The sequence below is a fragment of the Candidatus Ornithobacterium hominis genome, assembly GCF_900538215.1.
Taxonomy (GTDB): Bacteria; Bacteroidota; Bacteroidia; order Flavobacteriales; family Weeksellaceae; genus Ornithobacterium; species Ornithobacterium hominis.
Map to the genome: position 1 here is coordinate 1 of NZ_UNSD01000002.1, position 57,671 is coordinate 57,671.

The 57,671-nt window shown below is 36.3% G+C and carries 47 protein-coding genes; 25 read left to right on the forward strand and 22 right to left on the reverse strand.

Annotated elements, in window-relative coordinates; genetic code table 11:
• The first annotated feature begins 586 nt into the window (after window positions 1–586).
• The 6 genes from D5J18_RS00280 (at window position 587) to rplT (ending at window position 5,839) form a co-directional block, all read left to right on the forward strand.
• Window positions 587–1,828, forward strand: coding sequence for an ABC transporter permease (locus D5J18_RS00280; RefSeq protein ID WP_119057025.1), 1,242 nt, complete (start codon window positions 587–589; stop codon window positions 1,826–1,828).
• Window positions 1,828–2,574 carry a TIGR02757 family protein gene (locus D5J18_RS00285; RefSeq protein ID WP_119057026.1) on the forward strand — a complete coding sequence of 249 codons (747 nt, stop codon included), beginning with the start codon at window positions 1,828–1,830 and terminating at the stop codon, window positions 2,572–2,574. The genes D5J18_RS00280 and D5J18_RS00285 overlap by 1 nt, the downstream gene beginning before the upstream one ends.
• A 43-nt stretch (window positions 2,575–2,617) precedes the next feature.
• The gene (gene thrS / locus D5J18_RS00290) at window positions 2,618–4,537 is read left to right on the forward strand and encodes a threonine--tRNA ligase (protein WP_119057027.1); all 1,920 of its coding nucleotides are present in this window, start codon (window positions 2,618–2,620) and stop codon (window positions 4,535–4,537) included.
• An 18-nt stretch (window positions 4,538–4,555) separates the two neighbouring features.
• Entirely contained in the window at window positions 4,556–5,113 is a 558-nt protein-coding gene (gene infC / locus D5J18_RS00295) for a translation initiation factor IF-3 (protein ID WP_165844950.1), read from the forward strand.
• Window positions 5,114–5,153: 40 nt separating this feature from the next.
• Window positions 5,154–5,351, forward strand: coding sequence for a 50S ribosomal protein L35 (gene rpmI, locus D5J18_RS00300; protein WP_119057029.1), 198 nt, complete (start codon window positions 5,154–5,156; stop codon window positions 5,349–5,351).
• Between the two features lie 143 nt (window positions 5,352–5,494).
• Complete coding sequence (rplT, locus tag D5J18_RS00305) at window positions 5,495–5,839, forward strand: 50S ribosomal protein L20 (RefSeq protein WP_119057030.1); 345 nt, start codon at window positions 5,495–5,497, stop codon at window positions 5,837–5,839.
• Window positions 5,840–5,926: 87 nt separating this feature from the next.
• Here rplT and D5J18_RS00310 read toward each other — a convergent pair whose 3' ends face one another.
• The 3 genes from D5J18_RS00310 to D5J18_RS00320 are packed head-to-tail and all read right to left on the reverse strand — an operon-like array spanning window position 5,927 to window position 9,505.
• Window positions 5,927–8,071, reverse strand: coding sequence for a beta-N-acetylglucosaminidase domain-containing protein (locus D5J18_RS00310; protein ID WP_119057031.1), 2,145 nt, complete (start codon window positions 8,069–8,071; stop codon window positions 5,927–5,929).
• A gap of 27 nt (window positions 8,072–8,098) precedes the next feature.
• Entirely contained in the window at window positions 8,099–8,719 is a 621-nt protein-coding gene (yihA, locus tag D5J18_RS00315) for a ribosome biogenesis GTP-binding protein YihA/YsxC (RefSeq protein WP_119057032.1), read from the reverse strand.
• 24 nt (window positions 8,720–8,743) lie between these two features.
• Entirely contained in the window at window positions 8,744–9,505 is a 762-nt protein-coding gene (locus tag D5J18_RS00320; RefSeq protein WP_119057033.1) for an alpha/beta fold hydrolase, read from the reverse strand.
• Window positions 9,506–9,690: 185 nt separating this feature from the next.
• On the opposite strand from D5J18_RS00320, the gene mraZ reads away from it, so the two are divergent.
• From mraZ to D5J18_RS00390, 14 genes are all read left to right on the forward strand, one after another.
• Window positions 9,691–10,161, forward strand: a complete 471-nt coding sequence (mraZ, locus tag D5J18_RS00325) for a division/cell wall cluster transcriptional repressor MraZ (protein WP_119057034.1) — start codon at window positions 9,691–9,693, stop codon at window positions 10,159–10,161.
• Window positions 10,145–11,068, forward strand: a complete 924-nt coding sequence (gene rsmH / locus D5J18_RS00330) for a 16S rRNA (cytosine(1402)-N(4))-methyltransferase RsmH (protein WP_119057585.1) — start codon at window positions 10,145–10,147, stop codon at window positions 11,066–11,068. The genes mraZ and rsmH overlap by 17 nt, the downstream gene beginning before the upstream one ends.
• Window positions 11,043–11,372, forward strand: coding sequence for an FtsL-like putative cell division protein (locus D5J18_RS00335; RefSeq protein WP_119057035.1), 330 nt, complete (start codon window positions 11,043–11,045; stop codon window positions 11,370–11,372). The genes rsmH and D5J18_RS00335 overlap by 26 nt, the downstream gene beginning before the upstream one ends.
• Window positions 11,373–13,352, forward strand: coding sequence for a PASTA domain-containing penicillin-binding protein (locus D5J18_RS00340; protein ID WP_119057036.1), 1,980 nt, complete (start codon window positions 11,373–11,375; stop codon window positions 13,350–13,352).
• Entirely contained in the window at window positions 13,349–14,809 is a 1,461-nt protein-coding gene (locus D5J18_RS00345; protein WP_119057037.1) for a UDP-N-acetylmuramoyl-L-alanyl-D-glutamate--2,6-diaminopimelate ligase, read from the forward strand. Before D5J18_RS00340 ends, D5J18_RS00345 begins: the two co-directional genes overlap by 4 nt.
• Window positions 14,810–16,036 (forward strand): phospho-N-acetylmuramoyl-pentapeptide-transferase, encoded by a 1,227-nt coding sequence (gene mraY / locus D5J18_RS00350; protein WP_119057038.1) that lies wholly within the window; start codon window positions 14,810–14,812, stop codon window positions 16,034–16,036.
• Window positions 16,037–16,159: 123 nt separating this feature from the next.
• The gene (locus D5J18_RS00355) at window positions 16,160–16,708 is read left to right on the forward strand and encodes a glutamate ligase domain-containing protein (protein ID WP_119057039.1); all 549 of its coding nucleotides are present in this window, start codon (window positions 16,160–16,162) and stop codon (window positions 16,706–16,708) included.
• A complete protein-coding gene (locus D5J18_RS00360; RefSeq protein WP_119057040.1) occupies window positions 16,709–17,911 on the forward strand; it encodes an FtsW/RodA/SpoVE family cell cycle protein in 1,203 nt (400 codons plus the stop codon). It begins immediately after the preceding gene.
• Window positions 17,883–19,001 (forward strand): undecaprenyldiphospho-muramoylpentapeptide beta-N-acetylglucosaminyltransferase, encoded by a 1,119-nt coding sequence (gene murG, locus D5J18_RS00365; protein ID WP_119057041.1) that lies wholly within the window; start codon window positions 17,883–17,885, stop codon window positions 18,999–19,001. The genes D5J18_RS00360 and murG overlap by 29 nt, the downstream gene beginning before the upstream one ends.
• Before the next feature lie 48 nt (window positions 19,002–19,049).
• Window positions 19,050–19,772, forward strand: a complete 723-nt coding sequence (locus D5J18_RS00370; protein WP_133298081.1) for a cell division protein FtsQ/DivIB — start codon at window positions 19,050–19,052, stop codon at window positions 19,770–19,772.
• 1 nt (window position 19,773) lies between these two features.
• Entirely contained in the window at window positions 19,774–21,192 is a 1,419-nt protein-coding gene (ftsA, locus tag D5J18_RS00375) for a cell division protein FtsA (protein ID WP_119057043.1), read from the forward strand.
• Between the two features lie 11 nt (window positions 21,193–21,203).
• Entirely contained in the window at window positions 21,204–23,048 is a 1,845-nt protein-coding gene (ftsZ, locus tag D5J18_RS00380; RefSeq protein ID WP_119057044.1) for a cell division protein FtsZ, read from the forward strand.
• A 10-nt stretch (window positions 23,049–23,058) separates the two neighbouring features.
• Window positions 23,059–23,508, forward strand: coding sequence for a GatB/YqeY domain-containing protein (locus tag D5J18_RS00385; protein ID WP_119057045.1), 450 nt, complete (start codon window positions 23,059–23,061; stop codon window positions 23,506–23,508).
• A 184-nt stretch (window positions 23,509–23,692) separates the two neighbouring features.
• Window positions 23,693–24,064, forward strand: a complete 372-nt coding sequence (locus D5J18_RS00390; protein WP_119057046.1) for a septal ring lytic transglycosylase RlpA family protein — start codon at window positions 23,693–23,695, stop codon at window positions 24,062–24,064.
• Between the two features lie 29 nt (window positions 24,065–24,093).
• Here D5J18_RS00390 and D5J18_RS00395 read toward each other — a convergent pair whose 3' ends face one another.
• Window positions 24,094–25,275: an endonuclease/exonuclease/phosphatase family protein gene (locus D5J18_RS00395; protein WP_119057047.1), complete on the reverse strand. Its 1,182-nt coding sequence runs from the start codon at window positions 25,273–25,275 to the stop codon at window positions 24,094–24,096.
• 83 nt (window positions 25,276–25,358) lie between these two features.
• Here D5J18_RS00395 and D5J18_RS00400 point away from each other — a divergent pair, with 83 nt between their 5' ends.
• Genes D5J18_RS00400 through D5J18_RS00410 form a run of 3 tightly spaced genes read left to right on the forward strand, consistent with a single transcriptional unit; the run spans window position 25,359 to window position 30,039 of the window.
• Window positions 25,359–28,118 (forward strand): carboxypeptidase-like regulatory domain-containing protein, encoded by a 2,760-nt coding sequence (locus D5J18_RS00400; RefSeq protein ID WP_165844931.1) that lies wholly within the window; start codon window positions 25,359–25,361, stop codon window positions 28,116–28,118.
• A gap of 12 nt (window positions 28,119–28,130) precedes the next feature.
• A complete protein-coding gene (locus D5J18_RS00405) occupies window positions 28,131–29,504 on the forward strand; it encodes a DUF5689 domain-containing protein (protein ID WP_133298082.1) in 1,374 nt (457 codons plus the stop codon).
• Window positions 29,482–30,039, forward strand: coding sequence for a choice-of-anchor J domain-containing protein (locus tag D5J18_RS00410; RefSeq protein ID WP_119057050.1), 558 nt, complete (start codon window positions 29,482–29,484; stop codon window positions 30,037–30,039). Before D5J18_RS00405 ends, D5J18_RS00410 begins: the two co-directional genes overlap by 23 nt.
• Window positions 30,040–30,223: 184 nt before the next feature.
• On the opposite strand, the gene D5J18_RS00415 is transcribed toward D5J18_RS00410, so the two are convergent.
• Together D5J18_RS00415 and D5J18_RS00420 are read right to left on the reverse strand one after the other, a co-directional pair.
• A complete protein-coding gene (locus D5J18_RS00415) occupies window positions 30,224–30,703 on the reverse strand; it encodes a DUF6702 family protein (protein ID WP_119057051.1) in 480 nt (159 codons plus the stop codon).
• A gap of 66 nt (window positions 30,704–30,769) precedes the next feature.
• Window positions 30,770–31,201, reverse strand: coding sequence for a hypothetical protein (locus D5J18_RS00420; RefSeq protein WP_119057052.1), 432 nt, complete (start codon window positions 31,199–31,201; stop codon window positions 30,770–30,772).
• Between the two features lie 213 nt (window positions 31,202–31,414).
• Between D5J18_RS00420 and D5J18_RS00425 the strand changes: the two genes are divergently transcribed.
• Window positions 31,415–32,674 (forward strand): oligosaccharide flippase family protein, encoded by a 1,260-nt coding sequence (locus D5J18_RS00425; RefSeq protein ID WP_119057053.1) that lies wholly within the window; start codon window positions 31,415–31,417, stop codon window positions 32,672–32,674.
• A 13-nt stretch (window positions 32,675–32,687) separates the two neighbouring features.
• Here the strand turns inward: D5J18_RS00425 and radC are convergent, their stop codons facing one another.
• The 4 genes from radC to D5J18_RS00445 form a co-directional block, all read right to left on the reverse strand.
• Window positions 32,688–33,392 (reverse strand): RadC family protein, encoded by a 705-nt coding sequence (gene radC / locus D5J18_RS00430; RefSeq protein WP_119057054.1) that lies wholly within the window; start codon window positions 33,390–33,392, stop codon window positions 32,688–32,690.
• Window positions 33,393–33,466: 74 nt separating this feature from the next.
• Window positions 33,467–34,141 (reverse strand): nicotinamide riboside transporter PnuC, encoded by a 675-nt coding sequence (gene pnuC / locus D5J18_RS00435; RefSeq protein ID WP_311394695.1) that lies wholly within the window; start codon window positions 34,139–34,141, stop codon window positions 33,467–33,469.
• Between the two features lie 4 nt (window positions 34,142–34,145).
• The gene (locus D5J18_RS00440; protein ID WP_119057055.1) at window positions 34,146–35,636 is read right to left on the reverse strand and encodes a GH3 auxin-responsive promoter family protein; all 1,491 of its coding nucleotides are present in this window, start codon (window positions 35,634–35,636) and stop codon (window positions 34,146–34,148) included.
• 10 nt (window positions 35,637–35,646) lie between these two features.
• Window positions 35,647–36,513, reverse strand: a complete 867-nt coding sequence (locus D5J18_RS00445) for a M23 family metallopeptidase (protein ID WP_119057056.1) — start codon at window positions 36,511–36,513, stop codon at window positions 35,647–35,649.
• 112 nt (window positions 36,514–36,625) lie between these two features.
• Here D5J18_RS00445 and porW point away from each other — a divergent pair, with 112 nt between their 5' ends.
• The gene (gene porW / locus D5J18_RS00450; protein WP_165844932.1) at window positions 36,626–38,893 is read left to right on the forward strand and encodes a type IX secretion system periplasmic lipoprotein PorW/SprE; all 2,268 of its coding nucleotides are present in this window, start codon (window positions 36,626–36,628) and stop codon (window positions 38,891–38,893) included.
• Between the two features lie 80 nt (window positions 38,894–38,973).
• Here porW and D5J18_RS00455 read toward each other — a convergent pair whose 3' ends face one another.
• The 12 genes from D5J18_RS00455 to D5J18_RS00510 form a co-directional block, all read right to left on the reverse strand.
• Window positions 38,974–41,631, reverse strand: coding sequence for a PD-(D/E)XK nuclease family protein (locus D5J18_RS00455; protein WP_119057058.1), 2,658 nt, complete (start codon window positions 41,629–41,631; stop codon window positions 38,974–38,976).
• On the reverse strand, window positions 41,631–42,692 hold the full coding sequence (locus D5J18_RS00460) for a diphosphomevalonate decarboxylase (RefSeq protein ID WP_119057059.1): 1,062 nt from the start codon (window positions 42,690–42,692) through the stop codon (window positions 41,631–41,633). Before D5J18_RS00460 ends, D5J18_RS00455 begins: the two co-directional genes overlap by 1 nt.
• Window positions 42,693–42,721: 29 nt before the next feature.
• Complete coding sequence (locus D5J18_RS00465) at window positions 42,722–43,069, reverse strand: T9SS type A sorting domain-containing protein (protein WP_119057060.1); 348 nt, start codon at window positions 43,067–43,069, stop codon at window positions 42,722–42,724.
• A 501-nt stretch (window positions 43,070–43,570) separates the two neighbouring features.
• Window positions 43,571–44,392 carry a hypothetical protein gene (locus tag D5J18_RS00470; protein ID WP_119057061.1) on the reverse strand — a complete coding sequence of 274 codons (822 nt, stop codon included), beginning with the start codon at window positions 44,390–44,392 and terminating at the stop codon, window positions 43,571–43,573.
• 104 nt (window positions 44,393–44,496) lie between these two features.
• Complete coding sequence (locus tag D5J18_RS00475) at window positions 44,497–44,871, reverse strand: VanZ family protein (protein ID WP_119057062.1); 375 nt, start codon at window positions 44,869–44,871, stop codon at window positions 44,497–44,499.
• Window positions 44,837–45,211 (reverse strand): glycine cleavage system protein GcvH, encoded by a 375-nt coding sequence (gene gcvH, locus D5J18_RS00480; RefSeq protein ID WP_119057063.1) that lies wholly within the window; start codon window positions 45,209–45,211, stop codon window positions 44,837–44,839. Before gcvH ends, D5J18_RS00475 begins: the two co-directional genes overlap by 35 nt.
• Window positions 45,212–45,227: 16 nt before the next feature.
• The gene (gene sov, locus D5J18_RS00485) at window positions 45,228–52,301 is read right to left on the reverse strand and encodes a T9SS outer membrane translocon Sov/SprA (RefSeq protein WP_119057064.1); all 7,074 of its coding nucleotides are present in this window, start codon (window positions 52,299–52,301) and stop codon (window positions 45,228–45,230) included.
• 4 nt (window positions 52,302–52,305) lie between these two features.
• A complete protein-coding gene (ruvA, locus tag D5J18_RS00490; RefSeq protein WP_119057065.1) occupies window positions 52,306–52,890 on the reverse strand; it encodes a Holliday junction branch migration protein RuvA in 585 nt (194 codons plus the stop codon).
• A gap of 153 nt (window positions 52,891–53,043) precedes the next feature.
• On the reverse strand, window positions 53,044–53,628 hold the full coding sequence (locus D5J18_RS00495) for a porin family protein (protein ID WP_119057066.1): 585 nt from the start codon (window positions 53,626–53,628) through the stop codon (window positions 53,044–53,046).
• Between the two features lie 17 nt (window positions 53,629–53,645).
• The gene (sucD, locus tag D5J18_RS00500) at window positions 53,646–54,515 is read right to left on the reverse strand and encodes a succinate--CoA ligase subunit alpha (RefSeq protein WP_119057067.1); all 870 of its coding nucleotides are present in this window, start codon (window positions 54,513–54,515) and stop codon (window positions 53,646–53,648) included.
• 209 nt (window positions 54,516–54,724) lie between these two features.
• Window positions 54,725–56,296: an SGNH/GDSL hydrolase family protein gene (locus D5J18_RS00505; RefSeq protein WP_119057068.1), complete on the reverse strand. Its 1,572-nt coding sequence runs from the start codon at window positions 56,294–56,296 to the stop codon at window positions 54,725–54,727.
• A gap of 8 nt (window positions 56,297–56,304) precedes the next feature.
• Window positions 56,305–57,537, reverse strand: coding sequence for an OmpP1/FadL family transporter (locus D5J18_RS00510; protein ID WP_119057069.1), 1,233 nt, complete (start codon window positions 57,535–57,537; stop codon window positions 56,305–56,307).
• Window positions 57,538–57,671 lie beyond the last annotated feature (134 nt).

Here is a 57,671-nt window from a genome sequence, read left to right on the forward strand (position 1 = left end):
CTTTTTTGCTTCTTCTTTTAGAAAGAGCCCCAACCCGTGAGGCTCTTCTTTTTGAAGAAATTACTACTCTCACACAGGTGAAAATAGAAAAACCGCACAAGATTTTCTTGCACGGCTTTGCGGTTCGCTCCCGAGGGAAGCAAAAAATTATTATAAGTAGCTGATAATGAGTTGTTTAGCTCATTGCTTGTGTGTGTGTGTGTGTGCGTTTACACTTTATTTTGAAACTCACAAATTTCATTTGTTAAAATTTCGTTATTTTTTTGTTAAAATTTTCGTTGAGATTTTTCTCTTCTCTCAACCTGCCCGCAAATGTATTTTACGTTTTTGAATTATGCAAATTTATTTTTTGAGGTTATGAGGAGTGGAAGTCTTAATTCACACATCTTTTTAACAATCAATTGAATACATTGTTTTACTTCAATTTCATAAGGAAATTTTTATTTTAATTCCTCAAATGCTCAAGGGATTAGTCAGTTATAATTCAGTAATAATAATGTATATTTGAATTTCACTTTTAACTTAAATTGGTGTTTGAGTAAAGATGTGATTTTTTTTATAATTATTTGACCCTTTAACTAATATTTTGAATTTTAGCTGGTTTTTTGCACAAAAAATTGCTTGGAACTCCAAAGGCAGCCCAAGCTTATCTCAGAAGATTGTCCGCATCGGGCAAATTGCTGTGGCATTGGGCACTATCGTGGCACTTATTACGCTGTCTACAGGAATCGGTGCTAAAAAAGAAATCAAAGAAAAATTAGCTGATTTTAACGGGCACATCACCATTCAACCATACAACACTAATCTTTCTTACAATTCTGATTCTATTGCTCTGCCACAAAAATATTACCCCCATTTCTCTTTAACTGAAATTCAGCATATTCAAGCAACAGCGACGAAAAGCGGTATTATTCGCACCGAAAAAAGTTTTGATGGTGTTTTGCTAAAAGGAATGGATAAAAATTTTGATAAAAATCGGTTTCAAAAATTTATTTTGAAAGGTCAAATTCCTGATTTTTCGCAAAATGAAATTAGCTCACGGGTTTTAATTTCTCAAAAATTAGCCAATAATTTTTATTTAGATATTGATAGCACTTTCAATATGGTGTTTCTTAATGAAAAACAACTCCATGCACAGCCTATTTACAGGAAATTTACGGTGAACGGCATCTACACTACAGACATCAGTGAATTTGATGATTTATATGTGATTGGCGACATTCGGCAAGTGCAAAAACTCAATGGCTGGGGGGAGGATTTTGTAGGTGGATTTGAGCTTTTTGTAAAAAACATCAATGGGGATTTAGAGCAAATCAAAGCTCATATAAATAAAGAAATAAGCTATAATCAAATTGCGGCAGCCGCCACCGACCAGTTTCCAGCAATCAATGAATGGATTGGCATTTTTGATACCAATATTTTTATTATCTTATTCATCATGATGATTGTTGTAATCATTAATATGATTATGGTAATTTTAATTTTAATTTTAGAGCGAACAAGTGCCATTGGGATTTTAAAGACCTTGGGAGCGAACAATCGGCAGATTATGCGTATTTTTGTTCATCAAGCTTTGTTTATCATGATTCCTGGTTTGGTCGCAGGAAACTTGATGGCTTTGGGTTTGCTTTTAATTCAAAACTACTTTGGTGTAATTCAGCTCCCGCCAGAAAATTACTTCATCTCCAAAGCGCCAGTTTATTTATCTTGGGAGATTTTTTTGCTAGTCAATTTAGGCACAATTATTATTACTGCCTTGGTTCTGTATCTTCCTTCTCTTTTGATTCGAAAGATTTCCCCTAATAAAGCGATTAAAATTTCAGGTTGATGGACGAAAAATTAGAAAAATTTCTTCAACAAAAATTTCAGCTTTATTGTCAAGAAGAATTCATCACCACCGACCCTATCCAGATTCCACATCTGTTTCACCAAAAACAAGATATAGAAATCGCAGGGCTGCTTACTTCCACTATTGCCTGGGGCAAGCGAAAAAGCATCATCAAAAATGCTCACCAAATCATGGAAATCATGGATTTTTCACCCTATGATTTCATCATCCACGGTCGCCTAAAAGATTTTGAAAAAGCAACTAATTTTGTACACCGCACGTTCAATTATTTGGATTTAACTTATTTTTTTAAAGCCTTAAAAAAATTATATTTTGGCGCCGAGAGTTTAGAGGATTATTTTTTAATAAAAGCAGAAGAGCCCAACACTTTTCATGCGATTGAACGGTTTCGAGAGAAATTTCTTTTCGAGCCAGATTTCAGGACACAAAAGCACATTTCTAGCCCAGCAAAAAACTCGGCAGCCAAGCGCCTCAATATGTTTTTGCGCTGGATGGTAAGAGATAATCCTGTTGATTTTGGACTGTGGGAAAAAATTCCAAAAGAAAAGCTCATCATTCCATTAGATGTGCACTCTGGCCGTGTTGCGCGAAGTTTAAACCTATTGCAGCGCAAAGCCAATGATTGGAAATCTGCAGAATTCCTAACCAATGAATTAAAGAAATATGATGCAAAAGATCCTGTGAAATTTGATTTTGCTCTTTTTGGGATGGGTGCATTTGAATAGATTTTTTAATTTTGTGCATTAAAATAAATTAAACAAATTTAGCATGATTCACATTACGCTCCCAGACGGCAGTGTTCGCTCGTATGACCACCCCGTTACACCCATGGAAGTTGCGCAAAACATCAGCGAAGGATTAGCTAGGAACGTCCTTTCTGCTTTGGTAAATGACAGACAAGTAGAGACCTCTACACCCATTACCGAAGATGCCCGTTTACAACTTCTCACCTGGAACGATAATTTGGGTAAAAAAGCGTTTTGGCATTCCTCTGCACACCTCTTGGCTCAAGCGATTTTAGACTTTTTCCCTGAAGCAAAATTGACAATTGGCCCAGCAATAGAAAATGGGTTTTATTATGATGTAGACTTTGGAGGAAAAAGTATTTCTGAAAAAGATTTTGAAAAAATTGAGAAAAAAATGCTAGAACACGCTCGCCTAAAGAGTGTATTCCAATTATATCCTGTCTCAAAAGCAGAAGCGCTAAAAAATTATACCGATAATCCGTACAAAACAGAATTAATCGAAAATTTAAATGACGGCGAAATTACCTTCTGCTCGCACGAGAATTTCACTGATTTGTGCCGTGGAGGGCACCTGCCGCATACAGGATTTGTAAAGGCTGCAAAAATACTTAACGCTGCAGGCGCTTACTGGCGAGGGAATGAAAAAAATCCACAATTGACACGCGTCTATGGAATTACGTTTCCTAAACAAAAAGATTTAACAGAATATCTCCATAAATTAGAAGAAGCAAAAAAACGTGACCATAGAAAACTGGGCAAAGAGCTCGGAATTTTCACTTTCTCTGAGAAAGTGGGTTCTGGGTTGCCTCTTTGGCTGCCCAAAGGTGCTGCTTTGAGAAAAAAGTTAGAAAACTTTCTGCAAGCAGCCCAGCAAAAAGCAGGTTATGAAATGGTTGTAACGCCACACATCGGCCACAAAGATTTATACGTGACTTCAGGGCATTATGAGAAATATGGCGCTGATAGCTTCCAGCCGATTCAAACGCCCAATGAAGGCGAAGAATTTCTATTAAAGCCAATGAATTGCCCGCATCATTGCGAAATTTATAAATCCCAGCAATGGTCTTATCGAGATTTACCAAAGCGTTTTGCAGAATTTGGCACCGTTTACCGCTACGAGCAGAGCGGTGAATTGCATGGTTTGACACGTGTTCGTGGCTTCACACAAGACGATGCACATATTTTCTGCACGCCAGACCAACTACTAGACGAGTTTAAAAAAGTCATTGATTTGGTCATATATGTGTTTAATGCACTAGGCTTTGAAGATTATACCGCTCAAGTCTCATTACGCGACAGAGAAAACCACTCCAAGTACATTGGAAGTAATGAGAATTGGCAAAAAGCAGAAAATGCCATCATACAAGCGGCGGAAGAAAAAGAGCTAAAAACTGTAGTAGAATATGGTGAGGCGGCTTTCTACGGGCCAAAGCTAGATTTTATGGTAAAAGATGCTTTAGGCAGAAGTTGGCAGCTAGGGACGATTCAAGTGGATTACAATTTACCCGAGCGTTTCGATTTATCATACATTGGCTCAGATAATGAGAAGCATCGACCTGTGATGATTCACCGTGCCCCGTTTGGCTCATTAGAACGTTTTGTAGCGATTTTACTAGAGCACACCGCAGGTGATTTGCCCTTGTGGCTGGCGCCAGAACAATTTATCATCTTACCTATTAGCGATAAATATTTGGATTACAGTAAAAAAGTTTTAAATTTATTAGAAAATTCCGATATTTGCGGACTGATTGACAAAAGGGCTGAAAAAACTGGACGGAAAATCAGAGATGCCGAGTTAGCAAAAATCCCTTTTATGCTGATTATAGGCGAAAATGAAGAAAATACAGCAATGGTTTCGGTACGTAAACACGGCGAAGGTGATTTAGGAGCGATGCCTGTGGATGACTTCCGTAAATTGCTAGAAAAAGAAATGAAAGTTTAATTTTAAATTTAGATAATTATCACAAAAAAAAGAAGAGGGGGCTATTCTCCCCACAAAAATGAAGAGGCTCATCCGCTAAATGAGAATATTCGCGTACCAGAGGTGCGTGTGGTGGGCGACGTGGAAGAAGTTGAACAAGGTATTTACAAAACTTCTAAAGCTCTTGAAATGGCTAAAGAGTTTGGCTTAGATTTGGTTTTAATCACCGAAAATGCTAACCCCCCAGTAGCTAGAATTTTAGATTACAAAAAATTTCTCTACGAAGAGAAAAAACGTAAAAAAGAGCTGAAAGCAAAGCAAAGTAAGATTACGATAAAAGAGATTCGTTTTGGGCCAAATACAGATGACCATGATTACGAGTTCAAAAAACGCCACGCCGAAGGTTTCTTGAAAGATGGAGCAAAACTGAAAGCTTACGTTTTCTTTAAAGGGCGCTCTATTGTATTCAAAGACCAAGGAGAAATTCTTCTTTTGAGATTGGCTCAAGATCTCGAAGAATACGGCAAAGTAGAACAAATGCCAAAACTGGAAGGTAAACGTATGATTATGATGATGGCGCCAACCAAAACTAAATAAAAAAGAATAAATTCAATTCAATAAAATAATAACAGAAAAGATGCCAAAGCAAAAGACAAAATCAGGAGCTAAAAAACGTTTCAAATTGACAGGAACTGGTAAAATCAAGCGTAAACATGCTTTCAAGAGCCATATCTTGACTAAAAAAGAAACTAAGCAAAAGAGAAATTTAACTAAAATGACGCTGGTTCACGACAATGATGTGAATAGTGTGAAAGAACAATTAGGATTGAAATAAATTTTCTTCTAAAATTTTTTAAGCCTTAAAAAATTTTTTGAGAATTTATATAAAATCGGTTTTTAAAATTAAAATTTGTTTAACCCAACCGTGGGCTTAGTAAAAGTGATAAGTATCCGCCTTCGGTTAAAAAAAATTAAAAAATGCCAAGATCAACAAATTCAGTAGCGTCGAGAAGAAGACGTAAAAAAATTATAAAACAAGCCAAAGGTTTCTTCGGGAGACGTAAGAACGTATGGACTGTAGCTAAAAATGCGGTAGAAAAAGCAATGCTTTATGCTTACCGTGATAGAAGACAGAAAAAAAGAAATTTCCGCTCTTTGTGGATTCAGCGTATTAATGCTGGTGCAAGACAAAACGGAATGTCTTACTCTCAGCTGATGGGAGCTCTCAAGAAAAACAATATTGAGTTGAACAGAAAGGTTCTTGCTGATTTAGCAATGAATCACCCAGAAGCATTCTCAGCCATTGTGCAAAAAGTAAAATAAATAATTTTTTGTTGAATTGAAATTTTAATTAGCCGCCTCAAAAATAAAAAATTGAGGCGGCTAATTCTGTTCTAATTTAGCAAAACTTTATTTTATAGTAACTTCTAATTGTCTTAAATAAATATTTTTAACTTGTTTTGATTTATTTTTAAATCTCACTTGTTGTGCTTTTTCATTAGGTTTAGCAATCCATTCATTCCCTTTCATCTCACCGTTTACATTCTTCCACTCGCCGTTTTCCGATAAAAGTTCCACTTGCCCCCATTTTTCAAATACCTCTTGTTCACCAGTATTGATAAGCACTTGCTTCACATTTTTAGATGATTTAAACTCAAAGGTAAAATAATCGTTTGGCCGCACCTCTATCACTTCCAACACAGGATCTGCTGCTAGTTTGTTGTTCTCTAATCGAATGTTCAAATCCTTCAATTTTGCATTATTACTCACAAATTGATGTGGATTATCGTAATCTTTGACGACTAATTTGCCTTTAAAATCTTGATTATAAGCTTCTACCAAAAATTTAAATGTGTCATCAATCAATGGGCTAACGAGCTTAGATACAGGAGAAACTCTTGGGTGGTATGGATTTTTATTTTCATCTTGATTTACAAAAGAGCGCTTCAATTCCCACCGCTCTGCTTTTTCAAAAGCCTTTAAAAATTCTTCTTGATTTTTTCCTTTGTAAGCATCATACATTTCTAAAGTTGCTAAACCTTTTTGTGCAATATTTTTAGTCTGTAAAATCCAAGGGTAAATTTCTAAAATCAAGGCTGGGTTGTCTTTACATTTTTGTAAAGTTTCTGCTGATGAAAGCAATTGTTTGTAATAATTCTGAATTTTTTCTATTTGTGATTTTTGGAGGTTTAAATTTTTTAAGGCTTTAGAAAATTCTTGTGCTGGCTGCTCAAATCCCCTTGATTCCTCTTTACGATAACGGTGCCCATTGGGGCCTGCGTCAGTATTGTTTTTAGCAAAAAAAGTATAGGCTTCAGCACAGGTTTCAAACTCATTGGCAATGTTTTTCTCCCAGCTTTGAATGGAATCATATTTTGCGATATCCCAAGTATAATCACCAACGGAAGCTATCGCTATACGTGAAGCTTCGGCGTGTTCCATTGGGTTAGAAACTACTCCAGCTAAAAGGTTTTGAGCTTTTTGGTCTAGTCGATACGCTGGGCCCAACATTAGATGATCTCTTGCATAATCGGTTACTGGGAAATTCCACCAAAAGAAAGCTTTTCTGTTGATTTTATCATTAATCCAAGTTAAACTTTCCTTGGTCACATCTCCAATTACACCGTCGCCCGTCCACATGATGTGAATACGTGGGTCTAATTCCTTTCCTAATGTCGGCAGATACCCACCTTTCAAGTTACTCCAACTTTTATTATACTCTGTCGGGCACATAATTAAAGGTAAAACATCGGTATGCGTATCTACAAATTTTGTTTGTAAAAAGTTGAGTAGTTCTGCTTGTTTAGCAGCATTGGTTCCTTCCCCCGAAATGTCATCAAAAAAAACGGCAAAACCTCTCACGCCCAAAGCATACATTTTTTCAAATTTTTGAATTAAGTTTTGACGGTCAGCTTCATTCCACTTGATGTCTTTACCAGGATGTATGGCCCAATAGAAATCTACGTAATTATTTTTTGCGGCTTCTACATAATCTTGAATTTGGCGAGCTTCATCTTCTGGGTAAGCTTCTCGCCAGTGCGGAGAGCTATGATATGGGTCATCTTTTGGGCCATAGATGTAAGTATTCATTCTATTTTTTCCTAAAAAAGATAACATTCTGAGGCGATCCTTGTATTGCCATGGTGTGCCGTAGAAACCTTCTACCACTCCACGAAATTCGACGTCGGGGAAATCATAAATCTGAAGGGCTTTATTAGCCTTCGCATTGATGATTTCTTTTAATCTCAAAAGTGCATAGTAAACGCCTCTTTCTGTTGCTGCTTCTATATTAACTCCATTTTTATTAAGCTTTAGTTGATAGGCTTCTGGATTTTTGATTTTTTTAGAAAAATTAATTTTAATCAGTGCAGCGTTTCTGTTTTCACTCAATTCAATCCCAACCTGATGGATCAAATGCTGATACTTTTTACTTTTAAATGCTTGAGGTATTTCACCTGAAGTAAACTCAACCGATTTAGGCTCAGGCAACTTATAGTTCTGTCCCCAACCCATGACACACGTCAATAGCATGGCCATCACAAAAATGTTTCTCATCCCTTGTAATATTTTATAATATTAAGGCTACAAGTTACGAAAATCTAAATGATTTAGCTGGGTATTATAAATTTCTATTTCTTTTAAGATTTCATCTTTTCCCACTTTTGCAGTAGCAGAGGTTTTGATGAATTGTGGTAGTTGCTCCCAGTTAGTGAGTAATTTCTTTTGGTAAGTTAATAAATTTTTAGCATACTTAGCACTGCTTAATTTATCAATTTTAGTCATCACAATATTGAATGGAATCATGTTTTCCCCCAAATATTCCATGAATTCCAAATCAATTTTTAGCGGCTCATGGCGACTATCAATCAACAAATAAACATTGACTAAGTTTTTTCTTTTTTCTAAATAGTTGGTAATCATTTTATCAAAATCTTTGCGTTTAGATTTTGATACCTTGGCATAGCCATAGCCTGGCAAATCTACCAAATACCAAGCTTCATTGATTAAGAAATGATTGATCAATTGGGTTTTCCCAGGTGTTCCAGAAGTTTTAGCCAACTTTTTATTATCAGCAATCATATTAATGAGCGAAGACTTCCCTACGTTTGAACGCCCGATGAAGGCATACTCTGGTAAATTAGGCGGTGGGCATTTTTCCACCTGAGAATTACTCTCCAAGAATTTTGCTGACGTGATTTTCATAGATTTTTTTAAGGCTTAAAAAATTTAAATTCTTTTTATTAGCCAATTATAGAGAATTTCATTGAAAAGTTCGGGATGTTCCATCATCGGGGCATGCCCACATTTATCAATCCAGTATAAATCAGAATTCGGTAAATTTTCATTAAATTCCACCGCTACTTCAGGAGGCGTCACACCATCTTGCTTCCCCCAAATCAAGCAAACTTCTTTCTGAATGGATTTCAACTCATTTTTCATATTATGTTTAATGGCACTTCGGGCTATATAGAGGGTTTTGATGGCTTTTTTGGTATCATTCACCGTAGCAAAAACCTCATCAACCAGTTCTTCTGTAGCAATTTTGGGGTCGTAGAAAACTTCCTCCGTTTTGGTGCGAATGTATTCTCTGCTACCTCTTTTGGGGAAAGTTTCACCAAAAGATTTTTCATACAAACCACTACTTCCCGTCAAAACCAACGTATGCACTAGCTTTGGGCGTTTCTCTGTCACGACCAAACCTACGTGCCCGCCCAGTGAATTACCGACCAGCGTTGCTGGCTCTTTCACCACCTCTTCTAAGAATAAAATAACATTTTTGGAAATGTTTTCCACATTTGAGTTAATTACAGGAAGACTATAAATGGGTAGTTCTGGGGCGAAAACTTTAAAATTCCGCTCAGAGAAGTACTTTATCAGTTTGCTAAAGTTACTCAATCCTCCCATCAATCCATGCAACAAAACTAAAGGATGCCCCTCTCCTTCTACTACATAGTTGAATTTCTTCTTTTTCTTAATATTAAACAGCATAGTTTTTCCAAATCATTTTCTTCCCAATTAACAAATATATGACAAAATTGAGAAAAAAAATGGAATCCCTTTTCTCTTTCTTGATTTTTCTTCAAAAAGTGGAAAGTTATTAACAAAAGTGGGATTTTGTGGCAATTTGTGGCAAAAAGTAGAAATATCTTATTATTTTTGAGCAAAATTAAATCATGACCAGTTTAATCGGATCTTATGAGTGTAAGGTGGATGCCAAGGGGCGTCTAGCTCTACCCATGGGTATTCGCAAGCAACTGGAAGGTTTTTCGCACGAGGGTTTTGTGCTCAAGCGGTCAGTATTCCAACCCTGCCTAGAGCTCTACCCTATGCAGGAGTGGCAGGCTGTGATGAAAGATATCTCTCAGCTCAACCGATTCAAGAAAAAAAACAACGAATTTATAAGGCGTTTCACTGCTGGCGTAAAGCCTGTGGAGTTAGATAATAGCGGCAGAATTCAGATTGCAAAAGATTTGATTCAATTTGCTAATATCGATAAAAATGTGGTGGTTTCATCATCCATCAATATTATCGAAATATGGGATAAAGATAAATATGAAGCTGAAGTGAGCTCCGATGAGGATGATTTTGCTCTGCTGGCAGAAGAGGTCATGGGAAATTTTGAAAATGATGAAAAACTATCATGAACCAGTTTTACTGAATGAAAGCGTTGATGCTTTGATTACCAACCCCAACGGTGTGTACGTTGATTGCACCTTCGGGGGCGGGGGGCATTCAAAAAAAATTTTAAAGGCTTTAGAAAAAAATGGGAAATTATGGGGTGTAGACCAAGATGAAGATGCTCAGCAAAACATTATTCCTGATGTGCGGTTCTCTTTTATTCCTTCCAATTTCAGACATATCAAAAATCAGTTGCTTTTTCACCAAATCCATCAAGTTGATGGCGTTTTAGCTGATTTAGGTGTTTCATCACATCAATTTGATACGGCAGAGAGAGGCTTCTCAACGCGCTATAGCAGCCAGCTGGATATGCGGATGAACCAAAATCAGAAAAACACAGCTAAAGTCGTCATCAATGAATATACTGAGGAAAAATTAGCGGAGATATTGATGAATTATGGTGAAATCCGTTCGGCTAAAAAATGGGCAAGAGAAATTGTTTCTTACCGCAGTAAAAATATGATTGGAACGACTGATGATTTAAAAAATGCCTTGAAAAGTTTGATCCCAGCTCACAAAGCTAACAAATTATGGGCACAGCTTTTCCAAGCATTGAGAATTGAGGTAAATGATGAATTAAAGGCTTTAGAGGAATTTCTTTTGTCTACAGCGAGCATCATAAAACCTGGCGGGAGATTGGTAGTTATTTCCTACCATTCGCTAGAAGATCGTTTGGTAAAAAATTTCATCAAAAAAGGAATGTTTGATGGTGAACCTGAAAGAGATTTGTATGGAAGATGGTATGCACCTTTTTATCCGCTAAACAGCAAAGTCATCATCCCCAACGAAGTAGAGATTGCAGGTAACCCAAGAGCAAGAAGTGCAAAACTAAGAATTGGAATTAAAAATGAGCCCAAAGAAGAAGAAAAGTAACATCAGCATTCGAGATATTTTAAAAGGAAAATTCTTAGTTGATGATAATAGTTTCAAACATTGGAAATTCGTATTGTTTTTAACTTTTTTAGCCTTTTGGAGTATTCTGAGTTCACATTGGGCTGATAAAAAAGTGGTGGAAATAAAAAATTTAAAAGAACATGTTTCTAATCTTAAATCAGAATCAGCATATCTACATCAAATTTTGATGCAAAGTAAAATGGAATCAAAGGTTGCCGAAAAAGTAGCTAAAGACAATGTAATTCAATCAAATATTCAACCTTTTTTAATTGTTGAAAAATAAATGATTAAACAAAAAAAAGACATATTATTAAAAGCTTATTTCATCAGCATTCTACTGGTGATTATATCCATTGGTATATGCTATAAATTATTTAATCTCCAGCTCAACCCACAAGAAAGAGGGCGTTTTGAGGCTTTTGCTCAGAAAATCAACTTCAGAGAAGCCACTATTCCAGCGGCAAGAGGAAATTTATATGCCGCTGATGGGAGTTTATTGGCAACTTCTGTAAGAAAATATGACGTCGCCTTTGATGCGAAGGCGATGCGACAAAGTCTCATTGATGAGCATTTAAATTCCTTGGCTGACTCGCTGCATGCTATGTTCAATAAACCTGCCGCTACTTATGCTAAATTGATTTTGAATGCCAAGAAGAATAAAAAACAATATGTCCCAATTGCAAAAAACCTGAATTATCATCAGCTAAAAAGAATTTCATCTTTTCCTATTTTCAATCACGGGCAAATCAAAGGTGGCTTCATCGTAGAAGATCATCTTGTGAGAGAAAGAAGCGTAAAGGACATCGGTGCTCGGACTTTGGGCTACGTAAAAGGAGATTCACTAAAAGTAGGCCTAGAAGGTGCTTACAATATGCTTCTATCTGGAAAAGATGGCAAAAGACTAGAACAGCGAATGGGCGGAGGCAACTGGCGCCCCATCAATATCGCTAACGACATACAAGCTGTTGCTGGGCAAGATGTGGTAACAACTATCGATATTCCTCTGCAAAACGTTGCCTACAACGCTCTATATGACCAACTGAGTGAATTTGAGGCAGACCACGGCACTGTCGTCGTAATGGAAGTCAAAACAGGTGAAATCAAAGCCATTGCCAACTTGACTCGTCTCGCTGACGGTAACTATGCTGATATTCAAAATTTTGCGGTAGGCGAAGCCAATGAACCTGGCTCTACTATTAAAACCATTTCACTTCTAGCTGCGCTAAAAGATGGCGTTATTGATACTGCTACCACCGTAGCTACTGGCTCAGGAAGAGTTCGTTTATTTGGCAGAACCATCAGTGATTCTCATGGTTACGGCACAATTAATGTACGCCAAGTTTTAGAAAAATCCTCAAATATTGGTACAGCAAAATTAATTACAGAATATTACCAAAATCAGCCAGAAAAGTTTTTCAGAATTTTAAATCGGGAATGGAAGCTAAACCAACCTCTTGGCGTTGATATTCCTGGAGAAGCGGAACCTTACCTTCCCGACCCAAATAATAAATCTTGGAGCAAACAGTCGCTTTCATCAGTTTCTTTTGGCTATGAGTCAAAGCTCACTCCATTACAGATTTTAACTTTTTACAATGGCATCGCTAATGATGGTAAGATGCTAAAACCACTTTTTGTGAAAGAAATTCATGAAAAAGGAAAAGTCATTAAGTCTTTTTCTCCAGAAGTTCGCATAGAAAAAATGGCCCAAGATAGCACTATAAAAAAAATGCAAAACATGCTAGCCAGTGCCGTAAAAAGCGGGACTGGAAGGGCTTTTTACAACGAAATTTTCCCCGCTGCAGGAAAAACAGGCACTGCTCGTGCAGACTACTGGGTGAAAGGCCCCATGCAGTATCGCGCCTCTTTCTGTGGCTACTTCCCGACGTACAAGCCTCAATATTCTTGCATCGTAGTCATTCACAAACCTAGCCGTAAAAAAGGCTACTATGGCAGCTCTGTTGCCGGGCCCGTTTTTCAGAAAATCATGGAGAGTGTTTACATCAAATCTCCAAAAAAATTAAGCCTTAAAAAATCTAAACTTGCCTCTCTAGAAAAATCAAATAAAATTTTTGACTGGAATTTAAAAAATAAAAAAATGCCGAATTTAAAAGGCTTTGACGGGCAAAAAGTAATTCCCGTTTTAGAAAACGCAGGTTTTAAAATTAATTATTCTGGAATTGGGAAAATTATAGAACAAAGCATCCCTGCTGGGCAAATGATTCCTGAAAATAAGGTCATCACTCTAAAACTTTCAAATGTATGAATATTAGCGAATTACTACATAACATTCCCATTATCCAGCAACAAGGAAGCTTCACTGGTGATGTAGGCGAAATCCAAATGGATTCTAGAAAAGTGAGCAAGAGAGATGTCTTTGTGGCTATTTCAGGTCCGCAGGAAGATGGTCATGATTTCATTACTTCTGCCCTTAATAAAGGTGCTCAGGTGATTTTTCATGAGAAAGAAATCAAAGACTTTCGAGAAAATGTTTTGTACATTCAAGTGAAAAATTCAGCCAAAAGTCTAGGTTTAATTTGCAAAAATTATTTTGGAGATCCTTCTTCTCAGCTGAATTTGATTGGCATAACTGGCACTAATGGTAAAACGACAACAGCGAGCCTTTTGTACCAAACAGCAGAGAGTTTAGGCTACCCGTCTGTTTTGATTTCAACCATCAATATTCGTATTCACCAAAAAACTTTGTCTACAAAAAATACAACGCCAGACATTATTAGTATCAACAAGATTTTAAAAGAGGCGGTAGATTCTGGTTTTGAATATGCTTTTATGGAGGTTAGCTCACACGGCATCGAACAGGAGCGAATCAGTGGCTTAGAATTCAAAGTTGCTGGCTTCACCAATATCTCACATGAACATTTAGACTACCACAAAACATTTAAAAGTTACATTATTGCAAAAAAGAAATTTTTTGACGAGCTGAGCAAAGATGCTATTGCCATTACCAATATGGATGATAAAAATGGTGTGGTTATGCTACAAAATTCTAAAGCCTTAAAAAAATCTTATGCCTTGAAATCTGTTGCTGATTACCAAGGGAAAATTTTAGAAAATCGATTTAATGGAATGCTGCTCTTGCTTAACCAAAAAGAACTTTGGACTCAGCTAGTCGGGAAATTCAATGCTTACAATCTTTTATTAGTCTATTCCATAGGGTTGGAATTGGGTTGGGATGAAGAAGAGCTTCTAGTCAGTCTAAGCAAGTTACAAAAAGTAAAAGGTCGATTCGAATCTTATATCTCTCCTGGCGGGCAAATCATCATTGTAGATTATGCCCATACGCCTGACGCTTTAGAAAACGTAATGTCAACGGTGAACGAAACTCGAACCAAGAATGAAACCTTTTGGGTTTTGGTCGGTTGTGGAGGAAATCGCGATGCCCAAAAAAGACCTAAAATGGCAAAAGTCGCTTGCCGCTTGGCTGACCGAGTGGTTCTTACTTCTGATAACCCTAGAAGTGAAGACCCCAACAAAATCATTGAAGACATGGAGAGCGGAATTGAACCTCAATTTTTTTCAAAATATAGTAAAATACCCGATCGCCAAGAGGCCATAAAAAATGTACTTGCCAACAGCCACTCGGGTGACATCATCTTGATTGCAGGTAAAGGCCACGAAGATTACCAAGAAATAAAGGGAGAGCGATTTTATTTTGACGACATGGAAATTACTAAAAGTTTAACTCAAAAGATTTTTAAATAAATGTTATACCATTTAATTGAATTTTTAAATCAGTATTTTGACGTGCCAGGCTTTAATATGCTGAAGTCTGTAACTTTCCGTGCGGCATCTGCCGTTATCATTTCCTTACTTATTGCTTTGTTTATCGGCAAAAAGATTATTTATTTTTTGAGAAGAAAACAATTGGGCGAAACGATAAGGGATTTAGGCTTAACTGGGCAAAAAGAAAAAGAAGGTACCCCGACAATGGGTGGCATCATCATTATTCTTGCCACCCTTATTCCAGTTTTACTTTTTGCAAAACTCAACAATATTTATACAATTTTACTGCTTATTTCCACGCTTTGGATGGGGCTCATCGGATTTATTGACGACTACATCAAAGTTTTTAGAAAAAATAAAAAAGGTTTAGCAGGAAAGTTTAAAATTTTAGGGCAAGTAGGCCTAGGTTTATTCGTTGGTGTTATTTTATACTTCAGCCCACAAGTCACTGTAAGACAACAAGTCAGTGACCAGCCAACTTACAATGCACAGAGCGCTGATGAATTGTTCGCCCCAGCTACCAAATCAAACTTGACTAACATTCCGTTCCTGAAAAACAATGAGCTCAATTATGACTCTCTCCTGTTTTTCTTAAATAAAGAAGAAGCCATGAAATGGAGTTGGGTAATCTTTATCCCGATTGTTATCTTCATCATCACAGCTGTTTCAAATGGTTCTAATCTGACTGATGGCATCGATGGATTAGCGGCAGGAAGCTCCATGATTATTTTAGGAACGTTAGCTCTGTTTGCCTTTGTCTCTGGCAACTTTATTTTAGCTGATTATTTAAACATCTTATACATACCCCATGCGCAGGAAGTCGTGATTTTCGCTACAGCTTTCAGCGGTGCATTGATTGGGTTTTTGTGGTACAACACTTACCCAGCACAAGTTTTCATGGGAGACACAGGTAGCTTGACTATCGGTGGTCTTATTGCAGTCATTTCCATTATTGTGCGTAAAGAACTTCTTCTACCTCTGCTCTGCGGAATTTTCTTGGCTGAAAGTCTCTCGGTCATGTTGCAGGTTTCTTGGTTTAAATATACCAAAAAGAAATACGGTGAGGGCAGAAGAATTTTCTTGATTTCGCCCTTGCATCATCATTTTCAAAAACAAAATTACCACGAAAGCAAAATCGTCAATCGTTTTTTTATCATCGGTTTTATACTCGCTGTATTAGCCGTTTTAACCTTAAAAATTCGTTAATTCATCAAAAAAAATTTTTTTAGCATATATAAAACTGAGCAAAAGCGGAAAAGACGCCACATAAAGTTAGTCAAGAAAAAAACTCAAAATAATTAATTATAAAATACCCCGAAACACTTAAAAATGAATTTAGAAGAAATCTCTTTGATGGGAGAACGCAATGTCTCCAACTCATTAGCAGGAGCTTTAAATAGAAATATTTTAAGGCTTAGAAAAAAAATTATCCAAGAAAGTTTAACTGATTTTGATGCCGTGGAACATCGTCTAGAATTAGTGATCTCCGTTCACGGGATCCAATTTATCAACGATAGCAAAGCTACCAATATCAATGCTACATTTTACGCATTACAGAGTATGAAAAATCCTACCATTTGGATTGTAGGCGGCGTTGACAAAGGAAACGATTACAGCGAATTGATCCCGCTTGTGAAGAAAAACGTAAAAGCCATCGTATGCTTAGGAATTAATAACGAAAAAATTAAAGCTACCTTTAGTGGCATCGTTCCTCAAATCATTGAAACAAAAACAATGAAAGATGCCGTAAGCTCAGCGTATATGCTTGGCAAAAAGGGTGACACTGTACTTCTCTCCCCAGCTTGCGCTAATTGCGATTTATTTGAAGACTATCAAGAGCGTGGGCGTCAATTTAAAAAAGAAGTAAAAAATCTATAAATGAACTGGCTGAATAAAATATTTTTAGGCGACAAGTACCTCATTGCATTCATTATGCTTTTGGCAATATTTTCTCTATTACCTGGCTTCTCAGCTAGCTCAAGCATCGAGTACGCTGCCCAGACTGGAACCGTTTGGGGGCAATTTGGCAAACAAGTCGCTTTTCTAGTCATCGGTTTAGTCATTTTATTCAGCATGCAGCGAATTGATTACCGTTATTTTGGCGGATTTGCTATTTTAGGCTTGCCCTTCATCGTGCTATTGTTGATTTTAACTTTATTGCAAGGCACCAGTATTGATGGAGCCAATGCCTCTCGTTGGCTAAAGCTACCTGGCATCCCATTATCAATACAAACTTCCACTTTGGCATCAGTCGTTTTGATGGTCTACGTTGCACGGTATTTAACTAAAATCAGGAATAAAAAGATTGAATTTAAACAAACTATTTTACCTCTTTTTATACCGATTTTTGTTATAGTCGGATTAATTTTCCCAGCAAATGGTTCTACGGCTATCATCTTGTTTGCTATGGTAATGATGCTACTATTTTTAGGAGGTTTTCCTATCCCATATTTAGTCGGCATTGGGACAATAATTTTAGTCGGGGCAGGTTTATTTATATTTGCTGCCTTGAATTATGGAGACCAATTTCCTAACTCCCGCGTTCACACTTGGAAAAACAGAATTGAACGCTTCCAAAAACCCGCAAGCAATAGCCTTGAATCTTGGCAAGAAACCAATGCCAAAGCAGCTATAGTAGAAGGTGGAATCACTGGCAAAGGCCCAGGGAAAAGCGCCATAAAGCACACACTCCCACAAGCATCTTCAGATTTCATTTATGCGGTAATCATAGAAGAGTACGGATTGATAGGTGGCGTGAGTTTACTTTTTTTATTCCTACTAATTTTATTTAGAATCATCATCATCGGAACAAAAATTCACACCTATTTCGGAAGTTTACTCGCTTTTGCGATTGGAATCCCCATTGTCTTCCAAGCCTTGATAAATATGGGTGTTGCCGTTGGTTTATTCCCGACTACGGGTCAACCTTTGCCTATGATTAGTTTTGGGGGCACATCGTTGTGGATTACGTGCTTATCTTTCGGTATTTTATTAAGCATCAGTCGACAAATTTTGCCTAAAGAAGAAATTGAAAAAGAAGAAAAAATAAAAAGTGAAGCAGACCTACAAGACATCGCCTAAATTCATCTTCAGTGCTGGGGGCACGGGAGGCCATATTTACCCTGCAATTGCTATTGCAGATGAGATTCGTACACGCTTACCCAAGGCTGAGTTTTTGTTCATCGGTGCCAACGGGAAAATGGAAATGGAAAAAGTCCCCCTAGCAGGCTATGACATCAAGGGTATAGACATCAGTGGAATACAAAGAAATCGCTGGTGGGCAAATTTTTGCTTGCCTTACAAAATTTTTAAAAGCCTTAGAAAATCTAGTAAAATCATCAAAGAATTTTCGCCAGATATGGTCATCGGGACAGGTGGATACGCTTCGGGACCAGCGATGTGGGCGGCTGCTCGGCGAGGTATTCCGATTTTAATTCAAGAGCAAAACTCATTTCCAGGAATTACAAATAAATTACTGAAAAACAAGGCCTTTGCTATCTGCACAGCTTATCCTAGGATGGAGAATTTCTTCCCGGTAGGTAAAATTCATTTGACTGGGAATCCTATCCGCTCAGATTTATTCCAGCATTTGCCCGAGCAGCGAAAAGCAAAAGAAGCTTTAGGTTTCGACCCCGATTTACCCATGATTTTCTCTTTTGGCGGTTCATTAGGAGCAAGAAGCATCAACAATGCTTGGAAGGTAAATTTTGAAACCTTACAAAATTCAGAGATTCAGCTGCTTTGGCAAACGGGTAAGACAGATTTTTTAAGCCTTAAAAAATTTGATGGAAAATCAAGAAAAATTCAATTGAAGGAATTTATCTATGATATGCCCATGGCGTATGCTGGCGCAGATTTAATCGTGGCTCGTGCTGGTGCAATGTCTATTTCTGAGCTGAGCTTAGTCGGGAAACCCACTATTTTTGTTCCTTTACCTACGGCTGCGGAAGACCACCAAACGAAAAATGCACGAAGTTTGGTAAATGAAAATGCAGCTATAATGATTGCTAATGAAAATATTTCAAGCTCTATAATGCCTGTAATTCAAGATTTATTATCGGATGCCAATAAACAAAAAAAATTGAGTGAGAATTTCCTGAAATTAGGCAAACCTTACTCTACCCGAGATATTGTCGATATTATTTTTGAAAAATTGGAAATTGAAGCATGATAATTTTTGATTTAAAACATTATTTCTTAAGCCTTAAAAAATTTTAGGATGAAGCGTAAATGGGTCTTACTTAAAATACTTATGTTCCTAATCTTTTTAGGTTTTCTTTTGATTTTTTCTCAAAAACAATTTGAGAAGCGAGAGATTAAAAATATAATTGCTAAAATTGACTATGCTGATGGGAATTATTTCATTACCGAAAAAGTTGTGAAAGAAATTTTAGGAGAAACACATCGAGATTTCCCAAAAATGGCTATGAAAAGCGTGGAAATTAATCGTATGGAAGAGAATTTAAAGAAAAATCCTTTCATCAAAAATGCGGAGGTTTTTTTGGAAAACAACGGCTTTTTGCATACCAATATTCAGCAAGAAAGACCGATTGCGCGGGTCAATACGGGGAAAGAGCAGTTCTACATCACGCAAGAAGGAAAAAGAATTCCACTATCACAGCATTATTCGACTCAAGTTATGCTGGTAGATGGGCCAGTGGATTCTGCAGACTTTGCTCTCATAAGCGAATTAGTTCAAAAAATCAATGAGGATAACTTGTTGAAAAACCTTATCGTCGGAACGCATAAAAATAGTAGAAATTCCTTTATTTTGTTGCCTGCAGATGGTGGGTATGTTCTTGACTTAGGGAATTTAGAAAATGTGGATAGAAAATTAGATAATTTTAAAGTTTTTTATAGAGAGTTTTTAGCTGTATCAGACAGTATTCCTTATAAGAGATTTAATTTGAATTTTATCAACCAAATAGTTGCACAAAAATAGAATGAAAAAAACAAACAATAAAATAGCAGTTGGATTAGACATCGGAACGACCAAAATTGTCGTCATGGTTGGTCAAAAAAATGAACACGGCAAGCTAGAAATCATTGGCGTTGGGCGTTCTAAAAGCTTGGGGGTTCACCGCGGGGTTGTAAACAATATTACACAAACCATCAATTCCATCAAAGAAGCTGTAGCACAAGCAGAGTCGGACTCTGGGTACAAAATTACTGATGTGACTGTGGGAATAGCTGGGCAACATATCCGTAGTCTACAGCACAGCGACTACATTACTAGAAATAATTTTGAAGAAGTGATTGACGAAGAAGATATTAAAAAACTCATCAATCAAGTACACAAATTAGTTATGTTGCCTGGCGAAGAAATCATTCATGTTTTACCCCAAGAATTTAAGGTGGATAGTGATGGTGATATTCACGAGCCAATGGGTATGTATGGCAGTCGCTTAGAAGCTAATTTCCATGTGGTGGTAGGGCAAATTACTTCTATCAAAAATATTGCACGTTGTGTCAAGAGCGCTGGACTTAATTTAGCTGGCATTACCTTAGAGCCTATTGCTTCTTCATCTGCATCGCTCAGCAAAGAAGAAAAAGAAGCTGGTGTTGCATTAGTAGATATTGGTGGCGGAACGACTGATATTGCTGTTTTCAAAGACAACATCATTCGTCATACTTCTGTGATTCCGTTTGGTGGGAATGTGATTTCTGATGATATAAAAATTGGTTGCTCTATCATCGAGAAACAGGCTGAGCAGCTAAAGGTGAAATTTGGCTCTGCTTGGCCAGGCGAGAACAAAGAAACAGAGATTGTCGCTATCCCAGGACTGAGAGGAAGGGAACCTAAAGAAATATCACTAAAGAAATTAAGCCAAATTATTCATGCTCGTGTGAACGAAATTTTGGAGCAGGTCTATATGGAATTGAGACATTATGGCTGTGAAGAGGAGAAGAAAAAATTAATTGCTGGTATCGTATTGACTGGGGGAGGAAGCAAACTCAAGCATATTCGCCAATTGACTGAGTACCTGACTGGTCTAGATACGCGAATTGGCTACAGCAACGAGCATATGGCAAGTGGGCAATCGGACTTAATCAACAGCCCAGAATATGCTACTGCCGTGGGACTCGTACTCAAAGGCATCGAAAAACTAGAAGAGCAAGAGTTATACTTTTCCCCAAAAGAGGATGAAGAGTTTACTGCTGAAAGTCTCCCTACAAAAAATAAAGCTGAACAAAATAGCTTAACGGAACAGCCTTTGAATGAGGAAAAAGCAGATGATAAAAAAGTAGATAACAAAAAATCAGAAAAGCCAGAAAGAGAGCAGTCTAGCTTTAAGCCTAAATCTAGTATTTTCTCTAAATGGACTGACAAATTTATTAAAATGATTAACGAAACTGAATAAATTTACCAATTATGGATTTTAACAATATGGATTTTGAAATGCCTAAAAACAGAAGCGCTGCCATCAAAGTCATTGGCGTTGGCGGCGGGGGTAGTAATGCGGTGAATTACATGTTTAAACAAGGAATTACTGGTGTTGACTTTATCGTGAGTAATACTGATGCCCAAGCTCTAGAGAAAAGCCCAGTTCCTATCAAAATTCAACTCGGAGCAAACATCACAGAAGGTCTAGGTGCAGGAGCAAATCCTGAAGTAGGTGAACAAGCCGCCTTAGAAACTTTAGATGATATTAAAAATATATTAGACAGCAATACCAAAATGGTATTTATCACGGCAGGAATGGGCGGTGGGACAGGTACAGGAGCTGCCCCCATTATTGCAAAATGTGCTAGAGAAATGGGAATTTTGACTGTTGGCATTTGCACAGCTCCTTTTTCTTTTGAAGGTAGAAAACGTTTAGACCAAGCCAAAGAAGGTATTGAAAAATTACGCTCTAGTGTAGATTCACTCATCATTATAAACAATGACAAGCTCCGTGAATTATATGGAAATCTAGGTTACAAAACGGGTTTTGCCAAAGCAGACGAAGTGCTGTCTACTGCAGCCAAAGGGATTGCGGAGGTCATCACACACGAATATTCCATCAATATTGACTTGAGAGATGCCAAAACCGTTCTGGCTGATAGCGGCACGGCTATCATGGGCTCTGCAAAAGCTAGTGGTGAAAGTAAAGCAAAAAAGGCCATTGAAGCAGCTCTAGATTCTCCATTGTTAAACGATAATAAAATTACAGGTGCAAAAAATGTCTTGCTGCTCATCGTTTCTGGTGATGATGAAATTACAATGGATGAAATCGGTATCATAAACGATTACATCCAAACCGAGGCTGGCTATAATGCTAATATCATCATGGGAATGGGTGAAGATAAAGATTTAGGTGATGAAATCAGTGTTACTATCGTAGCGACAGGTTTCCCGCTTGAGCAACAAGATTTTAATGGGCAAGAAGATAAAACCATTGTTCATACATTGGAAGATGAACATCATACACCTATTCATTTCTCTATTTCACAAAAAGCAAAAGATGAAAAAGAAAGTGCAACAGAAGACAATATAGTACATTCTAAACCAGCATCTTCTGCTACTGAAAATTCAAACAAAGAATATTCTGAAGAAGAAGGAACTGAAGAAGAAAATATTTTCAATTTCCAAATAATAAATCAACTGGAAGCAGAAGAAAAAGGCTATAAAGATGAGGTTTATGAAACTGAAACTGAAAATCAAATTAATTTCAACCAAGATGAACCTGAACCTAAGGAGCCAGAAAATGAATTAATGGAAAAAAATAGTAGCAAATACACGCTCTTTTCTTTGGATGAAGATTGGGATGATGAACCTGAAACGCCCTCTGTTTCTAGAAATTTTAGAAATCAAGAAACGGCAGGTGATTTTGCTCCCCGAAAAACTAGCAACTCTAATGAAAATTTAAAAATCGGTGAAAGCAAAAGCAATTTCACTCCTCCACAGCAGGATGCTTCTCTATCTCCTAAAAACACATTCCAAACTCAAGAAGTAGAGGTAGATACGAAGGAAGAGCCAAAAATTAAAAGTCATTTTGAAAATGAATTATCTCAGCAGATTAATGAAAGAAGAGAACGCCTGAAAAAGTTTAATTACAAATTCAAAACTAGCTTAAAAGAAAGACAAGAAATGGAAGAAATTCCTGCCTATGAAAGAAATGGCATAAAATTATCTGAATATAAGCATGAACGCCCTTCTCGCTATATTGTAGATGAAGATTCTGATAATAACATCAAAATCAGACCTAATCATTTTTTACACGATAATGTAGATTAAAAACTTTATTATGAAATTAGAAGAAAAAATCATGTCAGAAATGAAATCTGCCATGAAAGCAAAAGATAAAATTGCCCTAGAAGCACTTCGAGCCATTAAGTCAGCTATTTTGATGGCAAAAACGGATGGCTCTGGCGACGAACTAGATGAAAGTACTGAAATCGCATTGCTACAAAAACAAATTAAAATGCGAAAAGATGCCGCAGAACAATTTGAAAGTCAAAACCGAAAAGAAATGGCTGAAAATGAATTAAAACAAGCCGAAGTGATCGAGCGTTTTTTACCAGAACAAATGAGTGATGAAGAAATCAAATCTGTGGTAATTGCTATCATTCAAGAAGTGGGTGCAGAAAGCATGAAAGATATGGGGAAAGTCATGAATCTTGCCAACGAAAAAATGGCAGGGAAAGCTGACGGTAAGACTATTGCAAATATGGTCAAAAATCTATTAAACCCTTAAAATTTGAATTATTAACAAAATAATTTTTCTTTAACGCGAGTTTAACGACTTGCGTTTTTTCCTTTATTAAAAGGGTTTTGCTCTCTAAATTTCAAACGTTTTTACATTATTTAGAATCATTATAAGGAAATTACATCTTCATACCTATAAATTTGGTGCTTATTAAACATAAAAAAATAGAAGTATGAAGACACTTGCGCTTTCTACCTATATGATTTTTAATCTATTATCAGCTCCTTCTTCAGTTGACGAAATGAAAACTGAAAGTGAACTAAAAACTGCCAAAGTTTCGTGGTATGGAAAAAAATTCCATGGGAAAAAGACGGCTAGTGGTGAAATTTACAACATGTATGAATTAACCGCAGCTAATAAAAAATTACCTTTTGGTACGCGTGTGAAAATCATTAATCCCAAAAACGGCAAAGAAGTTATCGTTACCATCAATGACCGCGGGCCTTATGTGGGTTCCCGTAAATTTGATTTAAGCAAAGCTGCTTTTGAAAAAATTGCAGACCCTGTAAAGGGAGTTATTCGTATTCAGTACGAAATTCTATAAAATTTTTCAAGGCTTAAAAAATTTTAAGCCTATTCCACTTTTTTAAGCAAAATCGTATAAACTGGAAAATGGTCTGAAACCCCTTGTGGATTGTACTGATCGCCAGCAAACATCCTCTGCGGATAGCCTTTGTACGCTCCTGTTGCTGTCTCTAAATAATTAGGCTTAAAAATTCTTGTTTGGTAAACTTGATAAGATTCAAAATCTTGACGCAGTAGATTTCTACTCACGATAATTTGGTCAAATAAATTCCAAGAATCTCTATACGCTAAAGTCCCATTGCCTTTTTTAAAGTCTCTGAGCAGCAGATTCACCCATTTTTCTGACTCTCCTCCAGCGCCTAAGACTTTTGTAATACTTTCATCTGTCGGGTTATCATTAAAGTCGCCCATCACTAGAATCTTTACTGATGGGTTTTTAGCCTTAATCGCACTCATTTCGGCTTTTAAAACTTGAGCTGCTTTTTCTCGTTTAGGAAAACTTACCGCTTCACCGCCTCGCCTTGATGGCCAGTGGTTTACAAAAACATAAATTTGCTCTCCATCTAGCTCTCCCCCTACTTTCAGAATATCTCTTGTGTAGTCTCTAGCTCCTTTTTCATCATAAACTTCTACTTCGATTTTTTTCTTTTCATGAACGACAAAACGTTTTTTTTGATAAATCAAAGCTACATCAATCCCGCGTGCATCCCAAGAATTGAAGTGAACAAGTCCATAATCTGCTTTTTCTAAAGCCTTAGAATGAATTAAATCTTGTACTACTTCTCTATTTTCAACTTCAGCCAAACCTACTAGCACAGGGAAATCTTTTGTTTTGTCTCGCCCTAAGTTAGCGATAACTTGGCTCAGATTTTCAATCTTTTGCTGGTAACGCTGGCTTGTCCAAGTTTTGGGCCCAGTAGGAATAAAATCTTCTGCCAAAATCAATGGGCGAATAATTTGTTTTCCTTTTAAATTTTCTTCAGAATAGCGGCATTTGCAATTCACTGTATCGAGTACAGGTATTTTTTCTTGAGAGATTGAGGTATGATAAAATTCATCTTGATAATCTAAATTCCCATTGACAAAACCCGCTGATGGAATTGTATCAAATAAATTTTCCACGTTGTAAAACCCAATAGTAGCTGCCCGAAATTGGTTTTCTTGTGCATAAAATTTTTTAAGGCTTAGAAAAATAATTAAAATTTTTATAATGAAATTATACCGTTGCATCTTTTAAATATAAGAATTTTTTTTTACCTTGATTATTTATTATTAAATTTAAAGAAAAAAATATGCGCTACTGCATTTTAATTATGCTTTTTTTATGGAGCTTGATTTCTTTTGCTCAAACCAAAATCACAGGGACAGTCCATACCTCTGCAGAAGAAAAACCGCTCTATAATGCCAAAGTCACGCTACAAGAGACTGGCGAAGAGGTAATCACAGATCGCATTGGTTACTTTCAATTTATGAATATATCACCAGGAATTTACACGCTACAAATTAGCATGGAGGGATATGCTCGCTACCAAGAGAAAATTAAAATCCAAGCAGAGCGTATTTATGAATTGGGTGATATTTATCTTACCTTCAATCCTCAAAATTCAGATTTAGGCATCATCACTTTAAGCTCTGAAGAACTTGATGCTGAAGAAAATACCTCAGGAGCTCCTGCTACTCTTTTAAGTGCGACCAAAGATGTTTTTTTACAGACTGTTGCTTATGATTGGGGGGCTTTTTGGTTTCGCCCGAGAGGCTTGAATAATGAAAATTCTTCGGTTTTGCTCAACGGTATTTCTATGAATAAGATAAGCCATGGCCAAGTTGATTATGGAAACTGGGGGGGATTAAATGACATCATACGCTATCCCGAGGAAAGTGCCTTTGGTATTAACTCTACAGACCATGCCTTTGGCGATTTAGGTGGACTGACTTACTACGAAACTCGCCCATCAAAATTAAGGACTGGGACTGGACTCTCTTATTCTTTGACCAACCGTAGCTACCGACAACGATTGATGTTGACTCACAACACGGGTTTGATGAAAAATGGCTGGGGGGTTGCTGCTTCTGCTTCCCGAAGATGGGCTAATCAGGGGCGGATACCTGGAACTTTTTATGATGCTTGGGCTTATTTTTTAGGCATTGAGAAAAAGCTGAAAAATCATTTTTTTAATTTGAGCATATTGGGAGCTCCTTATCGCCGTGCAGGCAATAATCCCAATACAAACGAAGCTTATAACTTAAAAGGCATCAATTATAATGCATACTGGGGCTACCAAAACGGAGTAAAACGCAGCGAAAGAGTAAAAGATAATTTTGAACCGATTTTTCAACTTTCTCACCATTGGAACATTAATTTGAAAAATCAACTTAAAACAACATTGTCATACCAAACAGGGTATAATAAATACTCGAGATTAAATTGGTATAAAGCCAATAATCCTTCACCCATCTATTACAGAAATTTACCCTCTTATTTTTACTACCTCAATACAAGAAATAAAGAAAATTTAACAGATGATGAGAAAGAAAAATATGACTCTCAACTTCATAGCTGGAGGAATGATGAAAATTGGAGTCAAATTAATTGGGAAAATTTATACCGAGCTAACTTAAATCTTAACAGCTACGCTGCTTACTATTTGGCCAATGATGTGAACAAAGATGATGCTTTTGGCTTGTATTCTCATTTAAGAAGTCAATTGAATGAAAATACGACCTTGAATATCGGCTTCCAATTAAAAAACACTCATTCTCATAACTTTAGAGAGGTTGATGATTTGCTCGGGGCTTCTTACGCTTTAAATCTTGATGATTTTTCTGATAATTCTTTTAGCGGAAAATATAATGAAAATGACCAAAATTTGCAGAAAAAAGAGGGTGAAATCATAGAATATAATTATAAAATTAATCATCATTATTATGAGATTTTTAGTGGATTGAATTATAAAAAATCTGCTTGGAATGTCAATCTGATGGGGAAAATGGCTTACACTACTATGCTGAGAAATGGATTATTCAAACACTATGCACACGGCAATAGCTTTGGGAAAAGTAAGGATTTAAACTTCACTGATTTTGGTGGAAAATTAAATATTCTGTACAGAATCAACGGCAACCACTATTTGCGCCTCAACGGTGCTTTTTTCACCAAAGCCCCTTCTGCATCAGCAGCTTTTCCCTTAGGGCGATACTCAAATACCTTTCAACCAGACATTCGGGCGGCAGAGATGACTTCTTTAGATTTTTCTTATTTATTGAGAACGCCAGATTTTAAAGGAAATCTTACTGCTTTTTATACCATAAGCAATAACGAGACGCAAACCAGTTTTGGCTACATACAGCTGGTGCAAGACAATGCTTTTTTCAACAAAAATTTGTTTATTGCAGAAGTTTTAAATGGTGTGCAAAAAGAATATAAAGGTATTGAGCTTTCTCTAGAAGGTAAAATCTCTAAAACCCTGGCGGCTACCGCTGTTGCTTCCATTGGTGAATACATCTACAAAAATAATCCTAATTTGTATTATTTCTCAGATGATTATGCCAGTTCAGATGGTTATAAGCTTATCGGCAAAACATACCTGAAGAACTATAAATTGCCTGGGACTCCGCAACAAGCTTACCACCTAGGTCTGCAGTACCGTTCACCGAAGTACTGGTGGGCTGGTTTATCTGCAAATTATTTTAAAAATCAATACATCAACATTTCACCTTCTCGCCGCACAGATAATTTTACGCATCTACCAAACGGTAAATTATATAAAGACTTACAAAGTGAAAATGCTGAAGCGCTTTTAAGAAAGGTTTTGAAACAAGAAAAATTTAGCAATGAAATGATGCTAAACCTCAACGCTGGAAAAACCTTTAGGTTAGGGCAATACTACATGGGCATCAGTCTATCTATCAATAATTTACTGAATAATAAAAACTTTAAAACCAGCGGTTTTGAGCAATTAAGGCTTGGGAATTATGAAGCTGCTGCGAATGAGAATTACTCAAAAGTCTTTGGTAATAAATATTGGTATAATCAAGGTTTAAATTACTTTTTAAATGTCTTTTTAAGATTTTAAATTATGAAAATTATGAAAAAATTCATATTACTATCACTCATCTCATTTTATTTCTCAGCTTGTGTTCAAGATGATAAATTCGATATTCCAAATTTAAATTGTCAAGAACTTTGGGCAACTAATACCCAAATCGATGATTTATTGAAAAAAATATCGACAGATCCCATTACCATTGAAGAAGAATTAGTCATAGAAGGTTTTGTTGTTTCTAGCGATGAAACTGGGAACTTCTACAAAGAATTAATCATTCAAGACCAACGGGAAAGCCCAACTAAAGGCTTGAAAATTAGTATCAATAAAGCTAATTTATTTAATGACTTCCCATTGGGTAGCAAAGTTCTAGTCAATGCTAAAGGTTTGACTTTGGGTTTAAGCAATGGCATACCAACTTTGGGCGATGGCTTGTACCAAAAGAAAAATCCTGGGCAAATTGAAGCTAATGTTTTATACAATCATGTGGATAAAACTTGTGATAAAATTCAACCAATCCAAGCGAAAAGTTTTGAAAATATTAAGGCTTTAGTAAAAAAAGAAAATTTAAATCAATACATTCAGTTAAACAATGTTTACTTTCAAAATGGCGGAGAAGCCAGCTTCCATGATGCTAAAAGCTCTTTTGCGACGACCAATCGCTATTTAATAGACAGCGAAGGAGGGAAAATTGCTGTGAGGACAAGCAAATACGCTAAATTTTCTAAAGAAACCTTACCCAAGGGAGTCGGTAATTTAAAAGCTGTTTTGAGCGCCTATGATAGTAACAATAATGGGCTGACGGATAGCGAGTATCAACTAACATTGGTGAGTCTCGACGATATTAATTTTGACTCATCCATTGAACCTAACAATAAAAATGATAAAAATATCAACACCTACTTTTCTTGCCTGAGTGAAGATTTTCAATCCTTTGAGACTAAAAATGAAAACTTTGAAAAGTATATCAACTACTACGCTAGTGATAAAAGAAAATGGCAAATTGTAGAATTTAATCAGAATAAATACATCCAAATTTCTGCTTACAAGGCGAGCAAGCCTGTCAAAACTTATTTTATCATTCCTATAAATTTTGATAAAGCAGATGCATTCTCATTCAAAACCAAAGATGGTTTTTACAACGGGGATGCATTGAGCGTTTATTGGGTCAATGATTTCTCTGATTTAAAGAATTTAAGGTTAGAAAATGATATAACTTCTGAATTTAATATCTCAAAAAATTCCAAAAATAGCTACCCCTCTGATTTTGTAGATTCGGGCGAATTTAATTTAAATAAACTGAGTGGGAACGGCGCTATTATTTTTGTGTACTCCGCTGATCCTAAAAATATAACAACGACTTATCAAATTGATGACATCCAAATAAAAGATAATGAAAATGAAACTTGCCAATAAGATAATTTTCCTAAGCCTTTTATTTTTTTTCATCAAATTTGTACCAGCCCAAACGGTCATTATTTCTGAGAATTTCAAAAATGGAATCCCTAAAACATGGGAAGTTTCTTCTACCAGCCCTTACCGCACTTGGGAAGCTAAAAACTATAGAGATTTTCATTACGTAAATATCTCCGCTTTTGGTGGGAGAAACAAACCTGCAGTAGATGTTGTGAGCAGCCTGTATACTCCAGAAATTTCTGATTCACTGCAAGCTTGCAAATTAAAATTCAGTTTAGCTGATGCCTATAGTAACGGGCAACCTTTATCCGTATACATTACTGATAATGAGAAGAATATATTGAAGAAAATTCCAGAGAAACACTTTACTAGCTTTATCAATAATCCTGGTAAATACGACAACCGATATGATGTCACCTCATGGATTGACCTACCAAAATTGGAAATCCCCTACAAAATTGAGTTTCGGTATACCAGCAACAAGGAGGTTTCTACCACCATACAACTGAATGAAGTTGATGTCTGGTGTCAATAGTCATTTTTTATCAGTTACGGCACTTACTTCTAAAACTTTACTCTTAGATTTTTTTTAAAATCTTTCTTTTGATGAAGAATAACTTCTCGATAAATTCAAGATTTTTTATAAGGCTTAAAAAAATTTAGAGTTAAAAAAATTCCCTAATGTAGTGGTGCTTTTCATTTTCGCTTAATTTCTGAAATCAAAGATTAATTTTCCCCGAAACGGAACCTTTTTTCGTCACAAAAGAATCTCTTTTATCTCTGATTGAAAAAGTAATAAAGTTCTGCTGCTCAGGGAATTCATTCACCAGCATCGAATTCAAAATCTCAATACTGGTAATCTGCCCTGGGCTAGGAATTTCAAAATAAATACGTGTTGCTTTGGGCGAGGTTTGTGCTTTTAAATAATTATACGATTTCGAAACGCCATTTATCTTCACTTGAAAGTGATTTCTCAAATACGTTTCCACAGCGCTATTAAAGCTTGATTCATTACTCACCTTCTCGCCTACCGCTTTTTCTAAATCTTCTGTCACAAACTTAGAGGTGAAAGTCAAAGCTGTATTTCCTTCATTATATTCAACTTTTGTAGTAGAGGTATGGAAGTCATTTAGCTTTGTAAACGAATAAATTCCCAAAATTAGTACAAGGAAAAATGAAAAATATTTTAAAAATTTCATATCTTAAACTTTTAACTAATTCTGCTAGCGATAAACGTTCCAAATCAGATTTTTAATTGTTAAAATTTAGAAATTCGCCATCCACTGAGTCCAAGGAATCATATAAAAACACAATGTAGCTAGCAAAACAAAGGCTAAAATTGAACCTGTTATGTAACTATTCTTTTTCAGTTTTGCATTGGCTATTGTCATCAAAATCACTGCGGTAAACATCATCATTGGGTGTTCCAGCGCTAGGAGTCTCGGCCCCGTTTGCATCGCAATTCCATCTGCCCAAGAGCTCTGAACTACAGGCGAAAACACATATAAGGCTAATCCAAAAACGAACTGAATATGAAATGACAAAACGGTGTAGAAACTTACTTTTCGCAAACCAATGTGAATGGGTTTTTTGGTGAAAAAATAATACAGCATTGCTGCTAATAAAATTAATGAAAGTAATACTACGATAAAAGCCCAATAGCTGTGAAAGTGTTTTAAAGCAACGTAAGGATTCATAATTTATAATTTTGTGCCAAGATATGATAAAAGTTATTAATAATAAAAAGAAATTTTATTAACCCCACCAATGTTTTGAGTTTGAGACTCTATCTTTTTTTTAAAATCCCCCCCCCCATTTTCCGAATTCTCAAATTTCAAAAATCACATTTTATCAAGAAAAATTTTTAAAGGCTTAAAAAAATTCTAATTTTTTATAGCTTTGATTTCTGAATGCAAGTAAAAAAAACCTTTGAATTTCTTCAAAAATTCAATGCCAATAGCGGAACTTGGGTTTTCGCCGCTACGCTTTTTAATAAACTGATTCTTTTCGTTATTAAATTGGGCATTCTTTTTTATTTTGAAAAAGCCGTTTACGGGCAAATCACTTACGCGGTTTCCATCGTTGCTTTTTTCACTCCTTTTGTAGGTTTAGGCTCGCCATCTGGCTTGCTTCGCTACGGTTCTATCGTAAAGTCAGCACAAGAAAAAAAAGAAATCTCACACTATGTCTTTACTCAAGGGCTAGGGCTCTCGCTAATGATGGCGGTTCTTTTGCTCCCCATCGTTTGGTTTTTTGCTAAAGACAATGCTACTACTTACCTTTTTTTAGCAATTCTCTGTTTTCGAGTGGTCAGTTTATTCCTCTTTAATTATCAATCAGTTGAGATGCGCATTCAGGATTTAAACAAAAGATTTGCTCAGTTTGATTTAGTCAATAGTCTGCTGCTACTCGCTGGTGCATTGGTTTTGACGTTGCTTTTCAATGCAATTGGTTATATACTTTCGCTGGTTTTAGTTCCCATTTTCGTATTCATTCTTTATGCCATCAAATTTGGTTGGCCTCAATGGAGAAAAAAGATTTCCGATAATATTTCGCTCAAGTCATTTTGGGCTTACTCAGTTTGGGCAAGTTTTTCTAATGTGCTGACAGAAACGGTCTTCATCGTAGACACCATTTTGATTGGGCTTTTGATGAGCGACACCGCCGTGGCAGAATATAACGTGGCCGGGCTCATTCCCATCAATATTTTGATTTTGCCCATTATTTTTATGAAGACAGATTTCCCGCAAATCGCAAGAAACTTCAAAAACAGAAATTTCCTCAAAAATTATTATCAACAATTTTTCATTCTTTTTCTTATCATTTGCACAGCAGGAATGCTCATTGCTTATTTCCTCGGCGATTGGATTTTAAGCTTCTTTGGCAAAGACTATGAACCTTATTCCATTTTTATAATCCTGATGCTCGGAGCCAGTATCAGTATATTATTTCGCATCCCGCTCACCAATATGATTAGCGCCTTTGGCAAAACACGCTTTAATACCATCACTGGCTTCATTACGATTTTAGCAGACATTGGATTAAATTTATATGCCATCCCTAGGTATGGTCTTATCGGGGCGGCTTGGGCCACGACTTCAGCATTGATTTTAAGCGGATTATTGAGTTTAATTTATTTTTTCTACTATTTAAAAAAAGAAACTATTTAATTTTTTTAAAGCCTTAAAAAATTCCTTCATCCACCAAACTCAAATACGCTGTTTGAGTGATGATTAAATGATCTAAAACTTGTACATTCATGATTTCCCCTGCTTTTTTGATATTTTGAGTCAAATTCAAATCAGCTTCACTAGGTTTTAGCTTCCCACTCGGGTGGTTGTGCGATAAAATAAGTGCCGTTGCGTTTAATTCCAGTGCATATTTGAACACCAATCGCTGGTCGACCAAAGTCTGCGAAATCCCTCCAGAACTGATTTTCTGATACTTTAAAACTTTGTTGGACTGGTTTAAGTATAAAACCCAAAATTCCTCGGTTGGCAAATCTCCGATGATGGGTTGCATAATGCCTGCCGCAGCTTGGCTAGAACTAATGATGGGCTTCTCCAACGCCTGTTGCAAAGCTCGTCGCCGACCGATTTCTAAAGCGGTAATGATGCTGATGGCTTTAGCCTCCCCCACGCCTTTGAATTCACAAAGCTCTTTGATGCTTTTCTGGGCTAATTCGTGCCAATTATTCTCTGATTTGCTCAGAATTCTTTTGGCCAAATCTACCGCTGTCTCTTCCCGATTCCCGCTGCCCATAATGATGGCTAGAAGTTCGGCGTCAGATAAACTGGATTTACCTTTTAGCATTAATTTTTCTCTTGGTCGGTCATCTTCTGCCCAAGATTTTATGTTTGTGGTCTTTTCAGAATACGATGTCTTCATCTCGACAGAATGTATAAATTTTTAGTATTTTTTTTAAGCCTTTAAAAATTTTTATTTACGAACCCCTTCTAATTTCAGCCTTGATATTCTTTCATAGACCTCTTCCACATTACAAAACCTGTGATAGCTAAAATTGTGAAAATAAGGTACTGAATGGAGGTCACCGCTAAACCTTTATAGAGGTATAAGGGCACCGAAATTAGATCTCCCAAAATCCAAAAAAACCAATTTTCAACTTTCCTCCTCGCCATCACCCACATTCCTACCAAGAAAATCCCTGTGGTACAAGTATCTACATAGTCGGTCCATTGGTAGTGGAATCCCACTTCATTCATTTTGGTCAAGTCAAAATTTTGACTCAGCACAGGGCGGAAGTAATAAATCGCTAATACCAAAACGGCACTTGTCAAAAAAAGTAAAACGGCAAAAAACCATTCTTTTTTGCTCATATACTCAACTTCTACATGCACTTGGTCTTGCGTGTTTTTTGACCATACAAACCAACCGTAAATACTCATCGTTGCGTAGTAGAAATTTATCAGCATATCGCCATATAAGCCCCAATTGAAAAGTAAATAAATGTAAATCAACGTAGAAATAATGCCTGTCGGGAATACCCAAATATTTCTTTTCATTGAAAAAAATACGCTAGAAATCCCCATGATTGTTGCTAAAACTTCTAAAGCGATTTTCCAAGGCTCGTAAGACTGATAGGGTTCTATAAGAAAGTTTAAAATTTCTTGCATCATCTGTTTATTTAATATATAAACTTAATCCGTCGGCAAAATTTCTATCATTAGCTAATCGCGGTGGCTTGAATTGCCCACCCAGTTTCCCGATAGATTTCAAGTAAGCGTGGAATCCCCCTGCCTGAACGATTGAAATTTTTAAAGGCTTTAAAATTTTGCCATGAATTAAATCATCATAGTAAGTATTTAGCCGACGCATTTCTTCATCCAATAGCAAACTAAATTTTTCTAAATCTTCTGGCTCTTTTTCAAATTCTACCAACCACTCGTGGTAGGGTAAACCTGCTAACGGATTCACCTGTGGAGCCACGTGAAATTCTTTAATCTCGGCAGGCATTTTCTTTAGCACTTCTGCTATTGCTGTTTCAACTTCTTGCCCAATCACGTGCTCGCCAAAAGCAGAAGTGAAATGTTTGATTCTCCCCGTTACACGAATTCGGTAAGGCGCCAAACTCGTGAAACGAATCGTATCGCCAATGGAGTAGGCAAAAAGTCCAGCCTTTGTCGTTAAAATCAAAGCATAATTAACGTCTTTTTCAACCTCGGCAATGCCAATCCGTGTCGGGTTTTCATCAAAATATTCTTCTACTGGGATAAATTCATAGAAAATATCCTTGCTTAGCAAAAGCAGCAAATCCTCGGAATCTAGCTGATCTTGATAAGCGATAAAGCCTTCAGATGCTGGGTAAGTTTGTATTACATCGATTTTCTCTCCCAGCAAAGCATCTATTTTTTGACGGTACGGATTGTAGTTAACCCCACCCGTCACGATTAATTGCAACTGCGGAAACATTTCTGTGAGTGTTTGATTTGATTTTCTTCTGAGTCTTTCAAAATACATAATCATCCACGGTGGAATCCCGCTGATTAGCGTCATATTAGCTTGGTGTGTTTCATCCACAATTCGGTCAACTTTTTCTTCCCAGTTTTCAATTGTATTGGTTTCCCAGCTGGGTAATCTATTTTTTTGCAGATATGAGGGAACGTAATGTGCTGATATTCCACTAAGTCGGCCGGCTTGTATTCCTCTTTCTTCTTTAAGCTCAGGGTTTCCTTGTAAAAAAATCATTTTCCCGTTCACAAAGTTGGCATTCCCTTTATTTTGAATATAAAAAAGTAGTGCATTCCTCGCCGCCTCAATATGATATGGAATTGATTCTCTAGAAATCGGGATATATTTTTCTCCTGAAGTTGTACCCGAAGTTTTTGCCCAATATTTTGGTTTCCCAGGCCAAAGAACGTTCAACTCTCCTTGCCTTATTCTATCAATATAGGGTTTTATATTTTCATAATCTTGAATTGGCACATTTTTTACAAAATCTTGATGATTTTTGATATTTCCAAAATAATGTTTTTTACCAAATTCCGTGTTTTTTGCTTTTCTTATGATTTCAGCAAAAACTTTTTCTTGAGCTTCAACAGGATGCGCCATCCACTTTTTTTCTTGCAGAACAATATATCGTGCAAAAATTTTTGCAATAAATTTCTTAAGCATTTTTTTGAGTTTAAAAATCAATGTATTCCTCTGGGTCTACTGCTTTTCCCTGCACCCACAGCTCAAAATGTAAATGAGGGCCAGTAGTCAATTCTCCTGTATTTCCTACCTGTGCTATGGCTTCACCCTTTTTTACCATATCGCCCTGTTTTTTATAGACTTTAGCACAATGTTTATACATTGAGATAATATCGTTAGCATGCCGTATGATGAGCGTATAGCCAGCGTCTGGCGTCCAGTTAGAGAAAAGCACATCGCCATCTGCAATAGATTTTATAACGTCGCCTTCTCCAGCGCTAATGTCTACGGCCAAATGTTTTTCGGTCAAGTCAAATTTCCCAGTCACAAAGCCTTTTACAGGCGTGAAATATTTCGCATCAGGCACAGTGTTTTTAGATGCCTTCATCGCTTCCATTTCTTCTTTTTCTATCTGAATTCTGAACAACGAGTCCTCTTCGCTCGGTTTGAATAATTCTGAATCGGGATTTAGATGGAATTTATTGACCACGAGGCTGTCTACCTTTTCTGCTTTGATATTGCCACTCACTACAGCTTGTATACTTTTTATATAAAGCTCATTGGCTTCTAAATTATTCTCAAGCTCTAGAATTCTTTCATTTAATTTCAGAAGTTGATTTTTATACGCAGCTTGGTTTTCTACAGTTGGGGAAGTAAAATACTCTTTCAAAGGTGAATACTTTAAACCCAAAAAAATCAAAGTGGTAATCAAAATCATAAAAAAAGTGAAAAACAACAAACTATTGAGCGGTGTAAGTTTAATGAGAAATACCGAACGCTTATCTTCATCATCCAGCAGTTGCAGCTGGTAATGACTCAGCATTTTTTTGTCTAATCTTTTTTGATTTCTTTTTTCCATTGCTACTGTGTACAAATATCTGAATCTAAATCCGATTTAAAAATAATCTGAGTAATTTCTATATTTTTTATTTATGAATATAAAGCTTTTAAATTGTAATTTTGCAATGCTTATGAGTAAAATAAAATCAATCGGATTCATTTTTTTACTGTTTTTTTTGGCAGGATGCTCTACAAAAAAAGACAGCCTCAAAAACCGCTATTATCATAATCTCACGGCGTGGTTCAATACACTTTTCAATGGCCAAGAAGCCATCAATCAAAAATTAAAAGAACTGGAATCCAATCATCAGGACAATTATTTTGAAATACTGAACGTTGACCCTCTCTCAGAATTTAAAGAAAATAATGATTCTGAAGTCATTAGTTATCAACCAGGCAAGGGAATCAATATGTTTTCTCAAATTTTTAACCTTGGTGAAAATAAGCAAGAAGAAAAAAATGCAAAAACTGGCTTTGAAAAAGCTGAAGAAAAAGCACTAAAAGCAATCGCTGAGCACTCCATGCTAATTCGTGGAAAAGAAAGAAACCGACTGATGGCTCGTGCCTACTTGATGCTGGGGCAAGCAAGGTATTACCAAGGAAAATCTATGCAAGCTCTGGAAGCGCTAAGAGAGGTGCAAAAACTGCCTTTTGACAAGCATCATCATCAAGCTATTTTTTTCGAAGCTTTAGCCTTACAGCAGATACAAAATGATGCTGAAGCCTTAGAAAAATTAGCCGAATTAGCTCAAAAGGATTTAAATAGAAAACTTAAAGCTCAAGTTTTCAAGCACTTAGCTCAGTCTCAATTTTTAGCTGGAGATGAATCTTCTGCCATCGAAAATATGAAATTGGCCATCGATGCAACTAGAAATAAAAAGCAACAAGCTCGTTTGAATTTCATTTTAGCCCAATACTTGACGCACACCAAAGCCTACAAAGATGCTGCTCCTTATTTTGCAAAAGCTTATAAACTCAAGCCAGGATTTGAGATGGAAGCTCGTGCAAAACTTTTTAAGGCTTTAAATTTTCAGCCTGAGCACCAAAATTATTTCAGCCTAAAAGAAGATTTACAGCAACTACTGAAAAAAGGAACTTACAAAAAATATTACAACGAATTTTATTATGGATTGGGTAAATTAGAATTAAAACGAGACTCTCTCAGCTTGGCAAAAAACTACTTTGAAAAAGCTTTGCTCGAAGACATTTCAGACGAAAAATTCAGAGGAGAAACTTTTGCTGAAATGGCTGATATTTACTTTAGAAATTCCGATTACATCTACGCCGCTGCTTACTATGACAGTGCTGTGGCAAAATACCCAGAAAGCACACGAAAAACTGAGCTGCAAGAAAATCAAAAAGCTCTCAATTCTATCAAATCCAAATATTACACAATTCGCAAAAATGATAGCATCATTGCGATTGCAAAAATGGAACCAAAAAAACAGGAAGAATTTTTCAAGAATTTTATTGAAAATTTAAAAATTCAAGATGAAAATAAAATAAATCAAGAGCAAGAAATTAATCAAAATTTCTATACAGATAATCAAAATATTAATTTTAGTTTTGAAGAAAGAAAAAGAGGTAAATTTTATTTCTACAATCCTTCTACTCAATCTGCTGGCGAGCAAAAGTTTATCAATCTTTGGGGAAACCGAGGGCTTAATGATGACTGGCGATTTAGCACTGCTACGGCATCGAGCATCAAACAAGAGAAAGCAATGCTGACTGGTGTTGCCGATATATCCAATCCCCGCCGCTATGAGGTTTCTTATTATATAGAAAAAATCCCGAACCCAGAATTGGTGGAAAATCTAAAAGTAGAACGAGACTCGCTTTCGCTGCTTTTGGGCGTGGAATATTATGAGGTTTTGAAAAATCAATCTCTGGCAAATCAGACGCTGAAAGATTTGCTCAACAGCCCACCTACACGCCAAGAGGTGAAGGAAGAAACCTTGTATCAACTCTACCGCATCAACACCAAAGATGAAACTTTGGCTCAGCAGTATAAAAATCAACTCACCAGTGAGTTTCCAAAATCGATTTTTAGTCAATATTTACTCCATCCGCAAAAAAGTCTAAAAAACAGTAATAGCACAGCGGCGATGCAAATCTACAATCAGATTTATGATTTGTATGCACAGCAAAACTTTGAAGGTGTACATGAACTTTACCAGAAAGCCCAAACCGATTTTGCAGAAGAACCCATTTTCATCAAAATTGAATTCATCGAAGCCTTTTCATTGATTAAAACTCATGGTGCAGAAGATTATTTGAAAGCACTAGAACGTATTTCAACTCAATATACACAATCTCCTGAGGCTCAGCACGCAAGGCAATTAATCAATGATTTTAATGCTAAATTCAAAAAAAATCCAAATGCAATAATAGGGCAATAAAAGCACTGAAAACAAGGAAACAGAATAAAAACTTTATGGCACAGGAAGTCTTTTGTTTTGTGATTTAATTTTTTAAAGCCTTAAATTTTTTCTTCAAAATCAATTGATGGGTCTTGAATTTCTAAAATAATGCTTGCCACCTGTGCCATCAGTGGCTCAATTTCTTCTATACCAAATAAATACTCTTGCTCATATTGCAGAAATGTCAAATCTTGGCTAAGGTGTTTGAGCGGGAAAATACCACTCATTACTTTTTCTGTTTTATTCTTGCTTAAAAACATATAAGCGTAAATAATGAGTTGCACGGCTTTGGCATAATTTGCATTGATTTGCAAATCCTCTATTTTACCTGATTTGATTTCCACGTTTGATGCACTGAACCCGCCAGTCTTGTAATCAATGAGACGGTGGACACCATTGTAACTATCTATACGGTCTATCACGCCATAAAAAGTGACTTGCAAATCTTGAAACAGGTAAGTCGCGCTACATTTTTCTTCTAAGCCTTTTAAAATTAATTCTTGCCCTTGCATCGATTTCTCATCTTTGTGTATCGCATTTTTTAGCATTTCTTCTATGACTGATTTGATGATGATATTCTTACCTCGCAAAGCATTATCAAATAACAAATGGTCAATCATTTTCTGATGAAGAACCTCAGGCAAATGTTTTTTAATTTTTTTGTAGAGCTGTGGTGTCAAAATTTCGTTCAAATATGGCCTGTAAAGCTCTTCTAAACATTGATGAACGATATTACCTAAAGTAATAAAACCTGCGTGCTCTTCTAATTCATCTGAATCTCTTATTTTCAACAAATAACGCTGATAAAAATCAATAGGATTTTTAACATAAGCGGTTAGCGAAGAGGGCGAAATTCTTTTTTTCCAAGATTCTATTTCATTTAAAATCAATGGAGTTTTTTTAAAGCCTTGAAAAATTTCAGTAGGCTTAATTTTCTCTGGCGCAAGCATCACTTGCTGAATTTGGTGTGGACTCTCCAGCTCCAGTTGCCTCAGAAATCGACTTTTTTCACCCTTGCCTAAACTTTGTGTGTTTGAATTGTAAATAAAATCTGCCCTCTGGCATCGCTGGACGGCATGGTAAAAATGATAGGCGTAAATCGCATCATTTTCTAGAAATGTATTGAGTTGACTTCTTTTTCTAAACTCAAACGGGATAAAGGTGTTTTCTTGCCTCCCCAGTGGCAGCGTTCCCTCATTCACGGAAGTCATAATCACCCGTTCAAAATCCAACAAACGCGTCTCTAGCATTCCCAAAATCTGTAATCCCTGCTGCGGCTCGCCAATGAAGCTTAAACTTTCTGCAGCTAAAATTTGCTTATAAAGCCAATAAAAAGTAGTGAAATTCTCTAGCTCAAAATTTCTGTGCATTAGCGTTTCCAGCTGAATGAATATTGACTCAAAATGATAAAGACATTCTTTTTCGAAGGTTGTGAGGTTTTTAAAACCCTTAATTTCTAGTATGAATTTTTGTAATTCTCGCACTAATTCTTTCGGATTTTTTAAGCCTTTAAAAATCCCAGCCAATTTGGTGAAGTTTAATTCACTCGGCTGGAAAAAAGCTTTATTTTTCTGCTGAACCTCAAGGTTTATTTTCAAAAATTCATCTTGATAAAATTCAGAAAAAAGATTTTGTTTTAAAACGCTAAAAAGGTTTTGATAATAAAATGCTCCTCCAAATTTATCTCTATTCATGTGTAACTCAATGACTGAGCGAAAAAAATTGGCCATGGGTAAATTTTGAAGTGCTATACCCATCGTCACATTCACTTTCTCGATGTTGGGCGGCAGAGAGTTCAAAACTGCTGGTAGCAACTGCTCATCTGCCAAAATCAAAGCTGTTTTGGCGACCTGTTCTGGCTTCAATTTGCTTAAAATTTCTCCCGCAATTTTGGCTTGGCTTACTTGGTCTGGCGCTTGAATGACTTGAAAATCTTTTGGTTCTGAAAAATGATGACTCACAAACTGAAACGATGCTAAACTCTTCTGATGTTGACGCAAGAAAAAACCAGCTTCCTGAATAGGGTCGTTGAGATAATATTCATCGGCATCCCACAAGCAAGCTGCTCTTTCTGTTTCTATCAATTTCTGTATCAGTAACTTTTCAGTCTTGGTGAGTGCATTAAATCCGCAGAAGTAGTAGAAATCCTCATTGTTTTCTATATACTTCTCTGCATTCTCTACCGCTTGCCGAGCAATCATTCCCCTGAAACCTAAACCTTTATTTTCTAGATGAATTTTTAAAGCCTTAAAAAATTTTTCTGCCATCGACCAAAATCCTAAATAATTTTGCATGATTTGATTTTGCCCGATTTCTATCTCCTGACTCCAAATTTTCATTCTTTCATCAGAAGCCAACGCCTGGAAAAGCGTTTTTGCATCTACACTTTCATTTTCTATGTCATCAAAATCTTTGAGCAAAGTAGGAATCCACTTGATGAAATCCTCAAAACTTTCCGCTTCTTCAGTAATGTTTTTGTAAACGGAATATGCCTCAAACCACAACGGTACGCCCTTGATTTTCACTAAATCAGCCACAGCAGAAAGCAATTCTTCTATACTAAAGAATTGCGGCATCACGCCGGTGTAATTTTGGCTCAAAATTGCAGACCGAAAAAATTGTTTGGAACGATTTCCTGGTACTACGATAGAAATTTTTTCAAGGCTTGAATGATTTTTTAAAATCTCTTTGGTACAGTTAGAAATAAAAGATTTCATCAGATTTTTTGATTAACGTAATCCATCAGCATTTCTTGATTCTCACACAGCGACTTCAATCTTTCATTGATGAATGTGAGAATATTTTTTTCACTTTGCTTTGGGTAGAGCACATGCACATTAGCGCCAGCATCTAGGGTAAAACAAATTTTTTCTCCTGTTTCTTCTCTGAAACGCCAAATTTCTTGGATTGCTTTTACCGTCTGGGGTTCCATCAAGATAAAATAAGGGTCTGAAGTCATCATCATCGCATGAAGGCTTAGAGCTTCCTTTTCTACAATTCTTATAAATGTATCTATATCAGCCTGTTCTAAAGCTTTAAGTAAAATTTTTAAATTTTGATGTGCTTGCTTAAATCGCTGCTCTGCAAATAGATGTTCATTCATCAATTGATGTCCCAATGTGCTTGAAACTCTCTTTTTCCCTTTGTGAATCAATAAAATACAATCCTGAAAGTCTTGAAAAATCGGGTTTATTCTGTGATTAATCGAGACGCTAAATTCATTGTTACTCCCTTCTATTTCTGCTGTTTCCCCCCAAACCACAGCGCCTGGATATAAGGAACGTGATGCACTGCCTGACCCCAAACGTGCTAAAAATGAAGCTTTTTCTATAGCCTTCTCATTTTTGTAGCCAAATTCTTCTTCCATTTGGATAAGACAACTCGCCAAAGCACTCATCCCAGAAGCCGAAGACGCTATGCCGCTACTGTGAGGAAAGCTGTTGTGCGTATGGACTTCAAAATCGTAATAGTGAATGAATGGAATGTAATCAATAATTGACTGAAAAAATTTTTCAATTTTTGGAGCAAAATCAGGTTGATTTGTGCCATCAAGAAATACCTGAATATTGGTTTTATTTCCTCTTTTTTCTTTAAATTTCAATTCTGTTTGAGTGAATGCCTCGCTTAGGGTAAAACTTACCGAAGGATTTGCTGGAATTTGTTTGCTGTATTTGCCCCAATATTTGATGAGTGCAATATTGCTAAAGCCTTTCGCTTTTACGCTTCCCGTTGGTTGCAAATTATAATCTGAAATTGAAGTTATAAAGTTATTTCTCATTTATAGCAATCTAGATTTTTTTATAAAAATTAGTTTTTAATAAAAGACTTTACGAGTAATTCATTATTCTCTAAAAGTATTTTAATGAAATATTTACCATTTTTTATTTTAGATAGATTTAAAGTTATTTTTTTTTCTTTTGTGAGTTTTTCGTCATAAACTTTATTCCCCAATAAGGAATAAATAGTGATGTTATTCATTTTCACATCTTTAGTTGTTTCTACCACGATTATGGTAGAAGCAGGATTTAGATAGATTTTAACGAGTCCTTTTATTTTATTTTCTCTTATGATTTCATTTCCATGACTATGATTTTCTGAGCTGTTTTGAGCCAAAGAAAATGCACTAAAAAATAGAATAAATAAAAAATGCTTCATATAAGAATTTATTTCAATATAAATTTAGTTTATTTTTTCCTAGTGTCCTAAAAATGTGTCATAATTAAATAAATTAGTGTTGGGCGTTATTATAAAAAATCAACAATGCTTACCCTAAATGGAGGTATTATTATTCTTGCTAATTTACCTTCTTTTTGGCAAAAGACTCAGATTGATAAATCTGAAATATATCTTTTAAAATCACACGCTTAATGGAATGTTACTAATTATTTTTTGAATCTTCAAATATTCTTCTTCCATAATATATTCTGTTCTGTCATGCGTTCATTTGATTTCGCTACGAGTCGCTTATTTGCTGTGTTGCTGTCGCTTAACTTGTAATTAAAGATTATTGAAATAATCTCTTTGCTTAAAAATCCTTGTGGATAGAAGTTTTTGTTGCATTTATTTTTGTTTCAATTCATTATCTCTATTTTATATAAAAACACAAAAGCCTGTAAGTTACATACAGGCTTTTTCTGAATTTTTAATCCATTTTTTTTAATAATTAGGATTATTTAGTTTCACAGGGATGTTAAAAATTAATGTTGCATTTGAACCATCTGCCATTTTTGCTGGCTCAATTTTATTTCCTTTTCTCTTTAGATAATCCGCTGCTTTTTCTAAAGCTCTTTTTGCTTGAGGTTTAAAGACATCGTCACCCATCTCAGGATCAACGTCGGCAATATAACCTTCTGTTGTCACGTGAAATTTTAAACGAACAGCCACGGATTGCTTATCTACATTTGGAAATTCCATATCTAGATAGCGTAGGATGTCTTTACTAATTTCTTGCTGGAAACAAGCAATTAATTTTCTTTTGTCGCCTTTTAATTTCTCACATCCAGGGTAGATTGCCATTTCAGCAACCCTATTCACCGTTACAGGTTCTGTAACACGCTCTTCCTTGGGAGCTTCTTGTGTTTTTGTTTTCAAGCCAGATAAATCTACTTTTTTAGTAGGACCTGTACTTTTAGCAACGCTTGTAATCTTAGGTGGTTCTATTTCTTGTTCCTTTAATTTTGGTGGCTCTACCGGGTCTGGCACCTGTTCTATCTCTTGTGGTACGGGCGGTGGCGGAGGTGGCGGTGGCTCGTCTGGTTCTGGTGGCGGTGGTGGTGTTTCCGGTTCGGGAATGTCAATCAACACAGCCTCTGTCGCCGGTTCTATCTCTGCTATTTGTTCTTCTACAACAGGTACTGCTTCGTATTTCTTCCAATTGAAAAATCCTAGGACTCCCAAAAGGACTACGTTCAGCCCTACCAAAAAGTAAAGCAGACTAGAGCGGTCAAGATTCGCTTTTTCTGTCTTTTTAACTTCCATTTGATTAGGTTTTGAGTTACTAAAGTAGTGTATTTTTCTAATTAATCAAAATATTCAGTTTTTAATTTTCTTAGATTTTATTTTATTGATTGATTTTAAATTTTTTAAGCCTTTATTTTTTTTATAAAAAAGTAACTTAATGCTCCTAGCACGTCTGCCAATAAGTCGTTCCATTCAAAACTTCTTCCCCAGTTTAGTTTTTCTTGTAAAACTTCTGTGCATAATCCTATCATTATCAAGACTATTGTTTTTGATCTTATTTTTTGCTCCAAAGCTTCATCATAGAAAAACGCTAAGAAGAAGAATAAAAGAACGTGTACGATTTTATCTGCTCCATTAAATATAAAACCATCTGTAAAAGATTGTTTTAGCTCCTTGCTTGGCAAAAGCGTAGTGAATAAAACAAGACTTAAATAAAAATAAAAAAAATATTTTCTTGTGGTCTTACTCTCCCACCAAGTCTTTGTACGCTTCTGCATCTAAGAGGTCTTCTAAATCTCCCGTGACTTTAATTTTAATAATCCAGCCTTTCCCGTAGGGGTCTGTATTTATAAGTTCTGGCTGATCATCTAAATTTTCATTTAGTTCTACGACTTCTCCTGTCACTGGCATAAATAAGTCTGAAACTGTTTTCACTGCTTCTATAGAGCCAAATACTTCGCCTGCTTCTACTTCTTCGCCTTCTGTGTCTACATCTACAAAAACGATATCGCCGAGTTCTCTCTGGGCATAGTCTGTAATACCAATGGTAGCGCTATCGCCTTCTACTTTTATCCATTCGTGATCTTTGGTGTACTTTAATTCTGTTGGGGTGTTCATCTTATATAATTTTTAATTAATTTCCGAAACTAAATGTAGCTCTAATTCCCGCTCTCACCGTCGAAAGCGGGTAAGCTGTTGAGATTTTATATTTTGTCATTAATTGCTCGTAGTACAAACTTACATTAAAATTATCAGTCAATAAATATTCTGCATTAATTCTTAATGAAAATATTTGCTGTCCGCCATTTACTTGTAAATCTTTTTCTATAATTCTACGAATGCTGGTTTCTGAATCTCGCAAAGATAAATCTGCTCGTATATTGACATCTCCTTCAAAGGTTTTTTTGCTTCCCATGTATCGCATGTTGAATTTAACTTTAGGTATAAGATACCCAAAACCGAGCACATATTCATTGCTATAATCTTCGGTGAGTGTGAAGTTGCTTAAACTCAAATTTATGAATCGGTCTCGGTTATATTCTGCCTTGATTTGCATTTGATTTCTCAGCCTGATACTGATGCCTACAAGCGGAGCAAATGATTCTATCATACTCACGCTACCATAAATATTCTCTGAGTATAAGTTTTGGTTTCCATTTAAACCTGAGACTGGATTGCCTGATGAGTCGGTAATGATGGAGCCATCTGAATCTAGCGGATATGGATTTGAGAAATAGTCAATATTTGATTGGACTCCTCCTACTGTGTAAGTTGACCTATAATTGTGAGTGAGCTCAAACTGGTCAAAATATTTTGATAAAAATGGGGTTCTTGTCAAGCCAGTATAGCGAATGTTCCAATTGGGTAAAGGTATGTTTTTCTTAAAATTAAAGCCTCTTTCTTTTACGTCTATTCCCTGATAAGTGTATAGAAATGCTGGCACTAGAACGTCTGCATTCGCTATACCAAAGCCTTGCACAAAGCCATCTCCATCGGTGTCTTGCAAATCGTACTGACGCCCCTTTGAGGCTGAAATTTTTTGTGCATTTTTCACCAATCTGTCAAACAAGAAGTCTTTACTCTTCATTGCTGTCGTCAAACTAATGATAGATGTCGTGAAGTTTTGTTGATGATTCCCAAATGCTTTTTCAAATCCGTATTCATTCGTGGGCAAAACGACATTGTATCCACTCTGGTAGAAGTTTTCTATCAAATTTTGTCGCCCATTTAAGTCTATTATGAGAGACGGGCTTGGCTCAATTTGTAAATTTGCAGTAAAGTCTTCCGTCAATGTAGACGTATAAGGTTCAGTGAGGTATTCGCTTCCCGTTATCCAACCGTTTTCTACTGCTTTTCTCCTCAAATCTCTCTGTGAACCAAAAATAAAACCAAAATCTGGCCCTGAATTATTTTTACCTAAGCCAAAGAAATTAGGTTCGCTTAGAAGCCCAGGCAAGATAATTCCTTGATTTTTATTGTAAGAAAATTGTGCTCTTTTAATGCTTTGTGCACCCAAAAGTAAATATTCTTTGAAACTATATTTGTTTCGTAATTTCACTTTCAGATTATTAATTTTTCTAAAGCCTTGTTCTTTTCCTGCCAAATTAGAATAAAGGTTTTGTAGACTATCCAACTCTCTTTCTCTTGCTAATCTCTTAGCATCCAATCTTTTAAAAATTTCAAATTGCGAGTAAAGTTCTTCAAAATTCATATTCCCATTAACGTTCCAGGTTCTAGAGTTTTGTGCTAAATTCCCTAAATCCTCAAACTGATTATTTACATTAGAGTGGTTGGACAATCGAGCTCGCCAATCATACAAAGCATTGTAGCCAACATCTGCTTGCAGCCATTGTAAATAAGGGAACAAATGCAGTGGTGTGCGATAGTTTATCCTCAGTTCATGGCTGTAGTTAACTGGTCTACCGATGCTCAGTAAATCCTTGAAAATAAGATTCTTTTTTGCATTGACGGGTGATAAATCTGCGAGAGTTTTAGTTGCTGCATTATAATCAATGCGTAAAGATTTACTAAGGTCAAAACCAATGTTATACCGCCAATTGAACAAAAAGTTATTGGAAAATATAGGGCGGGTCAATAATTTTTGATTTCCTGTGCTTAAGGTTCCTGAGAGGTCTCTGAATAATTGCTGATTATAAGTTCTGAAAATATCTGTCCTAAATCCAATTCTGCTCGGTATTGGGTTGATATTCACTTCTTTTATCCATTGTAAATATTTAGAAGATTCCATCGAATCTTGCACCATTCGCCAATTTTTGAAAGGTTCATAATTTAATCCTTTAAATTGATAATTGTAATTCAAAGAGGCATTTAAATCTTTGCGCAAATCATAAGCCGTATATAAATCTCTGAAATAATCAGTCCTATAAAGTGCTGAAATTGAAAAATTCTCAATATTGTAGAAATGCTTTTCTGCTTTGGGTGATGTTTTGATTTTACGAATATTATTGAAAGCAATACTGGTTCGTTTATTATAGGTTCTAATGATTTTTTGCAGTTGCTCTTTTCTTGGGTCTTCATTGAACTCTATATCATCATCCAACGGATTGTATTTGGGGTCAATAAATTCTTCTTGAATGCTGTAATTTAATGGGATTTTCAAACCCCATTTTTCTGGGAGAAATTTATCTACATTCACGTTGGCATTAAACGCGTAAGCCTTCACTTCTTCTTGTTGACGTTCTACTGGTCTGCGGTCTATAGCGCCAAAACCTGATGTAGAAATATTCCCAGTCGCTGTAATTTGCGCTAAATCACTCAAGTTCATATTAAGTGTAGCTTTCCCTGCGTAGCCGCCTTCATTATCAATTTCAGCCAAGCGAAGCTCATTTATCCAAACAATAGCATTTTTCACATTAAAACTCCCTGTGTTTCTTATGCCAATCATCAAACTTGAAATGCTCCCTAGGGAAGGTTTCCCTTTGATGTAAACGTATTTTCCACTCCCCGCAATAGCTTCTTTCCCAAATCGCTCATTTAAAGCTAAAGAAATGTATTCTTTTTTTAAGGCTTTAAAAATTTCTGTATCAATATCTATGCTGTTGCTCTCTGGCCAGATGGAAGTTGGCGAATTGGCTGTGATGGGTGAATACTCTAGTGGTATTTCATATTCATAGTAATTTTCTACCAAATCACTTCCTAATCGAATGAATAGTTTTAGGTTATTATTTGGTTGCGTCCCATTTTCCCCGGCATGAACGTGGGTAAACATTTTTAATTTCTTATATCTTCTTAAGTCTAGAGTCGTATTTTTGAAGATTGCTCTAGCATCTTGTGTGGCTAAATCTGCTAAATTCAAGACCATAGAAGCTTCATTTTTTCTCTGCAATCCTACGCTGCTTTGAATTTCCTCTCGCTGAATACCAGGAGGCGTCACATAGGGTGGAATGGCTGTAGAATTCTCTTCTATATTCACTATTCCTAGGGATAGGTTGGCGTTGTCTATATCTTGTGTTCCTTCGTTGGCGCGCACGTTTGGGTATAGATTTTTTTGGTACTTTACCCAATCACTCCTCACTAAGTCAAAACTACCAAATCGTAAAGTTGTTGTATTTTTAAAGCCTTTTAAAATTAATCGCATAAAGCGAGCATTGTTGAGAACATTTTGGGAAGCTGCACCTGCATCTTCATCATAATCTGACAATGGGATTCTAAAAAGATACCATTTTGACTCGCCTCTTTGTCCGTTTTCAAACAGAATCGGTGTTGCTTTTTCATCAACAATGAATGGATTGTTTAAATTCAAATTTTCTTTGGCTAAATGGAGTGTATACTGGTTGTAATTTTCAATACGATCTAGATTATAATCTTGATTCACATCTTCTGCATCGGGTACGGCTGTTGCTGCCTCTAAGCTGCCTGCGGGTGAATTCCCTTGTGGGTTTCTAAAATATTTATATCGCTCTGGTAAATTATTGGCTCTAGGGTGGTTTTCCCAAGCTTTATCCATATAGTAAACAAAATTATCTGCTGCAGGGTCAATTTCTCCTGTAACTTCATTTTGTGATGTAGCAAAATTACTATAGCCAAGTCTTAATTTTTCTTCTTCATCTGTCAACCCATTATAGCCGACATCTTGCATTCTTCTGTTTTGCTCTTCTTTATCAAAAGAATATAAAACTGCTTGATTCGTAGGCTGCTTCCCCCATCGGTTATTTTGTATATTTCCCCCGCTGGCATTCAAGCCGTTTTCATAGAAAAGTTTACCGTCTCTCAATAAATCTTCTGACACGTTCCCTAGGTGAAGTAGAATTTTTGCTTCAGGGTTGTTATCTAGCCCATCCAAATAAGGGTCCATCATCCAAAATTCAACATATTCTACATTATTTTGAACCAAATTTGTTATGGGCAAAGCACGAGTTAAGCCTCCCCATAAATCTCTTTGGTTTTCTGTATTCCAATTCGGGTTTAAATTATATGGGCCGCGGTCTTTAGGGAAATAAGAAATATCAAACGTGGAGGTATAATTTGTAGTTCCAGCATTCATATCTCTCCCTGAAAAAAGCTCTAAAGTACTGACTCTCCTAGAGTTGTGTTTACTCAAATCTGAATTTGATATGGCTCCGCTCCCGCTCTGCTTGTAAAAACGTGGGTCTACATTATACCAAGTAATTAACCTTCTATTGTAATTAATGCTGAAATCATCTGGATTAAAAATACTTGGGTCAAAATCATGATTGGGCAAGGCGGTAGAACTAATGGGTGTAGCCGCAAGTTGCCAAGCATTTGGGCTCATCAAAGAAATAGAGGTTTGTGAGTTTTCAAAATCATCAATATACGACTGATTATTGATGGAATTATTGGTCCCAGGCATCAAATACGCTGCTTCTGCTGCAAAACTGATATTGGATTTAGCATCTGTATTTACGAACGGTATTTTATCTACCATTCGCGTCAACCACTCCGATTCACTATTATAAAGAATATTAGCTCCAATAATGGAATTACTCACTGGTTCGTCATTATATTGCGCTTTTGTAACTGAACCTAATGGTTTTTCTTGATAATTCATAAAAGTTCCGCCCAAAATGAAATTATCTGAAAAACGATGCTCTACATTTAGCCCCCACAAACGCTTTGTTTGCATATTGAATGTAGAACGATTTTCTAAGCTAATTTGAATATTTGCTCCATTATTTAGAAGCGTTTGGTTTATAATATTTACTCGCCCCAGCTGGTAATCAACAGTATAGTCTACGCCCTCTAGTAATTCTCTGCCATTGGTAGAAACTTTAACAGAACCTCTTGGCACATTAAATGCCCCTAGGGGAATTCCGCCTGTCCCTGAGCTTTTATATTGTCCTTGCAAGAAGTAACGATTGGCTTTCTCATTCTGTTCAAATGTAATTGGGAGCTGCGTATAAAGCTCATTTATAACGTATTTATCTTTATTCCGACTGATTTTATTTTCTATGGTTTTACCAAAAGGTTCTATCGTTGTAAAAATAATCTTTCCATTTTGCTGATCGATGGTAATTCCTGGCAGATAGTCAAAAAGCCCATCTCCCTGATTGCTATTCCCCTCTTGGACTTTACCGTTTCTATTCAAACGATCCATATTTAGTACCTGAAGAAGTGTCTTATCTTCTACCGAAGTATCTGGCAAATAATTCAGATCCGCAGTCCCTAAATCTGTATTTTTGTAGAGAATATTTAAACGAAAATCTTCTGATGAAAGTTGATAAGTGTCTAGCGAATAAATATTTTTCATCATTAGCTTCCACATAGGAGAAGTCACATCTACAGAAGTATTGGATTTGATTAATTTTGCAATCAACAAGCTACTTTGTTGGTCAGAAAATTCACCAACCGAGTAAACTTTTCCTGGCTGATTGGTCAAAGTATATTGAAACGAAACGGCCAATAACTCATTGTCATTCAGCTTCTGATTTAGTGAAATATAACCTAAACTTGGGTAAAACTGATATTCTGAAGCGTTTAATAATCGAACATTTTCATGTACTAAATAATGTTCTCCCATATGATAAGCTTTCCCCTCGCTGTCTCGCAAATTAAGCGAAGCTATAGAGGAATCAATCAAGCTGGCATCTCTCACCCTTGGCAAGCTATAAATCTGATTATACAAACCAGCATTCGCTGGAGTTGAATTATTTTCACCTAAATCTCTCAAACCTAAAATTGCTCTTCTATTCTCTGGGTTAGCGTTTCCCCTGTCAATTACCCACACCTCTAGTCTCGAGATATTAATCTGAGAAGAAATAAACGGATAACTAGACAGACTTTTATCATAATTATTACGAAAAAACTGACTTAGAAAATAATGTTGATTAGCCTCATAATCTTTTGCATAAATTTTAAATCGACTGATTACATTTCCTTTCTCTACATTGATGTGCTTACTCTCTGACTCTTGCTGAGAAAAAAGCGTCGTGATATACGTATTTCCAAATTTCAGTTTCGCTTTCGCTCCAAACAAACTTTGCACCCCTGTGATTAAAGATGTATTGAGCGGCAAACTCACATTCCCAAATTCTATGGTTTGTAAAATACTATCTTCCCCTCCCTCTTGGTTTGGTCGCCAAGAAATATTCATCCTATTTTCAAAAGCAAAACCAGCTTGGGTATCATAATTAGCTTCTAATTGTAGGTTTTCTCCCACTTTACCGATTAATCCCATTCTGATTTGCTGCTGAAGATCAACAGCCAGATTTTTTCTATTCTGAGGTAGTAGCTGTGGATTCTCAAGGTTTTGATACAACACGCCTAAATCTATCGAAGCATAGCCTTTGGGTACTAATTCAATTTTATTCCCGCCAAATATAGATTTGAAAATTTTGTTATTTACCTGAAGGCTTGGTAAAATTTCAGCAAATTCGGTTCTTTTATTCTCAATATCTTCAAATCGATTACGGTATTGAAGATCTACAGACTGTGATTTTTGTTTATAATATTCAGAAATATTTTCTGAAAGCAAGGCTTCCAAATATTCTTCTCTCGTCAAATAAATCGGGAGACCTATCGGCCTTCCGTTCACTTCTTTTTGAAGAACATATTGCTTGGTTTTGGCATTATACTTCCCGACCCAACCCAATGGTGATTGTAGGTAAATACCGCGATTCAAGTTAATTGAATCCTGTTTTGACGTTTCTTGCGAAAAAGCAAACGGAACATTGATAAGAACTAAAAAAAACAGGAAGCTTAAGCGGCTAAAAAGCTGATTTTTTTTCAAAGCCTTATTTTTTTTTAAGCGTTAATTTTATTAATTCCTCTACCGTACTCTGAGGACTTTCGTTCAATTGCTGTTGCACAATAGGTTCAGCAAATTTCTTGGGTATACCCAATACTTCTAAGGCGGAAAGCGCCTCATTTTTAATGTTATTTACAGGTAAATCTGAATTTAAATACTCCTTATCATCATTACCGATTTTATCTTTTAAATCCAAAATAATTCGCTGCGCTGTTTTAGCACCAATCCCTTTGATTGCCTTTAATGCATTCACGTTTTCATTCAAAATGGCTTTGCTCAGCTCTCGGCTATCAAGCCCAGAAAGCATAGAAATAGCCGAAGATGGTCCTATCCCGTTAACAGTAATTAGTAACCGAAATAATTCCCTCTCATTTTTTCCTGCGAAACCATAAAGAATTTCCGCATCTTCACGCACATGGTGGTAAGTGTAAATCAATACATTTTCAGGTTTCTTTTTTAATTCTGTGTACGTATTTAAACTTATTACCAGCTCATACCCCACCCCATACGCTTCTACCACAACCGCTGCTGGGGATAACTCTACAACACTTCCTTTGATAAAAGTAATCATTTCAGGATTTCATTTAAGTCGCTAAGGTAAAAAATTCATCTTAGATTACCATTAATTCGAGTTTCTCATTTTTTTTAAGCCTTAAAAAATTTCAATTAAAAAGGCCACAAAAATTGTAGCCTTAATCATAATATCATTTTTATGTTTAATTTGTTAAAACAAATAAGTAACCCCCAAACTTACAGCAAAATTATTATTAACTTTATCTTCAGCTTTTATATGTTCTTTCCATTCGGAAGAATCTAATAAACCATAATAAATTCGGATGTCACCTTCAATATTTCGGTTCAAAGACAAACCAATCCCCCCTGTGAGTCCAAAATCAAATTTATTGTAATTCTCATTTTTAAATTCAGACTTACCAATCAAATAGCCTAGCTGCGGCCCAATCAAACCAAAAACTTCGGTTTCTTGTTCAGAGAAATAAGCTTTAAAAAGAATCGGAAGAGACAAGTAATTTAGGTTAAATTTTTCAGAAAAGCTTGCCGTTTCATTTTTTTCACCGTATTGGTTGAAGAGTAATTCCACCTGCACATTATACTCGAAGCTATTGTCGATAGGCTTCATAAACACAGCACCTCCACCAAAACCAAATTTTGATTTTGAATTGCCATGAATTTGGTTAATTTTAGAATAATTCCCGTTTAGCTTCGCACCGATTCTTACATCATCAAAAAATTGTGCTTGAACCGTACTAAAACCAAAAATTGCTATCAATAATACAACTAAATTTTTCATTTGATTTTTTTATTTTACTAATTTAAAACTTCTTTTACTTTCGCACCAATTTCAGCTGGAGACTCTACTACATGAATCCCGCATTCGCTCATTATTTTCATCTTTGCTTGCGCCGTGTCATCTTTACCTCCTACGATTGCACCAGCGTGCCCCATAGTTCTACCTTTGGGCGCTGTTTGCCCAGCGATGAATCCAATCACTGGTTTTGTTCCATTTTCTTTTATCCATCTTGCAGCTTCTGCTTCTAATTGCCCTCCGATTTCACCTATCATCACAATGCAATCAGTTTCATCATCTTGCATAAACATTTGAATCGCTTCTTTGGTCGTCGTGCCAATGATGGGGTCACCACCGATGCCAATAGCTGTCGAAATCCCGTAGCCAGCTTTCACCACTTGGTCTGCAGCTTCATACGTCAAAGTCCCTGATTTAGATACAACTCCTACTCTTCCTTTTTTGAATACGAATCCAGGCATGATACCTACTTTCGCTTCATCAGAAGTTATAACTCCTGGGCAATTTGGCCCTATCAATACCGAATCACGCTCATCAATATAATGTTGAACTTTTACCATGTCTGATACTGGAATACCTTCTGTGATGCAAATAATCACTTTGATGCCTGCTTCTGCCGCTTCCATAATGGCGTCTGCCGCAAATGCTGGCGGCACAAAAATTATACTCACATCAGCTTGAGTCTGCTCTACAGCCTCCTTTACGGTGTTAAAAACTGGTTTGCCTAAGTGTGTCTGTCCACCTTTCTTGGGCGTAACGCCGCCTACGACATTCGTTCCGTATTCTATCATTTGTTCCGCATGAAAAGTTCCTTCACTTCCAGTGAAACCTTGAACTATTACTTTAGAGTCTTTGTTTACAAGTACTGACATTTTATGATTTTTTATTCTTACAAATATAAAGTTTTCATGTTAACTTAAAAATCTCTACAGAGGTATCTTTATCATTTTTTTTAAAGCTTCATTTTTTTTATGAATTTAAATAGGCTTTAAAAATATTTCATCTTTCCCAAAGTTCTAAAAAAATCCCTCAGTCAAATCTCCGGTTGGATTTAATTCTAATTTTATTTAAATTTTTCTTTTCAGGGAATCTCTGTTCCATCAAAATTATTGGGATTCACCATTGGTAAATTTGAACCAAATTTAGCATTGATGGAATTAGCAAATTCATTTGCTACAATTGCATAACCTCTTCCATTTAAGTGAACACCGTCGAGAGAAAATGCCCCACCAGAAATAAAGCTAGTAGTATAGTTCACCCCATTGTATCTCATTCCTCTTTTTAGTTCATTCATTTTAGCATGGGTATCGACTAACGCTAATCCGTAATTGGATGCTAAATTACTTATAGAGGCATTGATTTTTGAAGTTACGGCTTTAATTTCTTCTACTTCTCTAGAAGTTAAGACTTCATTATCTTTTAGCGGATTCGTTAAACCCGTAACCGAAAGCTGTGTTGCTGTATTTTCAGGCAATCCCTTTCGCATCAAAGCTTGCTTTCGCTCTTCATTTACTTGACCTAATTTTGAACTCAAAGTTAAAATCAAATAATCGCCTTCTTTTGCTTGTCTTGTTTGCCCGTAGATGGAAGCCAAAAGTGCTGCTTGTGCTTGCGGAATTCCCTTAGCCACTAGGGCTTGTGAAATTTGAGCAGACAGATCGGCTAAGCTTTCATCAAAAATAATAGGTGCTGAACTTTCGGTTTCAGAGAAATGCACTATTCTTTCTTCTGCTCTTACCGCTTTGAAAAACTGATTCAAAGACTCAAAAGATTGATTTAAAATCTGAATTTGTGATGAATACGCAGAGTTACTTACAGAAAAAGGTTTTACTGGAACTGTCGTGAAAAATGGGATAGAGGTCACATCTGGGATGTTTGCTACAGCTCCCTTTGCTCCACTGCTTGTGAGTTTTTGCAATATGGTATTGATGGCGCCAACTACCAAATTAGGGTCTGACAAATCTGAGGTTGCATAGGTAGATGCATCCATATTTCCTGCTTGATTTACCCCGCTTGCTCCACTCATCGCATAGCCTAAAACATCATTATTCCCAATCCAAAGGGTGAAAAAACTAGGCTTTTGTTTCATCGCATCTCTTAGAATAGACGTATTCTCTTCGGTAGCCATTCGCACAAAATAGGGGTTTGCCTTCCCTGCTGCTAAGGACTGCTTACTGCCATAAGTTTCTGCCAACAAATGATAAGATTTTGCTCCAGGTACGCCCAAATTATGAAAATCGCCATTGACTAAAGAGTTTTCTAAGCTATTTTGTGGCTGAGACGGCACAGGGGTTGGTGCTCCATTTACTAAATTTAGCTTTAATTTTCCGTAAAAAGATGTTCCACCCGACTGCTGAAATAAGTCTGAAAATCCACCCACATCATCAGGCATGTATGGCTGCTTAAATTCCTTTGAATTTTGCCCCATCATTCTTGCTAAAATTGCTGGGTAGCTTTGCTTCTGCATAGACTGATAAAGTGCTCCGTCTGCAAAGCCTGCCGTCAAAGAATTCCCCAACGCTACATAAGTCGTAAAGTCTGCTTCACCACTATTTAATTTAAAATCTTTAACCTCGTTTTTAAAATCTTCATCACAAGAAGTAATGAAAATGAAGACAAAAACAACTCCTATATATTTTAAAATTTTATTCATCTCTTTTTTTATTGTAAATCAAAATTATAACTCAAGCCTAAACCAAAAATAAATCCGCTGGAAACAATATCTCCACCAAAATCATAGTCTACATTATTAAACTCTCTTTCATTCCCTTTTAGGTATTCTGCCATTAAATCAATTTTTAAAGCCTTAAATTTATAGCCCAACCCGCTGGTAAAGGCATGATAGTTAACCGTTGGCGTTTCTGGATTGAAATACCTCCCTGGCGACGGCGATTCATCAAATTTATAGCCTAATCTTAAATCCAACTTATCTGTTGCAGCATATTCAGCGCCCAAACTATAATTTACTGTATTTTTAAATTCTTTAGTGGATTGATTTTTATAGCCTTCTTTCCCATTCGTTAAATTTATCACTAATTCCTTATAAGTCCCCCAGTTAACTGCACCGATTTCAGCTGCTAGCATCCATTTGGGTGTTGCTTGATAAGTAACACCAAACAGCAATTCTGCTGGCAACGGCAATTGTGCATTGAATTTTTTTGCATTAAATGGTAATGACCCCGAAACCAATTGCGGCACATTTTTCCATTTCACATCTCCATCCTCCGCTTTCATTTTCAGCTCAGAGCGATAGGACAAACCTAAATTCACTTTCTCTGAAGGCTTAATAAATACCCCGAGATTCATACCCCAGCCTTGGGCGTGCGGTGCATCAATCTCGAGCGAAGCATCATTGCCCGCAACAGCTACTTCTCTTTGAATGTTCACACTCCCCTTGGCTATAACGGCTCCACCGCCTAGCGCAAACCAATCGTTGAATTGATAAGCAATCGTTGGTTGAATGAAGAAAGATTTCAGTGCAATTCGATTAATTACATATTTGCCTGACCAATTATTCCCCCAGTCTACAGTAGAGCCAAAAGGTGTCGTCACACTCACACCTAAAGCTAATTTATCTACAGGTTTGTAGCTTAAAGCAGCATATAAGGGAGTCCCCAGCGGATTATCTGTCTCGGCTGTTTCTAAAGTTGTTCTGTTTTGGTATTTAGAAGTCAATCTCACACCAAAAACACCTGCCGCTACACTCCACTGACTCCCCACAAAGGCCAAGGCAGCTGGGTTATAAAACATGACTGACGCATCGCCTGTCAATGCTGCCCCCTGAGCTCCCAAAGCTGATTGCCTTACCCCTTGCAAAGAAACTCTAAACCCTCCGGCAAAAGCATCTACTGCTAAAAATAATAGCAAAAATGCTATTCCTGTTTTCTTAATCATATGTTTTTATTTTTTCAATTCTACCCCAAACAAATATAAACAAATTTTCAACTTCAGTTTAAAAATTATTTTTTATTCTGATAAACGCTTCGCCTGAAACCTTTTTAGCTCATGTACACACAGTTGCGACTCGT

Coding starts and splice junctions, on each gene's coding strand:
- ftsA (WP_119057043.1), top strand. CDS start 19,774: ATGAAAAAAACAAACAATAAAATAGCAGTTGGATTAGACATCGGAACG.
- D5J18_RS00440 (WP_119057055.1), bottom strand. CDS start 35,636: ATGCTTAAGAAATTTATTGCAAAAATTTTTGCACGATATATTGTTCTG.
- yihA (WP_119057032.1), bottom strand. CDS start 8,719: ATGAAAATCACGTCAGCAAAATTCTTGGAGAGTAATTCTCAGGTGGAA.
- D5J18_RS00395 (WP_119057047.1), bottom strand. CDS start 25,275: ATGCAACGGTATAATTTCATTATAAAAATTTTAATTATTTTTCTAAGC.
- D5J18_RS00460 (WP_119057059.1), bottom strand. CDS start 42,692: ATGAGAAATAACTTTATAACTTCAATTTCAGATTATAATTTGCAACCA.
- D5J18_RS00390 (WP_119057046.1), top strand. CDS start 23,693: ATGAAGACACTTGCGCTTTCTACCTATATGATTTTTAATCTATTATCA.
- D5J18_RS00465 (WP_119057060.1), bottom strand. CDS start 43,069: ATGAAGCATTTTTTATTTATTCTATTTTTTAGTGCATTTTCTTTGGCT.
- D5J18_RS00345 (WP_119057037.1), top strand. CDS start 13,349: ATGAATATTAGCGAATTACTACATAACATTCCCATTATCCAGCAACAA.
- rsmH (WP_119057585.1), top strand. CDS start 10,145: ATGAAAAACTATCATGAACCAGTTTTACTGAATGAAAGCGTTGATGCT.
- mraY (WP_119057038.1), top strand. CDS start 14,810: ATGTTATACCATTTAATTGAATTTTTAAATCAGTATTTTGACGTGCCA.
- rpmI (WP_119057029.1), top strand. CDS start 5,154: ATGCCAAAGCAAAAGACAAAATCAGGAGCTAAAAAACGTTTCAAATTG.
- D5J18_RS00495 (WP_119057066.1), bottom strand. CDS start 53,628: ATGAAAAATTTAGTTGTATTATTGATAGCAATTTTTGGTTTTAGTACG.
- D5J18_RS00420 (WP_119057052.1), bottom strand. CDS start 31,201: ATGAATCCTTACGTTGCTTTAAAACACTTTCACAGCTATTGGGCTTTT.
- thrS (WP_119057027.1), top strand. CDS start 2,618: ATGATTCACATTACGCTCCCAGACGGCAGTGTTCGCTCGTATGACCAC.
- D5J18_RS00285 (WP_119057026.1), top strand. CDS start 1,828: ATGGACGAAAAATTAGAAAAATTTCTTCAACAAAAATTTCAGCTTTAT.
- D5J18_RS00340 (WP_119057036.1), top strand. CDS start 11,373: ATGATTAAACAAAAAAAAGACATATTATTAAAAGCTTATTTCATCAGC.
- D5J18_RS00410 (WP_119057050.1), top strand. CDS start 29,482: ATGAAAATGAAACTTGCCAATAAGATAATTTTCCTAAGCCTTTTATTT.
- D5J18_RS00335 (WP_119057035.1), top strand. CDS start 11,043: ATGAGCCCAAAGAAGAAGAAAAGTAACATCAGCATTCGAGATATTTTA.
- D5J18_RS00370 (WP_133298081.1), top strand. CDS start 19,050: ATGAAGCGTAAATGGGTCTTACTTAAAATACTTATGTTCCTAATCTTT.
- gcvH (WP_119057063.1), bottom strand. CDS start 45,211: ATGAACACCCCAACAGAATTAAAGTACACCAAAGATCACGAATGGATA.
- D5J18_RS00405 (WP_133298082.1), top strand. CDS start 28,131: ATGAAAAAATTCATATTACTATCACTCATCTCATTTTATTTCTCAGCT.
- D5J18_RS00510 (WP_119057069.1), bottom strand. CDS start 57,537: ATGATTAAGAAAACAGGAATAGCATTTTTGCTATTATTTTTAGCAGTA.
- D5J18_RS00455 (WP_119057058.1), bottom strand. CDS start 41,631: ATGAAATCTTTTATTTCTAACTGTACCAAAGAGATTTTAAAAAATCAT.
- radC (WP_119057054.1), bottom strand. CDS start 33,392: ATGAAGACATCGTATTCTGAAAAGACCACAAACATAAAATCTTGGGCA.
- D5J18_RS00415 (WP_119057051.1), bottom strand. CDS start 30,703: ATGAAATTTTTAAAATATTTTTCATTTTTCCTTGTACTAATTTTGGGA.
- D5J18_RS00400 (WP_165844931.1), top strand. CDS start 25,359: ATGCTTTTTTTATGGAGCTTGATTTCTTTTGCTCAAACCAAAATCACA.
- D5J18_RS00385 (WP_119057045.1), top strand. CDS start 23,059: ATGAAATTAGAAGAAAAAATCATGTCAGAAATGAAATCTGCCATGAAA.
- D5J18_RS00360 (WP_119057040.1), top strand. CDS start 16,709: ATGAACTGGCTGAATAAAATATTTTTAGGCGACAAGTACCTCATTGCA.
- D5J18_RS00475 (WP_119057062.1), bottom strand. CDS start 44,871: ATGCAGAAGCGTACAAAGACTTGGTGGGAGAGTAAGACCACAAGAAAA.
- D5J18_RS00445 (WP_119057056.1), bottom strand. CDS start 36,513: ATGGAAAAAAGAAATCAAAAAAGATTAGACAAAAAAATGCTGAGTCAT.
- ftsZ (WP_119057044.1), top strand. CDS start 21,204: ATGGATTTTAACAATATGGATTTTGAAATGCCTAAAAACAGAAGCGCT.
- D5J18_RS00355 (WP_119057039.1), top strand. CDS start 16,160: ATGAATTTAGAAGAAATCTCTTTGATGGGAGAACGCAATGTCTCCAAC.
- D5J18_RS00470 (WP_119057061.1), bottom strand. CDS start 44,392: ATGGAAGTTAAAAAGACAGAAAAAGCGAATCTTGACCGCTCTAGTCTG.
- D5J18_RS00425 (WP_119057053.1), top strand. CDS start 31,415: ATGCAAGTAAAAAAAACCTTTGAATTTCTTCAAAAATTCAATGCCAAT.
- pnuC (WP_311394695.1), bottom strand. CDS start 34,141: ATGATGCAAGAAATTTTAAACTTTCTTATAGAACCCTATCAGTCTTAC.
- sucD (WP_119057067.1), bottom strand. CDS start 54,515: ATGTCAGTACTTGTAAACAAAGACTCTAAAGTAATAGTTCAAGGTTTC.
- mraZ (WP_119057034.1), top strand. CDS start 9,691: ATGACCAGTTTAATCGGATCTTATGAGTGTAAGGTGGATGCCAAGGGG.
- rplT (WP_119057030.1), top strand. CDS start 5,495: ATGCCAAGATCAACAAATTCAGTAGCGTCGAGAAGAAGACGTAAAAAA.
- D5J18_RS00505 (WP_119057068.1), bottom strand. CDS start 56,296: ATGAATAAAATTTTAAAATATATAGGAGTTGTTTTTGTCTTCATTTTC.
- D5J18_RS00310 (WP_119057031.1), bottom strand. CDS start 8,071: ATGAGAAACATTTTTGTGATGGCCATGCTATTGACGTGTGTCATGGGT.
- D5J18_RS00320 (WP_119057033.1), bottom strand. CDS start 9,505: ATGCTGTTTAATATTAAGAAAAAGAAGAAATTCAACTATGTAGTAGAA.
- porW (WP_165844932.1), top strand. CDS start 36,626: ATGAGTAAAATAAAATCAATCGGATTCATTTTTTTACTGTTTTTTTTG.
- ruvA (WP_119057065.1), bottom strand. CDS start 52,890: ATGATTACTTTTATCAAAGGAAGTGTTGTAGAGTTATCCCCAGCAGCG.